The organism is Sphingopyxis sp. CR5 (assembly GCF_059693785.1).
On the sequence record NZ_JCATIE010000009.1, the window covers coordinates 164690 to 217007 of the forward strand.

Annotated in this window: 50 protein-coding genes, 1 tRNA gene and 4 pseudogenes (1 of these 55 only partly in view); 21 read left to right on the top strand and 34 right to left on the bottom strand. The window is 63.5% G+C overall.

All coding sequences use genetic code 11. The features are described from left to right. Positions 1 to 495 carry the end of an FAD-dependent monooxygenase gene (locus AC58D2_RS15040; RefSeq protein WP_497391745.1) on the top strand. 969 nt of this gene lie to the left of the window's left edge, so only the last 495 of its 1464 coding nucleotides appear in the window; the start codon falls outside the window, past its left edge; the stop codon is at positions 493 to 495. 25 nt (positions 496 to 520) lie between these two features. Here the strand turns inward: AC58D2_RS15040 and AC58D2_RS15045 are convergent, their stop codons facing one another. Continuing rightward, positions 521 to 1768, bottom strand: a complete 1248-nt coding sequence (locus AC58D2_RS15045; RefSeq protein ID WP_497391747.1) for an aspartate kinase — start codon at positions 1766 to 1768, stop codon at positions 521 to 523. A 218-nt stretch (positions 1769 to 1986) separates the two neighbouring features. Here AC58D2_RS15045 and ubiG point away from each other — a divergent pair, with 218 nt between their 5' ends. Both ubiG and AC58D2_RS15055 read left to right on the top strand, forming a co-directional pair. Beyond that, positions 1987 to 2712 carry a bifunctional 2-polyprenyl-6-hydroxyphenol methylase/3-demethylubiquinol 3-O-methyltransferase UbiG gene (ubiG, locus tag AC58D2_RS15050; protein ID WP_497391749.1) on the top strand — a complete coding sequence of 242 codons (726 nt, stop codon included), beginning with the start codon at positions 1987 to 1989 and terminating at the stop codon, positions 2710 to 2712. Next, a complete protein-coding gene (locus AC58D2_RS15055; protein ID WP_497391751.1) occupies positions 2709 to 3308 on the top strand; it encodes a YdeI/OmpD-associated family protein in 600 nt (199 codons plus the stop codon). The genes ubiG and AC58D2_RS15055 overlap by 4 nt, the downstream gene beginning before the upstream one ends. A 23-nt stretch (positions 3309 to 3331) precedes the next feature. Here the strand turns inward: AC58D2_RS15055 and AC58D2_RS15060 are convergent, their stop codons facing one another. The 9 genes from AC58D2_RS15060 to AC58D2_RS15100 all read right to left on the bottom strand — a co-directional run bounded on the left by AC58D2_RS15060 (position 3332) and on the right by AC58D2_RS15100 (position 15459). Further along, a complete protein-coding gene (locus AC58D2_RS15060) occupies positions 3332 to 4198 on the bottom strand; it encodes a hypothetical protein (RefSeq protein WP_497391753.1) in 867 nt (288 codons plus the stop codon). Positions 4199 to 4296: 98 nt separating this feature from the next. Next, complete coding sequence (locus tag AC58D2_RS15065; RefSeq protein WP_497391755.1) at positions 4297 to 4968, bottom strand: glutathione S-transferase family protein; 672 nt, start codon at positions 4966 to 4968, stop codon at positions 4297 to 4299. A 98-nt stretch (positions 4969 to 5066) separates the two neighbouring features. After that, positions 5067 to 5501, bottom strand: coding sequence for a hypothetical protein (locus AC58D2_RS15070; RefSeq protein WP_497391757.1), 435 nt, complete (start codon positions 5499 to 5501; stop codon positions 5067 to 5069). A 122-nt stretch (positions 5502 to 5623) separates the two neighbouring features. After that, complete coding sequence (gltB, locus tag AC58D2_RS15075; protein ID WP_497391759.1) at positions 5624 to 10153, bottom strand: glutamate synthase large subunit; 4530 nt, start codon at positions 10151 to 10153, stop codon at positions 5624 to 5626. Positions 10154 to 10178: 25 nt separating this feature from the next. Then, positions 10179 to 11324: a DUF2059 domain-containing protein gene (locus AC58D2_RS15080; RefSeq protein ID WP_497391761.1), complete on the bottom strand. Its 1146-nt coding sequence runs from the start codon at positions 11322 to 11324 to the stop codon at positions 10179 to 10181. 24 nt (positions 11325 to 11348) lie between these two features. Then, the gene (locus tag AC58D2_RS15085; RefSeq protein WP_497391762.1) at positions 11349 to 11933 is read right to left on the bottom strand and encodes a DUF2059 domain-containing protein; all 585 of its coding nucleotides are present in this window, start codon (positions 11931 to 11933) and stop codon (positions 11349 to 11351) included. Between the two features lie 20 nt (positions 11934 to 11953). Beyond that, the gene (locus tag AC58D2_RS15090) at positions 11954 to 13396 is read right to left on the bottom strand and encodes an NAD(P)-dependent oxidoreductase (protein WP_497391764.1); all 1443 of its coding nucleotides are present in this window, start codon (positions 13394 to 13396) and stop codon (positions 11954 to 11956) included. A gap of 157 nt (positions 13397 to 13553) precedes the next feature. After that, entirely contained in the window at positions 13554 to 14351 is a 798-nt protein-coding gene (locus AC58D2_RS15095; protein WP_497391766.1) for an undecaprenyl-diphosphate phosphatase, read from the bottom strand. Positions 14352 to 14523: 172 nt separating this feature from the next. After that, on the bottom strand, positions 14524 to 15459 hold the full coding sequence (locus AC58D2_RS15100; protein ID WP_497391768.1) for a complex I NDUFA9 subunit family protein: 936 nt from the start codon (positions 15457 to 15459) through the stop codon (positions 14524 to 14526). Between the two features lie 202 nt (positions 15460 to 15661). On the opposite strand from AC58D2_RS15100, the gene AC58D2_RS15105 reads away from it, so the two are divergent. The 4 genes from AC58D2_RS15105 (at position 15662) to AC58D2_RS15120 (ending at position 18343) form a co-directional block, all read left to right on the top strand. Continuing rightward, a tRNA-Leu gene (locus AC58D2_RS15105) sits at positions 15662 to 15748 on the top strand. A 172-nt stretch (positions 15749 to 15920) separates the two neighbouring features. Beyond that, positions 15921 to 17156, top strand: a complete 1236-nt coding sequence (locus AC58D2_RS15110) for a tyrosine-type recombinase/integrase (RefSeq protein WP_062900461.1) — start codon at positions 15921 to 15923, stop codon at positions 17154 to 17156. Between the two features lie 135 nt (positions 17157 to 17291). Then, on the top strand, positions 17292 to 17756 hold the full coding sequence (locus AC58D2_RS15115; RefSeq protein WP_062900460.1) for a mobile mystery protein A: 465 nt from the start codon (positions 17292 to 17294) through the stop codon (positions 17754 to 17756). After that, complete coding sequence (locus AC58D2_RS15120) at positions 17753 to 18343, top strand: mobile mystery protein B (protein WP_062900459.1); 591 nt, start codon at positions 17753 to 17755, stop codon at positions 18341 to 18343. Before AC58D2_RS15115 ends, AC58D2_RS15120 begins: the two co-directional genes overlap by 4 nt. Before the next feature lie 115 nt (positions 18344 to 18458). On the opposite strand, the gene AC58D2_RS15125 is transcribed toward AC58D2_RS15120, so the two are convergent. After that, positions 18459 to 18659 carry a helix-turn-helix domain-containing protein gene (locus AC58D2_RS15125; protein WP_062900458.1) on the bottom strand — a complete coding sequence of 67 codons (201 nt, stop codon included), beginning with the start codon at positions 18657 to 18659 and terminating at the stop codon, positions 18459 to 18461. A 205-nt stretch (positions 18660 to 18864) separates the two neighbouring features. Between AC58D2_RS15125 and AC58D2_RS15130 the strand changes: the two genes are divergently transcribed. From AC58D2_RS15130 to AC58D2_RS15160, 7 genes are all read left to right on the top strand, one after another. Next, the gene (locus AC58D2_RS15130; RefSeq protein ID WP_223181169.1) at positions 18865 to 19797 is read left to right on the top strand and encodes a DUF7146 domain-containing protein; all 933 of its coding nucleotides are present in this window, start codon (positions 18865 to 18867) and stop codon (positions 19795 to 19797) included. A gap of 32 nt (positions 19798 to 19829) precedes the next feature. Continuing rightward, positions 19830 to 21848: a ParB/RepB/Spo0J family partition protein gene (locus tag AC58D2_RS15135; protein WP_062900457.1), complete on the top strand. Its 2019-nt coding sequence runs from the start codon at positions 19830 to 19832 to the stop codon at positions 21846 to 21848. A 138-nt stretch (positions 21849 to 21986) separates the two neighbouring features. Further along, positions 21987 to 26282, top strand: coding sequence for a strawberry notch family protein (locus tag AC58D2_RS15140; protein WP_062900456.1), 4296 nt, complete (start codon positions 21987 to 21989; stop codon positions 26280 to 26282). Between the two features lie 26 nt (positions 26283 to 26308). Continuing rightward, positions 26309 to 26623, top strand: coding sequence for a hypothetical protein (locus AC58D2_RS15145; protein WP_062902943.1), 315 nt, complete (start codon positions 26309 to 26311; stop codon positions 26621 to 26623). A gap of 102 nt (positions 26624 to 26725) precedes the next feature. Continuing rightward, complete coding sequence (locus tag AC58D2_RS15150; protein ID WP_120216964.1) at positions 26726 to 27724, top strand: hypothetical protein; 999 nt, start codon at positions 26726 to 26728, stop codon at positions 27722 to 27724. Between the two features lie 84 nt (positions 27725 to 27808). Continuing rightward, positions 27809 to 28390: a hypothetical protein gene (locus tag AC58D2_RS15155; RefSeq protein WP_062900454.1), complete on the top strand. Its 582-nt coding sequence runs from the start codon at positions 27809 to 27811 to the stop codon at positions 28388 to 28390. Between the two features lie 2 nt (positions 28391 to 28392). Continuing rightward, the gene (locus AC58D2_RS15160) at positions 28393 to 28980 is read left to right on the top strand and encodes an RES family NAD+ phosphorylase (RefSeq protein ID WP_062900453.1); all 588 of its coding nucleotides are present in this window, start codon (positions 28393 to 28395) and stop codon (positions 28978 to 28980) included. A gap of 97 nt (positions 28981 to 29077) precedes the next feature. Here the strand turns inward: AC58D2_RS15160 and AC58D2_RS15165 are convergent. Next, a pseudogene (locus AC58D2_RS15165) lies at positions 29078 to 29371 on the bottom strand (conjugal transfer protein TraH); the annotation flags it as partial. Between the two features lie 289 nt (positions 29372 to 29660). On the opposite strand from AC58D2_RS15165, the gene AC58D2_RS15170 reads away from it, so the two are divergent. Together AC58D2_RS15170 and vapC are read left to right on the top strand one after the other, a co-directional pair. Further along, entirely contained in the window at positions 29661 to 29855 is a 195-nt protein-coding gene (locus tag AC58D2_RS15170) for a type II toxin-antitoxin system VapB family antitoxin (protein ID WP_058804243.1), read from the top strand. Then, on the top strand, positions 29852 to 30259 hold the full coding sequence (gene vapC / locus AC58D2_RS15175; protein WP_058804244.1) for a type II toxin-antitoxin system VapC family toxin: 408 nt from the start codon (positions 29852 to 29854) through the stop codon (positions 30257 to 30259). The genes AC58D2_RS15170 and vapC overlap by 4 nt, the downstream gene beginning before the upstream one ends. Before the next feature lie 300 nt (positions 30260 to 30559). On the opposite strand, the gene AC58D2_RS15180 is transcribed toward vapC, so the two are convergent. The 3 genes from AC58D2_RS15180 to AC58D2_RS15190 all read right to left on the bottom strand — a co-directional run bounded on the left by AC58D2_RS15180 (position 30560) and on the right by AC58D2_RS15190 (position 32279). Then, on the bottom strand, positions 30560 to 31276 hold the full coding sequence (locus AC58D2_RS15180) for a nucleotidyl transferase AbiEii/AbiGii toxin family protein (protein ID WP_052208291.1): 717 nt from the start codon (positions 31274 to 31276) through the stop codon (positions 30560 to 30562). 4 nt (positions 31277 to 31280) lie between these two features. Next, on the bottom strand, positions 31281 to 31556 hold the full coding sequence (locus AC58D2_RS15185) for a hypothetical protein (protein ID WP_232014685.1): 276 nt from the start codon (positions 31554 to 31556) through the stop codon (positions 31281 to 31283). Between the two features lie 192 nt (positions 31557 to 31748). Continuing rightward, positions 31749 to 32279, bottom strand: coding sequence for a thioredoxin domain-containing protein (locus AC58D2_RS15190; protein WP_052208289.1), 531 nt, complete (start codon positions 32277 to 32279; stop codon positions 31749 to 31751). A 94-nt stretch (positions 32280 to 32373) separates the two neighbouring features. Between AC58D2_RS15190 and AC58D2_RS15195 the strand changes: the two genes are divergently transcribed. Continuing rightward, complete coding sequence (locus AC58D2_RS15195) at positions 32374 to 32625, top strand: AbrB/MazE/SpoVT family DNA-binding domain-containing protein (protein ID WP_039575504.1); 252 nt, start codon at positions 32374 to 32376, stop codon at positions 32623 to 32625. Then, positions 32622 to 33032 carry a type II toxin-antitoxin system VapC family toxin gene (locus tag AC58D2_RS15200; protein ID WP_054588716.1) on the top strand — a complete coding sequence of 137 codons (411 nt, stop codon included), beginning with the start codon at positions 32622 to 32624 and terminating at the stop codon, positions 33030 to 33032. Before AC58D2_RS15195 ends, AC58D2_RS15200 begins: the two co-directional genes overlap by 4 nt. 35 nt (positions 33033 to 33067) lie before the next feature. On the opposite strand, the gene AC58D2_RS15205 is transcribed toward AC58D2_RS15200, so the two are convergent. The 17 genes from AC58D2_RS15205 to AC58D2_RS15285 all read right to left on the bottom strand — a co-directional run bounded on the left by AC58D2_RS15205 (position 33068) and on the right by AC58D2_RS15285 (position 49203). Next, the gene (locus tag AC58D2_RS15205) at positions 33068 to 33946 is read right to left on the bottom strand and encodes a conjugal transfer protein TraF (protein ID WP_082665250.1); all 879 of its coding nucleotides are present in this window, start codon (positions 33944 to 33946) and stop codon (positions 33068 to 33070) included. After that, entirely contained in the window at positions 33943 to 34542 is a 600-nt protein-coding gene (locus AC58D2_RS15210) for a S26 family signal peptidase (RefSeq protein ID WP_054588715.1), read from the bottom strand. The genes AC58D2_RS15205 and AC58D2_RS15210 overlap by 4 nt, the downstream gene beginning before the upstream one ends. Then, a complete protein-coding gene (locus AC58D2_RS15215; RefSeq protein WP_054588714.1) occupies positions 34514 to 35407 on the bottom strand; it encodes a type-F conjugative transfer system pilin assembly protein TrbC in 894 nt (297 codons plus the stop codon). The genes AC58D2_RS15210 and AC58D2_RS15215 overlap by 29 nt, the downstream gene beginning before the upstream one ends. Then, a complete protein-coding gene (traN, locus tag AC58D2_RS15220; RefSeq protein WP_039575491.1) occupies positions 35379 to 36488 on the bottom strand; it encodes a conjugal transfer protein TraN in 1110 nt (369 codons plus the stop codon). Before traN ends, AC58D2_RS15215 begins: the two co-directional genes overlap by 29 nt. Next, a complete protein-coding gene (locus tag AC58D2_RS15225) occupies positions 36485 to 38431 on the bottom strand; it encodes a hypothetical protein (protein ID WP_321164285.1) in 1947 nt (648 codons plus the stop codon). The genes traN and AC58D2_RS15225 overlap by 4 nt, the downstream gene beginning before the upstream one ends. 327 nt (positions 38432 to 38758) lie before the next feature. Next, positions 38759 to 39712, bottom strand: a complete 954-nt coding sequence (locus AC58D2_RS15230; RefSeq protein WP_039581037.1) for a TraU family protein — start codon at positions 39710 to 39712, stop codon at positions 38759 to 38761. 660 nt (positions 39713 to 40372) lie between these two features. Beyond that, positions 40373 to 40999 (bottom strand): hypothetical protein, encoded by a 627-nt coding sequence (locus AC58D2_RS15235; protein ID WP_054590308.1) that lies wholly within the window; start codon positions 40997 to 40999, stop codon positions 40373 to 40375. A 46-nt stretch (positions 41000 to 41045) separates the two neighbouring features. Then, positions 41046 to 41288, bottom strand: a complete 243-nt coding sequence (locus tag AC58D2_RS15240; RefSeq protein ID WP_054724994.1) for a hypothetical protein — start codon at positions 41286 to 41288, stop codon at positions 41046 to 41048. Further along, on the bottom strand, positions 41285 to 41617 hold the full coding sequence (locus tag AC58D2_RS15245; RefSeq protein ID WP_054588712.1) for a hypothetical protein: 333 nt from the start codon (positions 41615 to 41617) through the stop codon (positions 41285 to 41287). Before AC58D2_RS15245 ends, AC58D2_RS15240 begins: the two co-directional genes overlap by 4 nt. Beyond that, positions 41614 to 44142, bottom strand: a complete 2529-nt coding sequence (locus AC58D2_RS15250) for a TraC family protein (RefSeq protein WP_120216958.1) — start codon at positions 44140 to 44142, stop codon at positions 41614 to 41616. Before AC58D2_RS15250 ends, AC58D2_RS15245 begins: the two co-directional genes overlap by 4 nt. After that, positions 44139 to 44747, bottom strand: a complete 609-nt coding sequence (locus AC58D2_RS15255) for a TraV family lipoprotein (RefSeq protein ID WP_054588710.1) — start codon at positions 44745 to 44747, stop codon at positions 44139 to 44141. The genes AC58D2_RS15250 and AC58D2_RS15255 overlap by 4 nt, the downstream gene beginning before the upstream one ends. A 29-nt stretch (positions 44748 to 44776) precedes the next feature. After that, a complete protein-coding gene (locus tag AC58D2_RS15260; RefSeq protein ID WP_054588709.1) occupies positions 44777 to 46069 on the bottom strand; it encodes a TraB/VirB10 family protein in 1293 nt (430 codons plus the stop codon). Further along, positions 46066 to 46830, bottom strand: coding sequence for a type-F conjugative transfer system secretin TraK (locus AC58D2_RS15265; RefSeq protein WP_054588708.1), 765 nt, complete (start codon positions 46828 to 46830; stop codon positions 46066 to 46068). The genes AC58D2_RS15260 and AC58D2_RS15265 overlap by 4 nt, the downstream gene beginning before the upstream one ends. Continuing rightward, positions 46814 to 47455: a TraE/TraK family type IV conjugative transfer system protein gene (locus AC58D2_RS15270; RefSeq protein ID WP_054588707.1), complete on the bottom strand. Its 642-nt coding sequence runs from the start codon at positions 47453 to 47455 to the stop codon at positions 46814 to 46816. Before AC58D2_RS15270 ends, AC58D2_RS15265 begins: the two co-directional genes overlap by 17 nt. An 8-nt stretch (positions 47456 to 47463) precedes the next feature. Continuing rightward, entirely contained in the window at positions 47464 to 47730 is a 267-nt protein-coding gene (locus AC58D2_RS15275) for a type IV conjugative transfer system protein TraL (RefSeq protein ID WP_054588706.1), read from the bottom strand. 137 nt (positions 47731 to 47867) lie between these two features. After that, positions 47868 to 48182 (bottom strand): hypothetical protein, encoded by a 315-nt coding sequence (locus AC58D2_RS15280; protein ID WP_054588705.1) that lies wholly within the window; start codon positions 48180 to 48182, stop codon positions 47868 to 47870. Between the two features lie 184 nt (positions 48183 to 48366). Further along, complete coding sequence (locus AC58D2_RS15285) at positions 48367 to 49203, bottom strand: DsbC family protein (protein ID WP_082665251.1); 837 nt, start codon at positions 49201 to 49203, stop codon at positions 48367 to 48369. Between the two features lie 364 nt (positions 49204 to 49567). Between AC58D2_RS15285 and AC58D2_RS15290 the strand changes: the two genes are divergently transcribed. After that, positions 49568 to 50044 carry a helix-turn-helix domain-containing protein gene (locus AC58D2_RS15290; RefSeq protein ID WP_081997358.1) on the top strand — a complete coding sequence of 159 codons (477 nt, stop codon included), beginning with the start codon at positions 49568 to 49570 and terminating at the stop codon, positions 50042 to 50044. 197 nt (positions 50045 to 50241) lie between these two features. On the opposite strand, the pseudogene AC58D2_RS15295 reads toward AC58D2_RS15290, so the two are convergent. Beyond that, a pseudogene (locus tag AC58D2_RS15295) lies at positions 50242 to 50590 on the bottom strand (integrase core domain-containing protein); the annotation flags it as partial. A 6-nt stretch (positions 50591 to 50596) separates the two neighbouring features. Between AC58D2_RS15295 and AC58D2_RS15300 the strand changes: the two are divergent. Further along, a pseudogene (locus AC58D2_RS15300) lies at positions 50597 to 50947 on the top strand (transposase family protein); the annotation flags it as partial. 51 nt (positions 50948 to 50998) lie between these two features. Then, a protein-coding gene (locus AC58D2_RS15305; RefSeq protein ID WP_095385752.1) for an IS3 family transposase occupies positions 50999 to 52146 on the top strand; the annotation gives its coding sequence in 2 pieces (ribosomal slippage) (positions 50999 to 51257 and positions 51257 to 52146; 1149 coding nt in all). Positions 52147 to 52195: 49 nt separating this feature from the next. Here AC58D2_RS15305 and AC58D2_RS15310 read toward each other — a convergent pair. After that, a pseudogene (locus AC58D2_RS15310) lies at positions 52196 to 52318 on the bottom strand (IS5 family transposase); the annotation flags it as partial.

Here is a 52318-nt window from a genome sequence, read left to right on the forward strand (position 1 = left end):
GGCGCGGCCCTGCTCCAGCAGACGCTCGCCCTTACCGCCCTCAACCGCGGCGACGCGCGATCGGGCGCCCTGCGCGCCATGATGGCCGAAACGATGCAGATGGACGAACCGCGGCGCCAATATGCGGCGACGATGTCGGGGCTCGATGTCCGTTATGACATGGGGAAGGGACACGAACTGCTCGGGCGGCGCGTCCCGGATCTCGATCTGATCACCGCCGACGGCCCGGCGCGGCTGTTCGCGATGATGCACGATGCGAAACCGCTTCTGGTCAATTTCGGCGAGGCAGGCCGCGTCGATCCGGCCGGATATGCGGCGCATGTCCGCTGCATCGATGCGCAAGCCGAAGGGGTGTGCGAGCTGCCGCGGGCGGGCATCGTCGCGCTTCCGGAGGCGATGCTGGTGCGTCCCGACGGGCATGTCGCCTGGACCGGCGACGCAACGGCGGACGGGCTGGCGCCAGTGCTGCAAGGCTGGTTCGGCGCGCCGGGCTGACCCTCGGCCGCCGGCCCGGGCCGCGTCAGTCGGCGTCGAGCCCGTAAGCCGTGTGGAGGACGCGAACCGCAAGCTCGGTCTCGTCCTCGTCGATCAGCACGCTGACCTTGATCTCGCTGGTAGAGATTGCCTGGATGTTGATGCCGCGGTCGGCGAGCGCGCGAAACATCGTGCTCGCCACCCCCGCATGGCTCTTCATGCCGACGCCGACGACGCTGATCTTTGCCACCTTGTCGTCGCTGAGAATACGGTTGAAGCCGATCTTATCCTTTCCCGCTTCGAGCAGGTCGATCGAACGGAGGAGATCGGCCGCGGGCACGGTGAAGGTCACGTCGGTCTCGCCCTTGTCGCGCCCGACGTTCTGGATGATCATGTCGACGTTGATCCCGGCCGCGGCGAGCGGCGCAAAGATATTCGCGACCCCGCCCGGCTTGTCGGGCACGCGCGTGACGATGATCTTCGCCTCGTTCTTGTCGTGGGCGATGCCGGTGATGAGCTGCCGTTCCATCTGGACTTCCTCTATTTCCTCGTCGCTGACGATCATCGTGCCCCGCTTCGGCGCCTCGTCGCCCTCGACGAAGCTGGAGAGCACCTGCACGCGCACGCCCTCTTTCATCGCAAGCCCGACCGAGCGCGTCTGGAGAACCTTCGCCCCGACGCTCGCGAGTTCGAGCATTTCCTCATAGGTCACATAATCGAGCTTTTGCGCGCGGGCCACGATGCGCGGGTCGGTGGTGTAGACGCCGTCGACATCGGTATAGATGTCGCAGCGGTCGGCCTTTACCGCAGCGGCGACCGCGACCGCGCTGGTGTCCGACCCGCCGCGCCCGAGCGTGGAGATGCGGCCATCGTCCATCATGCCCTGAAAGCCGGGGATCACCGCCACTTCGCCGCGCCCCATCGCCGCGAGCAGGGCGCCGGTTTCGATATCGGCGATGCGCGCGCGGGCATGCGCTTCCTCGGTGCGGATCGGCAGTTGCCAGCCGAGCCAGCTGCGCGCAGGGACGCCCATCGCTTGCAAGGTGAGCGCGAGAAGCCCCGACGTCACCTGTTCGCCCGCCGCGACGACGACGTCATATTCGGCGGGATCGTAGCGCGGGTTCGCCTCGCGACAGAAATTCACCAGCCGATCGGTCTCGCCCGCCATGGCGGAGACCACGACGGCAACCTCGTTGCCCGCGGCGGCTTCGCGCGCGACGAGCTTTGCGACGGTGCGAATCCGCTCGGTGCCCGCCATCGACGTGCCCCCGAATTTCATCACGATCCGCGCCATTTCGCCCTGCCTTCTTCGCCTGGTTTCGCCCGCGACTTCGTCGCATTTCCGCGAGCCTCGCGCTGTTAGGGAAGGGCGCGCGCGAAGGCAAGGCGGCGAAGGGCGCGCGCCGATATATTTTCTTCGCGCGGCGCAAACAAAAGCGCCGATTACGGCGCGCGGTCACTCGTCGCGGTAATTATCTTGCGCCGGGCCGGGGGCGGTGCCACACCGCGCGCATGAACCAAGCGACCATCCATCCGCACGAGGCCGCGCATTTCGGGGCGCTCGCCGCCGACTGGTGGGATCCCCACGGGTCCTCCGCGATGCTTCACCGCCTGAACCCGGTACGCCTGTCCTATATCCGCGCCCAGATCGACGCCCACTGGCATTTCGATGCGCGCCAGCGCCATCCGCTTGCGGGCAAGCGCGCGCTCGATGTCGGCTGTGGCGCGGGACTGCTGGCCGAACCGCTTGCCCGGCTCGGCGGCGATGTGACCGGGGTCGATGCCGCGCCCGAAAATATTGCCGCGGCGCGCGCGCACGCGGCCGGGCAGGGGCTCGCGATCGCCTATCATGCCGGCGAACTGGCGGCGCTGCCGGCCGCGACCTTCGATCTTGTCACCTCGATGGAAGTCGTCGAGCATGTCGCCGATCCGGCGGTCTTTGTCGCCGGACTGGCCGCGCGACTGGCGCAGGGCGGGCTGATGATCCTTTCGACCCCGAACCGCACCGCGCTGTCGAAGCTGCTGCTTGTCGAGGCGGCCGAGCGGATCGGCGCGGTGCCGCGCGGCACGCACGACTGGGATCAGTTCCTGAAACCCGAGGAACTCGAAGCGCTGCTGGCGGGGGCGGGGCTCGAGGTCATCGACCGCACCGGCCTGTCGCCATCGCCCGCGCGCGGTTTCAAGCTCGGCGGCAGCGAGGCGCTGAACTACCTCGTCACCGCGCGGCACGCGGGATGAGCGGCGCGCGCGATCCGCGCGTCGACGCCTATATCGCGAAGGCGGCGCCCTTCGCGCAGCCGATCCTCACCCATTTGCGCGAGCTGATGCACCGCGAAGTGCCGGGGGTCGAGGAAGCGATCAAGTGGAGCATGCCCTTCTTCACGCTTAACGGCAGCCCGCTCGCCAACATGGCGGCATTCAAGGCCCACGCGGCCTTCGGCTTCTGGCGCCATGCGGAGGTGACGGGGAAGGACGAGCGCGAAGGCGCGATGGGCAGTTTCGGAAAGCTCGTCAGCCTCGACGACCTGCCGAGCGATGCCGAGCTTGCGGCGCTGATCGCCAAGGCCGTGGCGCTCACCGGCGAGAACAAGCCCAAGCCGGCGCCGGTCAAGCGCAAGCCGGCGCTCGACCTGCCCGACGACCTTGGCGCCGCGCTCGCCGCCAATGGGGCGGCGCAGGCGCAATGGGACGCCTTCTCGCCGGGCAAGCGCCGCGACTATATCGAATGGGTGGTCGAGGCAAAGCGCGACGACACACGCGCCAAGCGGATCGCCACGACGATCGCGCAGGTCGCCGAGGGCAAGGACCGCAACTGGAAATATAAGAGCTGCTGAAGGGCTCCGGATTGAGTCCGGATTCAGATCGCCGGCCGAATGGCCTTTCGGAAGCGGATCGAAACCGTGCGCGGCCGACCTTGATCGAGCCACATCGTCACCTCGCGGTCCATATCGGCACCATTATAGCCGAATATGTTGATTTCTCCTTCGCCGGGCACGAATTGCCCCACTGAATGATGGGCCGGCACGTCCCGAAAGTAGGCAAGTAGTTCGCCGCGGCTCTCCAGGCACGGCTTGCCTTCGATGCCGGTGCATTTGATCTTGTTGTTCGGCAGTGTTTCTAGCGCACTTATCAACACCGTTTGCCGCCATCGTTGGGAGGCAAAGTCGCTCGCATCCGCCGCGGACGTCCAGCCCGCCATATCCCCCGTAAGTTCGCGGCAGGTTTCGAGTGCGGCCGTCGGAGATTCCGGTGTCTCTGCAAGGCTTCGGTAGCGTCCCGTCCGGTGCACGGTGTCGAAGTCATGTTCGGCGATCGTGCCGTTCCGGATCACGAGCCGCGTCATTCTGGCATGACGCTGGTCCTTGCCGTTGTAGCGCATCACGATTGCAATTCGCGGCTGCTCGCAAATCGACTGCCGCTCAACGCGAGGTTTCAGAACAAGATCAATATAGAGACCATGATAACCGCCGCCCGGAAGGGCGACCTGTTCGCGCACGATCGCCTTCACGACCTGATCGGCGACGACAGGGAAAAGCTCGGCGGCCAACCGCTTCGCCTCCGCTTCTTCATATTCGAAGCTGGTGCCGGGATAGCCCGACTGGAACTCCGGAAGGGCAAAGCCCTGTATTGGTTCCGATTGTGCCGGTTCCTCTGCTTGCGCCGTTGCCGACGACATGATGGCAAGAAACGCAAACGCGGCAAGTCTATCGTTGCATCGGTTCACAATCGCCCTCCTCAGCTGGAGTATTGGCCGGACTAGCGCGCGGCCTTGGCCACGAAAATAGGCAGGCGATGTTTACAAGCTGTGGAGAGACGGGTGGCTCAAAAATCCACATCCTCATAATATTTCGGCGGGGCGATGATTTCCATGCGCTCGGCCAGCAGCGGGCGGAAGCTGGGGCGCGACTTCAGTCCCGAGTACCAGCCCTTGGTCTGTTCATGCCCGGCCCAATCGATCCCGCCCAGATAATCGGCGACCGAGATATGCGCGGCGGCGGCAAGGTCGGCGAGGCTCATCGTCGCACCGGCCAGCCAGGTGCGATGATCGATCAGATAGTCGATATAATCGAGATGCTGGTTCGCGGCCTTCATGGCCTCGCGCAGCGCACCGCCGTCGGGGGGCTGGCGATGGACGATACGCTTTTGCATGCGCTCGAACAAAAGCGGGCCGGTTACCTCGAAATAGAAATCCTGATCGAACCAGGCGACGAGACGGCGGATTTCGGCACGCTGGGCCGCGGTGCCGTTGATCATCGCCTTGCCTTCGACGGTTTCCTCGAAATATTCGGCGATCGCGTTGCTGTCGATCAGCACCTGCCCGCGTCCCTGATCGACCATGACCGGCGTGCGCCCGGCAGGATTGAGATCGATGAATTCGTCGCGGCGCTCCCAGGGCGATTCGCGCAGCAGGTCATATCCCACACCCTTTTCGCCCAGCAAAAGGCGGATCTTTCGCGAGAAGGGACACAAGGGGAATTGATAAAGCTGCCACATGAGTGCCGCATTAGCGGCAGCGGGGCGCGGCGCGCAACGGCTATGGTGCCGTGCCTGTGGACAAGGGGGTAGCGGGCGAGGGGGTAGCGGGCGAGGGGTTAGCGGCGACGTGCGGCGGCGCGCTCGCGGTCCCACTGTGCGGCCATGTCGCGCGCCATGTCCTTGAGCACGGGGGCATAGGCCGACAGGGCCGCGGCCATGTCGCCCGCCATGTGGGCCCCGGCACGCACGTCGTCGCCAAGCCGCTCGCCATAATCGGGATCGCGGCCGGCAATCTCGCCGAGCGTCGCGTCGGGCGGGATATAGGCCGCGTCGGAATCGGGGTCGACACGCGCCACGGCTTCGGCGAGCGGGCCGACGCGCATCTGCATCAGCGCGCCGACCAGCGCTGCGACGCTGTCGGCCATGCGGTCCTGCATTGCAGGATCGTTCAGTGCCGCCGCGGTATCGTCCAGCGACGTCTCGGCAGCCGCGGCGGGCAGGGGCGCCGCAAGCGCAGCAGCGGGGAGGGCAATCAGCAACAGGCGGCGCATGGCGTCATCCTTTCCGAACCGATGCGTGGACGCATCGTGCGCGCTATCATGGGATGGAGACGCTTGCCCTGCGCTGAACGTGGCCGCCAATGCGATGAACTGCACCGCATCGGCGACCAAATCTATTCGGCGGCGACCGTTTCGGCCGGTTCGGCATCGCTCAACGGGTGGGCAAGGCGGCCGACCATTTCCTTGGGGCACACCTGCCAGAATTCGCCCTTGCGGCGATCCCAGTCGGACAGGATTTCCTCCGACCATTTGCTGCCGGTCGCCTGCGCATGATCCGCGATCAACTCCTTGAGCACGCCCTCCCAATGCGCGCTGTCCAGTCGTTGCCACTGGATCGATTCGCCATTGGCGCGCCGTTCGAAAGCGCCGTCGATGTCGAGCACGAAGGCCATGCCGCCCGTCATGCCGGCGCCGAAGTTGGAGCCGACCGAGCCCAATATGACTGCCGTACCGCCGGTCATATATTCGCAGCCATTCGCGCCGCAGCCCTCGACGACGACATTGGCGCCCGAGTTGCGGACCGCGAAGCGTTCGCCCGCCTGACCCGCGGCGAGCAGCGTGCCCGCGGTCGCGCCATAAAGGACGGTGTTGCCGACGATGCTGTTTTGCTGGCTGACCAGCGGGCTCGATACGGTCGGACGCACGATGATGCGGCCACCCGACAGGCCCTTGCCGACATAATCGTTGGCGTCGCCGAATACCTCAAGCGTGATGCCCTGGCACAGGAAGGCGCCGAGCGACTGCCCCGCGGTCCCGCGCAGCCGGATTTCGACATGGCGGTCGGCGAGTCCCTTCATGCCGAACCGCTTTGTCACCTCGGCCGACAGGCGCGTGCCGACGGCGCGGTGCGTGTTGCGGACGTTGTAGGTCAGCTGCATTCGCTCGCCGCGCTCGAACAGCGGCTTCGCGTCGCTCAGGATTTGCGCGTCGAGGCTGTCGGGGACAGGGTTGCGGAAATGCGGTCCCTTCGAGCGGCGCTGGTCGTCGGGCGCATCGACCTTTGCGAGGATCGGATTGAGGTCGAGGTCGTCGAGATGTTCGGCGCCGCGGCTGACCTGGCGCAGCAACTCGGTGCGGCCGATCACCTCGTCGAGGCTGCGGCAGCCGAGCTTGGCCAGGATTTCGCGCACCTCCTCGGCGATGAAGGTCATCAGATTGATGACCTTTTCGGGGCTGCCGGTGAACTTTGCGCGCAGCTTTTCGTCCTGCGTGCAAACGCCGACCGGGCAGGTGTTCGAATGGCACTGGCGCACCATGATGCAGCCCATCGCGACGAGGCTGAGCGTCCCGATGCCATATTCCTCGGCACCGAGGATCGCCGCGATCACGATGTCGCGCCCGGTCTTGAGCCCGCCGTCGGTGCGCAGCCGGATGCGATGACGCAGGCCGTTGAGGGTCAGCACCTGGTTGACTTCAGACAGGCCCATTTCCCACGGCGTACCGGCATATTTGATGCTCGTCTGGGGCGAGGCACCGGTGCCGCCGGTGTTGCCCGAAACAAGGATCACGTCGGCGTGCGCCTTGGCGACGCCCGCCGCCACGGTGCCAATGCCCGCCGAACTGACGAGCTTTACGCAGACGCGCGCCTTCGGATTGATCTGTTTCAGGTCATAGATGAGCTGTGCCAGATCCTCGATCGAATAGATGTCGTGGTGCGGCGGCGGCGAGATCAGCATGACGCCGGGCGTCGAATGACGCAGCCGCGCGATGAACTCGGTGACCTTGAAGCCCGGAAGCTGGCCGCCCTCGCCGGGCTTGGCACCTTGCGCGACCTTGATCTCTATCTCGTCGCACGCGCCGAGATATTCGGCGGTGACGCCGAAACGACCGCTCGCGATCTGCTTGATGTTGCTGTTGGCGTTGTCGCCGTTGGCGTAGGGCTGATAACGTGAGCTGTCCTCGCCCCCTTCGCCCGATACCGCTTTCGCACCGATACGGTTCATCGCGATCGCCAGCGTCTCGTGCGCTTCGGGCGACAGGGCGCCGAGCGACATGCCGGGGGTGACGAACCGCTTGCGGATCTCGGTGATCGCCTCGACACTGTCGAGCGCCACGCCCTGCGCCGGATAGTTGAACTCCATCAGGTCGCGCAGATAGACGGGCGGCAGGTCGGCGACCCCGCGGGCGAATTGCAGATAGGTCGAATAGCTGTCGGTTGCGACCGCGGTCTGCAACAGGTGCATCAGCTGCGCCGAATAGGCGTGCGCCTCGCCGCCCGCGCGCTGGCGATAGAAACCGCCGATCGGCAGGGTGGCGACGCGGCTGTCATAGGCCGCCTCGTGCTTGTCCGACGCGTTGATCAGCAGCGATTGATAGCCTTCGCCCGAAATCTTTGCCGGCATGCCGGGGAACAGGTCGTTGACGAGCGCGCGCGACAGGCCGACGGCCTCGAAATTATAGCCGCCGCGATAGCTGGAGATCACCGCGATCCCCATCTTGGCCATGATCTTGAGGAGGCCGTCGTCGATCGCCTTGCGGAAACGCTGGCGGCAATCGTCCATCGACAGATCGCCGAACAGGCCGCGCGCCTGGCGATCGGCGATCGTCGCTTCGGTCAGATAGGCATGGACCGTCGTCGCACCGACGCCGATCAGCACGGCAAAGCCGTGCGTGTCGAGCACTTCGGCCGAGCGGACGTTGACCGACGCATAGCTGCGCAGTCCCTTGCGAACGAGGTGCGTGTGAACCGCCGCGGCGGCGAGCACCATCGCGACGCCGATGCGGTCGGGACCGATATTCTGGTCGGACAGGAACAGCTCGCTGCGCCCCGCGCGCACCGCATCCTCGGCCTCGCGGCGGATGCGCGCGATCGCATCGCGCAGGGTCGACGCGTCGCCGCCTGCAGGGAAGGTGCAGTCGATGTCGGCGACGGCGTCGCCGAAATAGGCGCGCAGCCGGTCCCAATCGTCGCCGACGAGCACCGGCGAATCCATGACGAGGACGTGCTCGCTCTGTCCCTTTTCGTCGAGGATGTTGGCGAGGTTGGCAAATCGCGTCTTCAGGCTCATCACGTGCCGTTCGCGTAAGGAGTCGATCGGCGGGTTGGTGACCTGGCTGAAATTCTGGCGAAAGAATTGCGCGACGTGGCGCGGCTTGTCCGAAATGACGGCAAGCGGCGTGTCGTCGCCCATCGACCCGATCGCTTCCTTGGCGTCTTCGACCATGGGCGAGAGGATCAGTTCCATATCCTCCATGGTCAGCCCCGCCGCGACCTGACGGCGCAGCAGTTCGGGGCGATCCCAGTCGGGGAGGCTCGACCTGCCGCCCCTGGGAAGGTCGCGCATCGTGCGGAAACCCTTGACCCGCGCGGGATAATCGTGCGCGCCCGCGATCTTGTCCTTGATCGCGCGGTCCTCATAGAGCGTGCCCTGGTCGAGATCGACCGCGATCATCTGGCCGGGGCCGAGGCGGCCCTTCTTGCGAATGCTCGCTTCGGGCAGCACGACCATGCCGCTTTCGGAGCCGACGACGAGCAGATTGTCCGCGGTCAGCGTGTAGCGCAGCGGGCGCAGCGCGTTGCGGTCCATCCCCGCGACCGCCCAGCGGCCATCGGTCATCGCGAGCGCGGCGGGACCGTCCCACGGTTCCATGACGCTGGCGAGATAGCTGTACATCGCCTTGTGCGCGTCCGGGACGTCGGGGTCGCTCGCCCACGCTTCGGGGACGAGAATCAGCTTTGCGGTCGGCGCGTCGCGCCCCGCGCGGCACAGGGTTTCAAACACCGCGTCGAGCGCGGCCGTATCCGACGCCCCCGCCGGGATCACCGGCTTGATGTCTTCCGAATGTTCACCGAACGCAAGGCTCGCCATCTTGATCTCGTGGCTGCGCATCCAGTTCTTGTTGCCGCGGATCGTGTTGATCTCGCCGTTGTGCGCGAGGGTGCGGAACGGCTGCGCCAGCCACCATTGCGGGAAGGTGTTGGTCGAATAACGCTGGTGAAAGATCGCGACGCGGCTTTCGAACAGCTTGTTCGTCAGGTCGGGGTAGAAGTCGGCCAGGCTTTCGGCGAGGAACAGCCCCTTGTAGATGATCGAACGGCACGACAGGCTGCAGATGTAGAAGTCCGCGATTTGCGCCGCGATCACCTTCTTCTCGATGCGGCGGCGCACCAGATAGAGCTGCTTCTCGAATTCGGCGAGCGAGGCGTCGCCCGGCATCGGGCCGGCGATCATGATCTGCTCGATCTCGGGGCGCGTGCGCTGCGCCTTGTCGCCGATCACCGAGACGTCGACCGGCACCTGCCGCCAGCCATAGATGGTATAGCCAGCCTCGATGATCTCGGACTCGACGATGGTCCGGCACGCTTCCTGCGCGCCCAGATCGGTGCGCGGCAGGAAGATCATGCCGACGGCGAGGCGGTTCGGCAGCACCTTGTGCCCCGATGCCGCGATCGCATCGTCGAAGAAGCGTTCGGGAAGGTCGACATGGATTCCCGCCCCGTCGCCGGTCTTGCCGTCGGCATCGACCGCGCCGCGGTGCCAGACGGCGCGCAATGCCTCGATCGCCGCCTCGACGACGCGGCGCGACGGCTTGCCATCGGTCGCGGCGACCATTCCGACACCGCAGGCATCGGATTCGAGGTCGGGGCGATAGAGGCCCTGTTCGGCGAGGCGCCGATGCTCGGGGGTGGGATAATGGGTCATGTCTTCGTTCCTGACGGGTATCGCCCTATTCGGACGGATCGGTTCGGCCAAGGCGTTTGCGCGCGGCAGCGATCGCGGCCTCCTCGGCTTCATAGGCGGCCGCCGATGCTTTGGTGGCGGCGGTTTCGAGGTCCTCGACGCGCCGGCGGTCGGCGTCGGACCAATTGTCGCGGTTCCACGCGGGGTCGGCCGCGTCCTCGACCGCGTCGGCGGCTTCTTCGGCGGCGTCCGCCGCGGCGTCGGCCACTTCGTCGGTGCCGCTCCAATCCTCTTCGGCAGGCTCGGCGTCGAGAGCGGCTTCGCTCCACATCGTGCGATTGTCCTCGAGCGTCTTGACGTCGACCTTCATCATCTTCGCGAGCTTTTTCATCTCGACGTCGCTGAGGTCGGCCAGCGCGCGTTCCTGGGGCAGGTCCTTGAAATCCTCGGCGATTGCCGGCGCGCGGTCGATGAATTTGAGCACCATCGGCGGCACGGCCTTCGCGACCGCGAGCATCACTTCGGGATCAGCCTGCGCGGCCATCCATTCCTGCGCATAGGCGTGACCCGTCGGGGTCGCGAAGAAGGCGTTGAGTTCGCCAAGCTGCTGGGCCGAGAATTTGCGCGCATAGGCCTTTGCCATTCCCTCGCGCATCGGCGGTTCCAGATCGGCGAGCGCCTCGCTGATCAGCGGCTTAACGACCTTGGTGATCTGCTCTTCGCGCTCTTTGCGGTGCGGGTCGAACAGGTCGGCGATCGCGGTCTTGGTGCCGGCATCGAGCGCGGCGATCTTGTCGCTTTCGACCCCCGTCTTGATCGACAGCATCAGGTCGGAGGCGCCATCGGCTTGCGCCATGATCGTCTTGAACATCTTGCCGTACAGATTGTCCATCATCCGCTCGAGGCTGCCCGACGGGACCAGCGCGGCGGTTGTCTGCTGCGCAAGCGCCAGGCGCGCAGGCTCGATCGGCGGGAGGTCGCTGGTGTCGAACATCGCCTCTATCAGCGCGATGACCTCGTCCATTTCCTTCTGCATCTTCGCCTTGGCGGCGGTAACATCGTCGTCGCTGATTGCGCCGGGGTCGCCGGCATCCGCAACATTCGTCGCGGCCTCGTCCTGCGCCGCAAGGGCCGGGACCGGCGCCAGCGCCAATGCGCCGGCCAGCAGATATGCTCTGGCTCTGATCATCATGTCACTATCCCCCACTTCGGTCGATCATGCCTGGTCCGGCGTATCGGCGCCGACGGCTTCCAGGTCCTTGCGCAGCCGCTCCAGTTCGGTCGGCAATCGATCCATGCTCGCCGCGATCGACTGGCGCTGCCAGGCAGCGATATCGGGATCGGACATGATGCTCATCGATTCGGTCATGTAGGCGCGTCCGGTCGGCGTGTTGAAAAAGGCCTCGATCTCGCCAAGCTGTCCGACGGTGAAACGGCGGGCATAGGCGCGTGCCATCGCGTCGAACAGGCCGGGAAGCTGGTCGTTGACCTGGTCAAGCGTCAACTGTTGTTGCCGCGCGAGAAAACGGTCGAACACCGCCTTCACCTTGGGATCCTGAAGCTGCTCTTCGGCGCTGAAGCGCTGCTCCATGCCGGCCGATATGTTTGCCATCGTTGCCGATACGATCTGCGCCATCATCGCTTGGCGCTGCGATGCCGGCATCATCGCGTCTATCAGCTTTTCGGCCGCTGCGACGCGATCGGGCGCCGGCGTCTCGACGGCAGGCCCGGCAGCAGATTGCGCGTGAAGCGGCGCGGCAACCAGCGCGCTCGCGAACAGCAAGGCTTTAACGATCGACATATTATTCCCTCCCCTGTTGGTCAGGCTGCCTTCTTTTCGCTTTTGGCCTTCGCTTTCAACCATTTCGACATCTGTTCGCTGACATCGCGGCCGTCCCGGATGCCCCAGACGACCAGGCTTGCGCCGCGCACGATGTCGCCCGCGGCGAAGACGCCGGGCAGGCTGGTCATCATCGTCTGATGATCGACGCGCAGCGTGCCCCAGCGCGTGACGCTGAGATCGGGCGAGCCGAAAAGGTTGGGGAGCTCCTCGGGATCGAAACCCAGCGCCTTGATCACCATGTCGGCGGGGACGTCGAACTTGCGGCCCGGATCGGGTTCGGGGCTGCGGCGGCCGCTCGCGTCGGGCGACCCCAGCCGCATCCCCGCGACCGCGACCTCTTTGACTTGCTTGTCGGCGGTGAAGCTCTCGGGCGCAGACAGCCAGACGAATTCGACGCCTTCCTCTTCGGCGTTGGCGACCTCGCGCTGCGATCCCGGCATGTTTTCGCGGTCGCGGCGATAGAGGCATTTGACCGACTTCGCGCCCTGCCGCACCGCGGTGCGGACGCAATCCATCGCGGTGTCGCCGCCGCCAATCACGACGACATGCTTGCCGTTCGCGTCGAGACGACCGTCGTCGAACGCGGGCACTGCGTCGCCAAAGCTTTTGCGGTTCGAGGCGATCAGATAGTCGAGGGCCGGAACGACGCCTTCGGCCGCGTTCCCCGGCACGTTGATCTCGCGCGCCTTGTAGACGCCGGTCGCGATCAGCACCGCGTCATGTTTCCGCCTCAGCTCATCGAGCGTGGCGTCCTTGCCCACCTCGAACCCCAGGTGAAAATATATGCCGCCCTCTTCGAGCCGCTCGACGCGCCGCATCACGACGTCCTTCTCGAGCTTGAATCCCGGAATGCCATAGGTCAGCAGTCCGCCCGCGCGATCATGCCGGTCATAGACATGCACCTCGTGCCCCAGGACGCGCATATATTCGGCGGCGGTCAGCCCGGCGGGGCCGGCGCCGATGACCGCGACCGACTGGCCGGTCGCCGGGCTGGCGACGATCGGTTCGACCCAGCCCTCGGCCCAGGCGGTGTCGGTGATATATTTTTCCACGCTGCCGATCGTCACCGCGCCGTGACCCGAAAATTCGATCACGCAATTGCCTTCGCACAGCCGGTCCTGCGGACAGATGCGGCCGCAGATCTCGGGCATGGTCGACGTCGCGTTCGACAGTTCATAGGCTTCGCGCAACCGCCCTTCGGCGGTCAGGCGCAGCCAGTCGGGGATATGGTTGTGCAGGGGGCAATGAACCGAGCAATAGGGGACCCCGCATTGCGAACAGCGAGCCGCCTGCGCATCGGCATCGGGCGCCGCATAGCGCTCGGCAATCTCGCGAAAATCGCGAGCGCGCTCTTCGGGCGAACGCTTGTCGGGGTAGGATTGGTCGCGCCCCACAAATTGGAGCATCCGTTCGGCAGCCATGATGATTCCCTTCGTTGAAAGGGCAAGAGCATGGCGCGCCTGCCGCTGTCACGGACTAATTGGCGATAAGGTCAGTATATATGACCTAAATTAGAGGCGCTTTCACGGTATTTCGTATCGCGCGTAATTATCTTTCTTATTTAGTACCGTATCGGCCCTATCTCATCGCAAGCCAGACGAGGGCCGCGCCGCCGACGAGGATGCGATACCATGCGAAGGGTGCGAAGCCATAGCGGGTCACAACGGCGAGAAACGCCTTGATCACGGCCCAGGCGACGATGAACGAGACGAAGGCGCCGACCGCGATCAGCCCGAGGTCGTTCGAGGTGATGGCGTCGCGATGCTTGAAGAGCTGCAACACCGTCGCCCCGGTCAGCGTCGGCAGCGCGAGGAAAAAGCTGAACTCCGCCGCGGTCTTGCGGTCGACGCCGAGCGACATCGCGCCCATGATCGTCGCGCCCGACCGGCTGACCCCGGGGATCATCGCGAGGCACTGAACGATGCCGACGAGCACCGACTGGCGCACCGACATTGCCGCGACGCCACCGCTTTCCCTTGGCTTTGCGAAACGCTCGACGATCAAGATGCCAAATCCGCCGATCACCAGCGCCCAGGCGACGACGACGGCGTTTTCGAGCAGCGTCTCGATATAATCGCCAAATGCGAGCCCCAGGATCACCGCGGGAAAGAAGGCGAGGAGCAGGTTGCGCACGAAGGCTATGGCGACGGGATCGCGGCGAAACAGGCCGACCAACATGTCCCAGAAAAGATGCCGGTAGAGAACCACGATCGCGAGGATCGCGCCGGGCTGGATCGCGATGTTGAACACCGCCCATTTCGACGCATCATAGCCGAGCAGTTCGGTCGCCAGAATCAAATGGCCGGTAGAGGAGACGGGCAGGAATTCGGTGAGGCCCTCGACGATGCCGAGGATGATCGCGGTCAGCCAGATCATGCACGGGCGCCCGCGGGCAACGGGGAGGGGGGCAGGGGGCTCATCGGCGGGCTCCGGGTCGTCGGGTCAAAGGAAAGGCGTCCGGCAAAGGCCGGACGCCCTTGAATCAAGTTCTAGATGGCACGCGCCGCTTTTTCCAGTCGATCCGGCAACGCGGCGCCGCGGCAAGGCCTCACTGGGCCGCAATCTGGGCGAAGCGGCCGTGACGGCGATATTGCACGAGCCAGCCTTCGGCGACATCGTCGAGCGCGGTTGGCGTCACGCCAAGCTGTGCGAGGCCTTCGCCGCCGGCCGCGACATTGTCGGTTTGCAGCATCAGCCACTGATCCTTGGTGATCGGCGCACCCGGCGCCCAGCCGAACCCGCTGGCGAGTGCCGATGCGACCGCATCGGGCAATTCGACGAACAGGCGCTTGCGTCCGGTTGCCGCGGCGATCCACCGCATCAGGCCCGCCATGGTCAGAACCTGCGGCCCACCGAGTTCGAACGTGTGGCCCGCAGCGTCGGAGCCGATAGCCGCCACCGCCGCCTCGGCAACGTCGCCGACATAGACCGGCTGGAATTTCGCGGCCGGCGCAAGGACGGGAACCACCGGCACCATGCGGATCATCGTCGCAAAGCGGTTGATGAAATGATCTTCGCGGCCAAAGACGATCGACGGGCGCAGGATGGCGGCATCGGGGAATGCCGCGCGCACCGCGGCTTCGCCTTCGCCCTTGCTGCGGCCATAGGCCGATGCGCTGGCCGTATCGGCGCCGATCGCCGACAGATGCACCAGGCTGCGTACGCCTGCGGCCTTCGCCGCTTCGGCAACATGACGCGCGCCGACGGCCTGTATGCCTTGCATATCGTCGAAGCTGCCGACGAGGTTGATCACCGCATCGCTGCCTCGCACCGCACGGGCTACGCTCGCGGCATCGCGCACATCGGCGGTCACGAATTGCGTCTGGCCCAGTCCTCCCAGCGGTTTCAGGAAGGTCGCCTGGCGCGGTTCGCGCTGCGCGATGCGAACGCGCGCACCGCGCGCCAGCAGGCGCTGCACGACATAGCGGCCGATAAAGCCGCCGCCGCCCAGCACGGTGATCAATTGCCCTTCGAGATTGCGCATATGCCGCTTTCCGTACCCGACTCTGTTGTGGCGCCGAACCGCACCGTCCGGGCTCCCCATGCCGCGAAGCGGTCTGCGGGGCAAGGGGCGACGCCCTCAGCGGCCCTGCAAAACCGCCCGCGGGCGATAAAATTTCGCTCGCCGCTCGCCGCGCGGTTGACAAGCGCCAGCCCGCGCCGCTAAGCGCCCGCTCCTACCCCGTGCCCAGATGGCGGAATTGGTAGACGCACCAGCTTCAGGTGCTGGCGATCGCAAGGTCGTGGAGGTTCGAGTCCTCTTCTGGGCACCAGTGACCTTTCCGGCAACGTCCGGGAACGTCCAGCAAGCGGCTGGTTTTCCACCGTTTTTCGATGAGAATCGCTGAATGGAATCCAGGCTGATCCAGCCGGAACCATCAGCGTACCATCAGCTTTGATGGTGTTTTTGATGGTTCCGGTCAGCCTCTTGCAGGTGAAACCATCATGACGCTTACCCACATCCAGATTTCGAACGCCAAGCCCGCAGAAAAGGCCTATAAAATGGCCGATAGCGATGCCCTATATCTCGTGGTCAGACCGAGCGGAGCAAAGGTCTGGCGAATGAACTATCGTCACCTGGGCCGACAAAAGACTCTCTACTTCGGTTCGTGGCCTGATATTGGAATTGCTTCCGCTCGGGAACTGCGCGACGCAGCGCGAAAGCTGCTTCTTGCAGGGCTCGATCCGGCCGCGGAAAAGAAGGTCGAACGGATCACCCGAAAGATCGCCGAGGACAACACGTTCAAGACGATCGCAGAGGAATGGCTGGCGAAAAACGAACGGGAAGAGCGCGCGGCCGTCACGCTTCGCAAAATTCGCTGGCTCCTCGATATCGCCAATCCACTGATCGGCAGCCGTCCGATCTCGAAAATCACGCCCCAGGAGGTTCTGGCCGTACTCCGTAAGGTCGAGGCCAATGGACGGTATGAAAGTGCGCGTCGGATGCGCAGCGTGATCAGCAGGGTCTTCCGATACGCGATCGCCACCGCAAGGGCGGACCGTGATCTTGCGGCTGACTTGCGCGGCGCGCTCACGGCTCCGAAGGTAAAGCACCACGCCGCGATCACGACCCGCAAGGAAACAGGGGCGCTCCTGCGCGCTATCGAAGGATATGCTGGTCACGAAATCACGGCAATTGCGCTGCGACTGACGCCGCATGTCTTCGTGAGGCCGGGCGAACTGCGACAGGCGGAATGGACGGAGATCGATGTCGAGGACGCGGTGTGGACGATCCCGGCCGACAAGATGAAAATGCGCCGTCAGCATTGTGTCCCGCTGTCCAGGCAGGTTCTCGAAATGCTTGAAGCGCTGCACGGCCTCACGGGCCATGGGCAATTTCTGTTCCCCTCATTTCGAACTTCCCGGCGGTGCATGTCCGAGAATACGGTGAGCGCGGCCCTTCGGCGTCTCGGCTATAGCCGCGAGGAGATGACGGCGCATGGCTTCCGTTCGACAGCCGCGACTCTTCTCAACCAGATGGGCATGTGGCATCCCGATGCGATCGAGAGGCAGCTCGCGCATCTGGATGCAAACGCGACGCGGCGAATCTACACGCGCGGCGAATATTGGGATGAGCGTGTGCGCATGATGCAGCACTGGTCGGACTATCTCGACCAGCTCCGCGATGGCGCACAGATTGTGCGGCCATCTTTTCAGAGGGGCGGCCGAATGACTGCCTAGCGCGCTCAGGTTTTGCGGTAGTACGTTCATATATTTATGTATATTTTATGAGGTAACGATCGTAAATTTACGATCAAAATATCTTGATATGTTCATATTTATATATACATCTTAGGCTCATCAGGACATATATATATGAACGAAGATCAGGCCGCCCTTGCCCGCAAGCAACTCGAAAGACGTTTCGCGCCCTTGCGCGAAACGTCTTTTGCCGTGCCCCCAAGAGGCTGGATAAAGGCAATACGCGAAGCTCTGGGCATGACGGTCCGCCAGCTTGCCGCTCGTATGGGAACATCGATTTCGCGCATTCCCGTGATTGAGAAGGCCGAAGTCAGCGGATCCACCACGATTAAGACGCTGCGTCAGGCGGCTGAGGCAATGAACTGCACTTTCGTTTATGCCTTCGTACCGACGAAGCCGCTTGATGATATCCTGCGCGACCGCGCGAAGCAGAAAGCGAGCAAGGATATTGCGCGGCTGGACCATACCATGCGGCTGGAAAATCAGGCCCTGCTCAAAGCCGATCTCGACGAAGAACAGCGGCGCATGATCGAACTCATTCTATCCGGCTCCTTGCGCGGCCTGTGGGATGATGAATGACAGATAAGCTGTTTAACGATGACGACGACGCCAACACGCCGCTGACCGCCGAGGAGCGCGAACAACTCATCCCGTCCTATATCACCATGCGGCATGAGCTGAATGAAGCCGAACAGATCAATATCAGGCAAGCTTTACGATGGGTGATGAGCCGGAAGCGGGATATTCTCGATCAGGATTTCATGAACCAGCTTCACAAACGCATGTTCGGAGACGTGTGGCGTTGGGCCGGGCAGTATCGCACCACGCCGCGCAACATTGGCGTCGATGCTTACAGAATCCCCATGGACCTTCGTCAACTGATCGACGACACGCGATATTGGGTCGAGCATGGAACCTACCCACCCGATGAAATTGCCGTCCGATTCAGCCACCGGCTCGTTGCCATCCATCCTTTCCCGAACGGCAATGGCCGTTTTTCGCGTATGGTCGGCGACATGCTGGCGGTCCAACTCGGATGTACACCGTTTACATGGGGAAGCGTTGGCCTGGTCAATGCCAGCGAAACGAGAGCAGCTTATGTTGCCGCACTTAAAGTAGCCGATAGCCATGATATCGGGCCATTGTTGCTCTTTGCACGATCATAGCTAGATAGCCAGCATGTGACTCCGCATGGACCAAGCGATCAATAGCTGCTCCGACGCGAGCTACACGGTGGGAACGAAAATTTGGGACCCTCTTTTCGAGCGGTGGCGCAACCGATTATGCGCTGGTTAGGGCTTTCAGACTTTTATATGGGATCAGCGTAGATCGGCCGACCTTGACGGTTTCAAGGTCGCCGGACTCGATGAGTTCGTAAATCCTGGATCGACTGATTCCGGTGAGCTTGACGGCAGTGGAAATCCGTACCGTAAGGGGCTCGATAAATACGATCTCAACCGGAGTGTCATCGGAATCCCGCATCTTTCATGTCCTCGCAACGAGACATTTTTGCGCGCGGTTCCAACGCAGCTTTCGCCCGCTCAAGCATGGTCGGCGGCACGATTTTCACAAGGAGGAGGGCACGTAGCTACCGGTCGGCGGCATTCCCGCGCCGCGGGGCCACAGACTAATGCCGCAGCCAAGCGGAGCGAGGAGGAAAAGAGGGGGTTATTGCGTATCCGTCCTGATGAAGAGGCTTGCCATGCCTGCAGGGTTTTCAACGTCTCGCAAGCCAGAACTCGAAGTCGCCGGGGCCGTTCTTGTGCGCCGCTTCGGCGGGACTTGGTCTGGCGATTCTGGCATGTGCCGCTGCCCTGCTCATGAGGATAAAACCCCGAGCCTGTCGGTCAGGATTGGCGAAACACGACTTTTGTTCAAATGCTTTGCCGGCTGCGATATTTCCGATGTGCTCCGGGCGCTTCGCCGCGACGGTCTGAACGCCCTCGACGCACGTGACGGCAGGGGGGCGCCATCCTCCCTCCCTAAAGAATGGCTACAGCAGCGTGCCCGTGACCTGTGGGGCATTGGTCGGCCAATAAACTGGACAATCGCGGAGACCTATTTGCGGAACAGGTCGATCGATATTGCACCTAACTGCCTGCGGTTCGCTCCCCGAACGCCTCTCGGCAAGGGCCGACTGGCCGTGTTTCGACCGGCGATGCTCGCCGCGGTAACCGATGACTCGGGATTGTTGGCCGTCCAACGGACCTTCCTTGATGGCAGGGGCCGACGCGCGCGCGACCTCCGGCACCCTCGCAGATTGCTCGGTCACCCCCGCACAGGTGCGGTTCGACTCGCGCCGGCCGCTTATACACTCGGAATTGCCGAGGGCGTCGAGACAGCGATCTCGGCGATGATCCTCCTCGGCATCCCGGTCTGGGCCGCACTCGGCAATGAGCGCATCCCACAAATTACTATTCCAGAATCGGTGTCGCGTCTCATCCTGTTGCCCGACAACGACCGTGCCGGCCGCCTCGCCGTGCCGCTCGCCGTGAAGGCGCACGCGGTGCCCGGACGACGCATCGATACGATCTGGCCATGGAACGGCCGAAACGACTGGAACGATGTCCTCAGGCAAGGAGGGAAGGGAGTGGGGGACTGGCGGCGCCGAGCGGCCTGAATGGTCGGGCTTCCGCCGCCAGGAGACTGATTATGTCATTTCCCATCGTATACGCGCCTGCGCGCAACTGCGTCCCTTCGCCGCTCAACGTCAGGACCGAAAGCGATCCCGATGCCGACGCAGAACTGGAGGCGATGATCGGCGAGGCCGGCTTCGTGCTCCAGAATTTGATTGGTACGGCAGTCAAGCGCAAGAAGGACCACTACAGCATCTTCGGCGGCGGTCGGCGCCTCGAGCGCGTGCACGTCCTGATCGAAAAGGGGCGGCTCCCGGACGACTTCAAGATTCCGGTCATGGTGATGCCGGACGCGAAGCGTGCCATCGAGTTCAGCTACGCCGAGAATAACAAGCTCCCGATGACCGCCGCGGACGAGTGCATGGCGTTCAAGAACATGATCGAGAAGGAGGACAAGACTGCGGCCCAGGTCGCGGCGCGCTTCGGCAAAACCGAGCGCTTCGTGCTCGGCCGCGTCCGTCTCGCCGATCTCCACGAGACGATCTTCGATGCGCTGCGCAAGGGCGAAATCACCCTCGAAATTGCAAAGGCCTATGGCAGCACCTCGGATACGGCTCGCCAATCCCGCGTCTTCGAGCAATATCGCGACAGCTATTACCGCAACGACCCGTACACCATCCGGCGTGAGCTCGCCGCCGGCAGCTACCGGGGCGGCGACCCGAAAGCGCTGCTCGTCGGCCGCGATGCCTATGTCGAGGCGGGCGGGCGGATCGACTCTGACCTCTTTTCCGACAGTGCATCCGAGAACTGGATCGATGGCGACGTCCTCGACCGCCTCGCTGATGAGAAGCTGGCTGCGGAAGCCGAAGCGATCCGGGCGCGCGAGGGCTTCGCGGAAATTCGCGCGGTCCCGATGACGCGCATCTCGTTCGCGGATTATGACGGCCTCCGCCCGGTCCGCGGCGAGATTCCTGAACCGACCGCAGAGGAGGTAGCGCGCTGCGCCGAAATCGAAGCTGAGATGAACATGATCGCCGAATCTGCCGACGAGAGTGATGACGGCATCACCGAGGACGAGGAACAGCGGTATCGCGAACTTGAATCCGAACTGAGCGGCATCCAGAATCGACCGGCGGTCTTGACCGACGACCAAAAGGCCGCGGCACTTGCCTTCCTCGTCATCGGCGAAGATGGCCAGCCGCGTGTGCACCATCAGGCCTACATGGTGCCGACCGAGGCCGACGAAGACATCGATGGCGACGATGATAGCGACGCCGAGACCGACGGCTCTGTCTCGGCGAAACCGGCAATGAGCCAACGACTCATCGACGAGCTCGCAACGATGAAGGCGGAACTGCTTCGTGTCCATGTCGCAAGCGATCCCCGCTTTGCGCTCGATCTCGGAACCTTCGTGATGGTCGATGCGGCTTTACGGCGCTACGCTTCCGATCTCGCCAGCGACCTTCGCGCCGATGCCGCGCCGTCGCGTGTCATTGGCTTCGAAAGCGGATCGCTCGCGGCTGACGAATGGGCCAAGCTCGAAGAGGGGCTCGATCGAAGCTGGGTCCAGCCGAACATCGGCGTCGCCGGGCGCTACGATGCCTTCTGCGCGCTCGGCGAAGAAGCGCGTGCGGCTTGGCTCGCTTGGGCGATCGCCCGGACGATCCATGCGGTGCCCATGAAAGATTCCGCCAGCGGTTTCGTCGATCATCTCGGTCGCAAGCTCAAGATCGATGTCGCCGCCTGGTGGCGCCCGACCGCGAAGAATTATTTCAAGCGGCTCACCAAGAGCTCCATCATCGACCTCTTTCAGGAGATCGGCGGCAGCGAGCTCAGCCAGCGCTACGGGGCGTCGAAGAAGAACCTGCTCGCCTCTTCGGCTGAACAGCTCTTCGCCGGGAACATCATCGTCGAGGCGGACGTCAAGGAAAAGGCGCTTGCCTGGCTGCCTGACGCCATGCGCTTCGAGCATCCGGTCGCCGAGCCGGTGAACGATGATGGCGAAGACGAAACGAGCGGCACCGTCGAACCCGAGGCGGCGGGCGATCCCGCCGATGATACCCACGAGGACGAGCCGCTCTCCGACGCGGCCTAATCTCGCTCTTCGATTTTATGGGGTCGCGGTCCTGCGCCGCGGCCCCTTTTCTTATGCCCCCATTCCAGTCGGGAGGAGAGGGGGAGGGGCGATGGCAGCGGGGGCGTGTTGCTCCCGAACCTCTTCAGGAGAATTGCCATGACCCTTCCGCTTCTGAAGCTCGCTGAAACCCCGGGCACCGAGGCCCGGGAAAAAGCCGAACGCCTTTATGGCGTCGCCCGCGCACTGCGCGACCGGCTCGCCGATCCGCAATCCGTGACCCGCTCGCTGCTCAAGCGCCTGATGGTGGAAGCGTTCCGCGGCTCCGATGCCGACGGGCGCTGGTCGATGCGCGATGCCTATGACGCGCTCGAAGCCGCGCAGGCATCGGACACGCTCGTGCCCGATGATGACCCGAACCCGGACTGGGGGCCCGAAGACGAATTCGCGGATATCCTCGCGTTCGAGAAGGCGCTGCCGACCCAGACCTATCGCAGCGAGCACCAGGTCGATATGCAGCAGTTCAGCACGCCGGCGGCGCTGTCCTGGCTCGCGGCCCGAGCGGCGGCGGTCACTGCTGGCGATCATGTGCTCGAACCGTCGGCAGGTACCGGCATGCTTGCGGCGCGCGCGATCGCCGCGGGCGCGAGCGCTTCGCTCAACGAGCGCGATCCCTGCCGGGCGGCGCTGCTTTCCCTCGTGACGGGCCGCCCAGTCACGACCCATGACGCCGAGTTCATCAACGACCGGCTGCCGACGGATGTTCGGCCGACAATTGTCCTGATCAACCCGCCCTTCAGCCGCAGCGAGGGGCGCGGCCAAGATCGCCATGCCGGAGCGCGCCATCTTCGCTCCGCGCTGCTGCGTCTTGCCGAGGGCGGACGCTGCGTCGCGATCATGTCGCCGACCTTCGCGCACGATGCGAGCGGCGCGAGCGGCTATGTCTCCGTCGCCGAAATTGCCCGCCCGCGCGTCGAGATCACGATTCTCGGCCGTCCCTATGCGAAGCATGGCACCAGCGTCGCCGTCCGCCTGATCGTCTTCGACAAGGGCTGGATCGGCCAAACCGAGCGCCACACGGTCGACACCATCGCGGCGGCGCTGCCCATCGTGCTCGCGGCTCCGGCGCGGCTTGACCCATCCGACGAACCGCCCCCGGCGTCCCCGGCGGTAATCCCGATGCGTCCCGCGCTGAGGCCTTCGTCGTCCTCACTCTTCTCCGGCCTCGCTGGCCCCAGGATCATCGCACCCTCGCGGATCGCCGCGACCGATGATCTAGCGCAGCCGCTCGCCTATTCGGTCCGCGACGCGCCGCTCCCTGTCGGCGATCCGGTCGGTATCTATGCGCCTTGGCGGCTCGCCCGCATCGATATTCCAGGCGCGAAGCCCCACCCCGACGATCTCGTGGAATCGCTCGCCATGGCGTCGGTTCTGCCCCCGATCCCCCAATATCGCCCGCTTTTCCAGAAGCGGGCAAGCGAGGCGCTGTCAGACGCCCAGCTCGAAGCGATCATTTACGCAGGCGATGCCTTCTCGCGCGACCTCTCGGGCCGGTTCGTCACCAACACGGCAGGCGACTTGCTGATCGAGGACCCCGAAGGCCGCCCCTATCGCATGGGCTTCTTCATCGGGGACGGGACGGGCGTCGGCAAGGGCCGTGAAGGCGCCGCAATTATCCGGGACCAATGGAACTGCGGCAATCAGCGCGCCATGTGGATCTCGAAGGGCGCGACGCTCCTCGAAGATGCCCGGCGCGACTGGAGCGCGCTCGGCGGGCTTCCAATCGACGTCCAGCCGCTCGACGCCTTTCCGCTTGGTCAGCCGATCGGCATGGCGAGTGGCATCCTCTTCCTCACCTATGCGACGCTCCGGTCCCAGCGCCACGACCAATGCTCGCGCCTGCAGCAGATTCTCGAGTGGACGGGCGCCGGGTTCGAAGGCGTGATCCTCTTCGATGAATCCCATTCGATGGGCAACGCCGCCGGGACCAAGGACGAGTACCGGCAAGCCAAGGGATCCGAGCAGGGCCTCGCCGGGGTCCGCCTGCAAAATGCGCTGCCGCGCGCCCGCGTTGTCTATGAATCGGCGACCGGCGCCACCAAGCCCGAAAATTTGAGTTACGCGTCGCGGCTCGGGCTCTGGGGTCCCGGTACGGCGTTTGCCAATCGCGACGGCTTTCTCGCCGCGATGACCGACGGCGGCATCGCCGCGATGGAAATCGTCGCCCGCGATCTCAAGTCCATGGGTCTCTACACCGCCCGGGCGCTCAGTTTCGCCGGCGTCGAATATGACCCGCTCGAGCATCAGCTCACGCCGGACCAGATCGACATCTACGACGCCTATGCCGATGCATGGGCGATCATTCACCAGAACCTCGACGAGGTTCTGAAGGCGTCGAACATCGTCGACCGCATTTCGGGGCAGACGATGAACGCCCAGGCCAAGGGATCGGCGCTGAGCCGGTTCGAAAGCGCGAAGCAGCGGTTCTTCTCGCAGGTCCTGATCGCGATGAAGATGCCGACGCTCGTTCGCGCGATCGAGGATGAACTCGCCGCGGGCCATGTCGCCGTCGTTCAGCTCACCAGTACCGCCGAGGCAATACTCGACCGCCGCCTGGCTGACCTGTCACCCGAAGAACGGGCGAACCTCTCGATCGATGTCTCCCCACTCGACACCATGGTCGATTATCTGAAGACCGCCTTCCCAACCCGGCAAATGCGCGCCTTTCGCGCGACCGATGGGTCAATGCGCTCCGAGCCAATGCTCGATGACGACGGCAACGGTGTCCTGTGCCAGGAAGCGGTCGCCGCGCGCGACGATTTGATCGAGCGGCTCTGCTCGATGCCGCCTGTTCCGGCTGCGCTCGACTTTCTCATCGTACATTTCGGCACCGACATGGTTTCCGAGGTCACGGGGCGCACGCGGCGGATTGTCGTTGATGGGCAGGGCCGGCAGAAGGTCGAGCGTCGCACGTCCAGTTCCAACATCGCCGAGACCGACAACTTCATGTCGGGGCGAAAGCCCATCCTCGTCTTTTCCGAGGCGGGTGGCACGGGGCGGTCCTACCACGCTGACCTGGACTGCCCGACCGCGCGCAAGCGGCGCATCCACTTCCTGCTCGAACCCGGATGGCGCGCCGACATCGCGATCCAGGGCCTCGGTCGCACCCACCGCACCTACCAATCCATGCCGCCGGTGTTCCGCCCGGTCACGACCAACTGCAAGGGTGAACGCCGCTTTATCAGCACGATCGCGCGCCGTCTCGACACGCTGGGCGCGCTCACGCGCGGCCAACGCCAGACAGGCGGCCAGAACCTGTTCGATCCCGCCGATAATCTCGAAAGCAGCTATGCCCGCGAGGCCCTGACCCAGTGGTATCACCTCCTCCACGCCGGCAAGCTCGCGAGCGTCAGCCTCGAGAAATTCCAGATCATCACAGGCCTGAAGCTTGTCGATGAGCATGGCACCTTGCTCGACAAGCTGCCGCCGATCCAGCGCTGGCTCAACCGCATCCTCGCGCTCAGGATCGCGACCCAGAACGCGGTTTTCGAGGAATATATGGGGCTCATACAGGCCCGCGTCGACGCAGCGCGCGAAGCCGGAACGCTCGACCTCGGCGTCGAAGCGATCCGGGCCGAGCGTATCGTTCAGATCTCGGAGCGCGTGCTCAGGAAAGACCCGGTATCCGGCGCCGAAACGCGTTTGCTCCGCCTCGAGCTTCATCTGAAGCCGCACGTCACCGGATGGACGCGCCTCGACAAGATCTGGGGAAGCTCCGACGACGTGCGATATCTGCGGAACAGCCGTTCGGGGCGCGTCGCCGTTTGCGTTCCATCCTGGTCGATCACCGACGACGAGGGGCGCCCCGTCAAGATGCTGGAGCTTGTCCGGCCGACGGGTTCCAATCGTATCCAACTCGCCGAACTTTGGCACACCTTCTGGAAAGAGGTCGATCACGATAGCTTCAAAAGCTTCTGGGAAGCAGAGGTGTCCGAAGCGCTCGATAAGGTCGATATTGACACGATCAGCGTCGCGACCGGCCTCCTTTTGCCCGTCTGGAACAAGCTGCCGCAAGACGATGTCCGCGTCTGGCGGATCGATGACGCGGCGGGAACGTCCATCCTCGGACGCATCGTGATGCCCACCGCGCTCGAGAAACTGGAGTCCGCCTTCGGTCTTGAGTCCTCGATCAAACTCACGCCCGATGAACTGATCGAGGCGGCGCGTGGCGGCGATGGCGCACTGATCCCGGGCCTCCATGGCGCGCGCCTCGTTTCCACGATGGTGAACAGTAGCCGGCGCTTCGAGGTCCGGGATTTCCAGCCACAGGACCGCGAATGGCTGAAGGCGCGCGGTCTGTTCAGCGAGGTGATCCAGTACAAGACGCGGCTCTTCCTGCCTGTCGAGAAGGCCGACGAGGTCCTCGCCGCGATCATCGCCGAGCGGCCGCAGTGAATCCCGAATCCACGAAGGGGGCCATGATGTCCGACTTCTATCCACTGGTCGATCAGGACTTTGTCGACCGCTTCAACACGGCTCTCACCGCGCTCGGGAGCTCGGCCAGCATTGCAGTCACGACCTTGCCGACCGACGGCACGGTCTTCGAGCTCCTGGACGACGAAAGCGATTTCCTGATCCTCGTCCCCTCGAACGCCACACCTGAAATCGTCAGCCTGACCTATCGCCTGTACGAAATAGGCGTCCGGCAAGGGCGGTGCGCCGGCGAAGCACTCGCATGGTCGAAGCTTCGCAGCCTCATCGGCGCTGCCGAATGCGGCCCCCAGTCACCGCCATAGTTTGCGTGCTGGGCCAATTTACAGGCGAAAAGGGGGGAGTGGGGGGGGGCTCGGTGTGGCGGCGGAATTGTCCGCAGGGCCATCGAGACGATGGAGGTTCCCATGACAGACCGTGCATCCGCGATCATTCGGATCGGCGGGGCGATCAGGAGCGATCTGATCGAGCCGCTGATCGACGCCATAGCGTGCGACCATGGAATGCTCGACTGGGTTGGAGCGACCGTCGATGCGTCCCACATTGTCGATGGCCAAGCCCTCGAAATCTGCGCCCATGGCCTGGTTGGCGGGCAATTCGATCAGGTCGAGGATTTCTGCACCCACCACGGCATTCCTTTTGTTCGCAATTCGGATCCGTGTGTCGGCGCGTTCAGCGCTCAGCGTGCCGTCTATACCGGCGAGGGCGATCCGCTATATTTCGACACCAACGGGTCGGACCATGTTCTCATGAGCCGGACCGAGTTGAATGGGCTCGGATCCATAGCCGCGGCCGACGCCTGGTTCGAAATTGCCGCATTCGTTCCGCCTCCGATTTCGATCGCTTCCGCGCCGGAAGAGCAGGGACCGTGGAGCCGCCGCGCCGGTCATCCGTTAGCCGACTGGAAATACGAGATCTCAAACGATGACACGCGTCTCGGCTATCTGGACTGGATTGCCGCCCGCGAAGCGAATGAGACCGGTGATACGATGCCAAGAGCCGAAGCCGTCGCCCCGGATGTTCCGCAACTCTATCTCCACCTCTATCATGGTCGCAAAGATCCCGATGAGAACCTCGAAGACTGGGGCAGTGATGGACCCGTCATCGGGCCGCTCGCTTATGTCCACACCACCTATATGTGTGACGTCAAATTTGCTGCCACACCTGAAGTGATGGACCGCTACTTCCCGGCGGTGATGTCCGATTGGCGGGCGCGAGGATTGTCGAACGTCGTCGGCCCGCTGTGCGATTGGCGCCTCACCATCTTCAACGATTATGTCGAGCATGACGGGGTCTACTACGGCGACTGGACGGTGTTTACTGCTACTCCCAGCGAGTTGAAGCGGCAGCCGCCAAGGCCACGGAGCCAGCGTGATGGCACGACGTCCGTCGACGTCCATGTTTGAAGGTTCATCGTTTCGGCGTCTGTGGATGGTTGAAAGCGTTCCCAATATGCCCTATATGAAACTCACTAAACTAGGAGCGCCGACATGTCTCGCACAGCCAGTATGGCCGCTATCGATGTAGATCGCATCCTGCGTGACCGCATCCTGGCAAGCGCCGACCGGATCATCAAGATGATGCCAGCTGCCGCCAAGACGGCGGCGATTGGCAGCATCGACGTCCCCGCGCTTGTCCTGAATATCGCGCGCGGCATTCCGTCGGTCGAAGCCGGCGATCCGGAACAGGCGGAAGAGATTACCCGGGCCATCGCCTTCAAACGGCGACTGATCGAAGCCGCAGGTGGAGCTTTCGATGCCGAAGCAGTTCGCAATCTGCTCGGACACAAGACAGTGCAGGCCGTCTACAAGGCCGCCCGGGACCGTCGCCTCCTCATGATCGATGACAATGGTGCCAAGCTGTTTCCGGCATTCCAGTTCGATGGCAATGCCATCCTCCCGGCGATTCCCCGCGTTCTCGGTGCTGCACCCGGGGCGAGCGGCTGGGCGGTCCTCCAGTATCTGGTGAGCGGCGACGACGGTCTGGGCGACGCGCGGCCGATCGACCTCCTAAGGGGCAATCAAGACGATGTCGATCGTGTCGTGCGTGTCGCCCAAACACTCGACGACTGACAATGGCGGCAAAATCGATGATGCCGGTGGCGACGATCGCTGCCGGACGGACGCTGCACCGTGTTCATGGCAAATCCGTCGACGCGCGCTGGTATGGCCGCAAGGACGCGTCCTGGCGCTGGGACGATCCCGACGGACAATTCGGCGTTCTTTATCTTGGGAAAACACTGGTTGGCCCGTTCGCGGAAAGCCTGCTGCGGAAGCCCGCTGACCGGGACCTGTTATGGGACCGTGTCGAGCAGAAGCGCGCGGCTACGTTCAAGACCAGACGAACACTACGCCTTGCCAAGCTGCATGGCCCCGGTCTCGCCTGGTTTCAGACCACCGCTGCCGGCGTAGCGGCCGATTTCGATCCGGTCACCAATCCTGGTGGTTACGACATTACGCAACGGATTTCCGCGATCGTTTATACCGAGACGGCGTTCGATGGCATCCAGTATAGGTCGCGCTTCGACACGGACGAACTTTGCATCGCATTGTTCGAGCGAGCGGATCCCGCAATCGACCTGACCGGTGAGAATCTGCAGATCGACAAGGGCTGGGTCCGCAAGATCCTCAAACCGCGTGGATTCGAACTCATAGAATTCTAGATCCACCGTCGATCCCGGTTGCGCGTTGAGCTACATATTTTGCAGTGGATTTTTCACTTTTGCGAGAAACCGCGCAGGAAATGAACCGCCGAGCGCGGACGTTCTCGAGCTTCTGGACGAGATAGTCGGGATCGAGAAACGACATGCCGCCGAGGAACATGTCGATGCCACCGCAGCCCGCGCGCACCTTGGGCAGCGTCACGCTCATCAGATAGTCGTTGTGGACGTCGACGCGGCCCGAGAAGCCGCCCGCGGTCACATAACCGCGCGCCTGGTCCTCGAAACTGCCGGGCGACGTGTAGGTCACATTGTCGAACCAATGCTCGGCCCAGCTTTGGGCATAGGCTCCCGGCGCGCCGGCTCCGCAGGTTGACAGGATGAGGGCGATCATAATGGCGCGGCGGCCGCCAAGCGAGGACATCAGCGTTCTTTCTCAGGGGCGGGATGTGGCAGGCTGAACCCGCTCAGGGTCGCTTGTGTTGACCTCTCGCGACAAGGGCAGAGGCACGTACGCGCCTCTCAGAGGCAAGGTCCTTCCGCCAATATGTCCCACGCGAAATGGGCCACTGCCATGTCGATCATCGCCTCGTCCCATGTTTCAGGGTCGGCAAGATGCCGTGATGGATTGCAAACGCTTTCAAAGGTTCGTATGTGTATGATCTAAGAAAAGGATACACATCATGCGGACCAACATCGTCATCGACGATAATCTTATGAGCGAAGCTCTCCGGGCAACGGGCCTCAAGACAAAGCGTGAGGCCGTTGAGCTCGGCTTGCGGACGTTGCTTCGGCTTCGCAAACAGGACGAGATTCGGAAGTTTCGGGGTAAGCTCGCTTGGACGGGCGATCTTGATGCCATGAGAACCGACGGGTGATCCTCGTCGATTCCAGCGTCTGGATCGATTATTTCCGGGGCGATGCCACACCGCAGACGGAACGATTAGACGCATTGCTAGGCGCCGAGCCACTGCTGACCGGCGACATCATTCTGGCTGAAGTCCTGCAGGGTTTCACCAGCGACCGCGACTTCAACGTCGGGCTGAGATTGATGGGGTCTCTCGACCAGATCGATATCGGAGGTCGCGATATCGCGATCCAGGCGGCCCGAAACTTTCGGGCACTACGCGGCAAAGGGGCCACTATTCGCAAGACCATCGATACGCTTATCGCCACCCGTTGCATAGAAGACGGGTTAGCACTGCTCTACAGCGACCGCGATTTTGATCCTTTCGTGGAACATCTCGGACTCTCGTCGGCCATGTCGGACGCACGCCGATGATGTGATCCCTGCAAATCTGGATCGTAGCTCCAGATTTGCAGGGATAAGTCGTTGCTCGATTTCGCTTCTTCGCCCTGAACGGATATCCAACCGGAATAAGCTCGAAGTTATGGCTTTGCTCGGCGTTGCGGTGAGATGTCCGGCCCTTGAGCAACAATTCCCGTGAATTTCGAAAACGCCCGGACCCCGGCTTGCAGGGCGCATGCCGGTCAGTATCTTTACGGCGAGATATAAATTGCGCGCGATATTGGGCGCATGATTCGGTGCCAACGGCAATCGGAATGATCCGGTTCGTATCGTTCACCGGTCGGACTCATGCGGCCGGGTATCCGGATTCAGGATAGGCTGTTTCGCTGAAGCTCGTCCGATCAGGTCTCGACTGATTTCTCGGGAGTGGGCAACGAGATTGCGCGTCTTTTCGCGAAGCATGAGCTGGCCAATAATCCCTTCAACATAGGCGGGATTCGTTTTGTTGATGACTGCCAGAGCCGTTTCGCACCTCGCGCGGCCGCAATGCTCAATAGCCCCGACTACATAGTCGGGTCCAAAATGCTCGGCGACCGCTGCAAGGTCGAACATATCGCGCGGCTGGAAACTCCAACCGCGATAGAAGACCTTTTTAGCGATGATTTCCGCTGGCGTTTCAAGCGCGATGGCGTGACCTTGAACGTCGTGCGCTCGTGTTGGATCTGGAATGATGCTGTCGCAGCAGATGAAATCAATTTCGCCCAGATCGTGATAAGCAAGCTTCAGCATATCGGTGCCTGCCTGATAGCTGTCAGGAGCGTGATCGAGTTTGATGCCTTGCGTTTCCGGATTGAGAAATGGGAGGATTTGTGGATCGTCCAGAAACAGGTCGATGTCGTGACTTTCACGATGATCGATCTGCAGCATCAGTGCGGTTCCGCCGCCGAAGCTCCACTGAGGCGCGAAGCCGTTCGCCTTCCTGAAATGGTCAAGAATATCTACGGCGAGATTGAAAAGGACCGGCCATTCGCTCGGCCGCTTTGCAGACACGGCGTCAGGCCGCCAGCAGTAGCGTGTAGCCCGAAAGTTCGGAGATTTTATCGGCGACTTGGCTCGCTTGACTTGCGTCTACGCCCATCGCTGCCATGAACTGTTCCTGGACGTTCAGCGGCACTTCGGAGAAGAAAGCGAAAACCGGCGCGTTGCAGTCAATCGCGCTCTTCAAGTCGACGATCATGGCAGCAAGCTGATGTGCGGAAACGGCCGCCCCATAAGGGGCGTTCACCGTCGTCAGCACTTGAGTTACAGCGTTTGCCATCATTCCACTCATAACACGATCCTGTTTGGATCGTTGTTTTCATATAGTCGCGAGCGGTTATCAAAACAAGAATCTCGCTCAGGTCGCGTCCTACGCCCGACGCGAGGCAATAATGACAAGACCAGATTCAGCTTATGAAGCATGCATCATGGCTTTGATGTTTCAAGCAGATTCCGCGCCAGAGCTAAGAAAGTTCCGTCCGGCTTATCGCGACGGGCCCCCAACGATTCCAGTGAATTTCGAGAGTGCGCGGACGCCTACCGCTGGGCGAACGCCCGTCAGCATCTTCGCGGCGAGATAGAGGTTGCGCGCTAAATTGGGCGCATGATCGGTCCCGACGGCGATTGGAATGATCCGGTTCGTATCGTTCATCGGACGCACCCATGCGACCGGATGCCCGATCCAGGGCAAGCCGAGCCGGCCCGATCGCAGCATCGCTTCCTGCGCGGAAATGGCGCGGACCTGCCAGCCATATCGCCTTCCCAGACTTCCGAGCTTGGTCCAGAGATCGGCGCAGGGAACGCAGCCGGGCGCGGTGCTCATCTCGACGACGAAGGCCGAACTGCGTCCGCGCAGTTCCTCGGTAAAGTCCGGCGGGAAAGCGCGCGTCACCGGAACGCGCGAGAGCCAGTGGTTCATCGCCGCAGTTGTTCCGACCGGATGGATCGCGGCGCGCGCTGCATCCTCGCGGCTGACAGTCTGCGCCATGCCGGGCGAAATGACTAGGATGCTCATGCTCAGCGCGCTTGCACATCGCGCCAACATACTGAACTCGCCTTGCAGGTAAGGGGATTTGCTCTTACCTTGTGCTATTGAAAGGACTCGCCACATGAACGCTGTTACCATTACCGCGAAAGGGCAGGTCACGCTGCGGAAGGAATTGCTCAGGCATCTCGGCGTCCATCCAGGCGACAAGATCAGCTTTGACAAACTCCCCGGCGGTGAAATCAAGATTCGGGCCATCAGGCCTTCCGGAAAGATTGAGGATTTCTTCGGGTCACTCAAGCGGGAAGGCCAGCGGCCCATCTCGATCGAGGAGATGAATGAGGCCATTGAAAAGGGCTGGGCCGGACAGCTGTGAAAATTACTGCCGACACCAATATCCTCGTCCGATCCGCAACGCTGGACGATCCCGTTCAAAGCCCCTTGGCAAAAAAGCTCCTGAAGGAAGCAGAACTTGTTGCTGTGACGCTTCCGGCCTTGTGCGAGTTCTGCTGGGTGCTCAGAAAAGTGTATCGCTATGAGGCGGCAAGGGTCGCTGCATCGGTCAGATTGCTTATCGACGCCGGCAATGTCGCAGCGGACCGACAGGCTGTTGAAGCGGGGCTTGCAATACTGGAGCAAGGTGGAGACTTCGCTGATGGGGTCATCGCCCACGATGGCCAATGGCTGGGAGGCGAGACCTTCGTGAGCTTCGATCGAGGCGCTGTTGGCCTTCTGGCAAAGCATGGGCAATCTGCGATGAACCCCGATCAATCGAAAGCTTGATCCAACTGCGCTGCGCTGCTCGGCAATAGACGCTGTCATCGACGCGGCTCCAAGCCCGCACCGACGAGGTCGCCGCCCAACACACGGGGATCGGTCGCGGAAACCGGCCCATTGCCGAGTGCGTCGAAGAAACCATCTTCCTCGCCCGCGCCGGTCAGGAACTGTTCGGGCCGAATGTCGCCGAGCATCAGCCGCACGGCCTGGTATGTGGTCTGCGCGAGATTGGGATAGGATTCGACACCCGACGCGATCACCATCCTTGCCGAGCTGTCGCGGCGGATCACCATCGTCGTCGGTGTCACCTCGACGCCGAAGCGCTGTCCGAGCTCCGGTCGGCGCTCGAGATCCATCTGTGTGACCTGCCAGCCCGTCTCCTCGCGGAACCGTTCGAGGATCGGCCATTGCACCCGGCAATAGCCACAGGAATTCCGCGAGAACATGACGAGCGCGAACTGGCTTGCGTGGGCGCGGAGATACCGGCGGCGAACCGCTTCCTTCTCGGCACCCATCGCCGCGCGCGCGTCGCCGACGATCGGGTTGGCGGACTTGGCATTGAGTTCGGGGTTCTGAAGCAAGGCGATCTGAGTCACGCCTGCGAACGCACGTGCCTTGCGCCGCGCGAAGTCCTGCAGCCGCCAGAAGTCCGCGACCGCGTCGACGGTGAGCACGGTCGCTGCATAGTCGCGTTGCTGCTCGATCAGCTTGCGGATTTTGGGCGGCGTCCATGTCGCCAGTTCCGCCATCGGCGGTATCGCCGGCTTCATCAGCGCGTCGGGCTCGGCATCCGCATCTTCGACCGGCGGCGGTGCCTGATACCACCAATAGCCCTGCTTCGGTTCGCGGGTGGGTGAGGTCGGCTGCGCGGCGGCGGGGAAGGCCGTGATGAGCGCCGCGAGGAGGGCAGGGCGGATCACAGCAGCTTCTCCATGCGGGTGAGGCGCGCGATCGGCACCGGTCCGTAATAGCGGCTGTCGAACCCGCTCGGGTGCAGCGAGCCGACATAGATCAATCCCGGCGGGATCAGCCCGTGATCGGGCCGCCAATAGTCGAGCCGCTGGCCATTTCGCCCGTAGGGCTTGGTCACGCCGAGCAGGACGCCGTCGCAATAATACCACCCGTCCATGGCGTGGGGCTCCATCGTCGACGGTTTCTCGATCAGCGATATGCGCTCGCCGGGCATGCAAAGCGCGCGCTTGGTCACCTTGACCGGTTCGGGGCCGGCCAGCGGATGGGAGAGCATGAACAGGACGAAATCGCCCTTCTCGATCGGCCCCGGCGCCGCGCGCACCGCCCAGGCGTCGATCGACGGCGACATCACGAGAATGGCTTGCTGCATCGCCCAGCACGTCAGAAGCCCGAGTGGCACAACGATCGCCGTCGCCTTCCAGAGCCGGTCGGGGCGCGCGGGCTCGCCGAGCCCCGGACTGCCGAGCGCAACGGCTGCGCGCCGCGGCAGTCCCTTCAAACCGATCGCCAGATGCTTACCGGCCTTCCAGGCGAGACTGAGCATCGCGCACCTCCTCTTTTCCGCCGAGGCGGGCAATTTCTTCGAGCAAACCGGAAAGGGCGGCATCGCCGTAAGCGATATGGCTCCCGCGCGGACTTTCCTCCTCGCGCTCGCAATAGGGGAGCACCGGATCGCCCGGGATCATGGCGAGCGCGGGCACGCGGGTGACGCCGTGCTGGCGAAAGACCAGCGGGTCGACGATCACCTGCACGTCGCGCATCACGCATGCCGGTCCCTCGCAGCCGGGATCGAGGCGGAGAATCTCGGCGGTGAGCTTCGCCATCGGCGCGACCTTGGCCATCCCGCCCGGCATGCCGCGAAACGCGAGGACACCGCGTGCCTTCTCGAGCTGCGCTGCATAGGTGCGCAGCGTTGACGACGGCATCGACGAGGAGACGAACAGCACAGGCACCCAGCCTTTCGCCGCCGGCGCCGGACCGGCATCGGCGACGGCCTTGATCTCGGGCGCTTCGAGCCCGAGTGCCTGGCCGAGCCGCTTCGCCATCGCCTCGCGCTCTGCGGCGAAGCGGTCTTTGCCGGTCTCAAGCGCATCGCGGGCGCGGGCTTCCATCGCTGGCGACTTGGCACGGTCGCGCATCGCCTCGAAGGCGCGCCGGCGTTCGACCTCGCTCGGCTTCGGCAGGTCAGATGGGCCGTTTTGCTGTTGGGCTTTGCGGCGCGACACCGCGCCCTTCAGCCGGTCCATCGCCGCTTCGCCCTCGCGTTCTACCTTCTCGCGCGCCGACGGGTTGTCGTCGATGCCCGGCGATATTTGCGCTGCGGCAAGGCCGGCGATGCCGGCTACGTCGGCGAGCGCCACCGCGAGTACGGCGCGGCGCCTAGCGGCCGATGGCCTGCATATAGGCATCGATACGATCCTTCATGTCTGACTGGATGTCGGCCTGCGCGCGGGCCTGAACTTCCGAATAATATTCGGAGAGGTCCATTCGGCTGAAGTCGAGCGCTTGGAACTCTTCGGGCGTGAACCCGCGGCAGTTCGGCGTCTTCACCGGTCCCCAGCCATCCGCGAACGACTTCAGCTGCGGGCGGCCCTGTTCCTGGATGATGCGGCCGAGCTTGGTATTGAAGCAGCAATGGCTGCGCGACTTCTGGACGCAGATGCCGAGGATCTTCGACGAGCAATAGGAGCCGACCTCGACGCACATGCCCGAGCCGCGTAGCATGCCCGTCTCCATGTCCTGCTGGTCGCAGGAGGAGAGGAGGAACTCGATCATGACGTTGACCGCGAGGCTGATCGCGATCGAGGTCGGATCGATGCCGACAATGATCGCATTGGCGCCCGCGCTCGCCGCCTGGCTTGCCGTCGCGCCCGCCTGGAAGGCGGCATAGGCGGCTTGGGCTCCGGTGAACACGCCCTTGGCGATCGCGATCTTCGTCTGCGTCGACGCGATCGACGAGCCCATTCCGTCCTTGACGATCTTACCCTTGTCCTTGCAGCAGTTGGAAAAGGTTGTCTTGAGGCCCGCTGGGCGGCAGCGCAGCGCGCGGCCGCCGAATATCTCGATGTTCCCGAGACAATTGCCGTCGGTGTCGACTTCGCCGTCGGCGGGCGCGCCCGGATCGTCGACGACGGGTTCATCCTCGATCGGGTTTGCCGCGGTATCGATGCAGGCGTTCGGCGAGCAACTCGGCACGCCGCCGCTCGCCAGCGTCTCGCACGCATATTGCGAACCAAGCGGGCAGGACGACGCGCCGCCGGGCTCGGGCGCGCACGATGCCCGTTCGATCGGGCACTGCCAGCTACCACCTTGCATCCCGACGCAGCTAGCGGTCTCGCCCGCGTCGTCGGCGTCACCATTGCCATTGAGGTCGACCGCGCAAATCTGCTGCGCCTGCGCTGCCGACGCGTAAACGGCGAGCGCGAAGGCGACGATGCCGAACAGGATCAGCGCGAGGCGCGACGGCCAGAAGAGAAAGCGGCCCATCATCGCGCTGTCGCCGTGCAGGCGAGATCGGCGCCAGCGAGCCTGACCGTTTGCATCATGACCACCGCCTCGGGAAAGGTATCAAGGCAGCCGCAGGGCGTGACGATGGTCTCGCCGGGACCGGCGGGACAGACATTGCCCGGTGAGCAGGCGTGATAGAAGGTGTCGAAGCCGGTCGGGCTGGTCTGCTGCGCGCCGACGACGCCCGCAGGCGCCGCGTCGGTATTGGCTTTCGCAGAGCGCGTCTTGCAGACCGCCTCGCAAGCTGGAACCGAGCCGCGATCGGGAAGCGCGAAGGCGCGCGTAGACGCGGCGCTGCCGCCGTCGGCCGTCCGAACGCGGTCGGCGAGCAGCGTCTCGGTCGAACGATCGATGATATAGGCGCCGCGCGACAGGTCGGGTTCGGGCATCGCGCCGGTGTCGATCGCGCATTTATAGGTCCGCTGGCGCAGGAAAAAGTCGCGGGTAAGGGTAGCGGTGCAACTGCCCGTGCCGAACTGGCGCGACCGCGGGAGGGGGCGAAGGCCGGTGCCGACGCCGTTCAGAAACGTCTGGACGCCATCGACGCTCTCGCTGTCGAGGCGGCACTTTTGATTGGCGCCAATATCTTCGCACTGGTCGACGAGCCGGTCGCTCGGTTCGCATGCGTCCGAAACGCGAATCTCGACGTCAACCAGTCCCCATTCGGTCGTGAGAGGCGCACCGCCGCCGCCGCCGCGCACGCGTGCCGACACCGTCGTCGGCCCCGCCCGCAGGTCGGTGGTAAAATCATAGGAGGTGTAATTGCGCGCCGCGCCGCCATCGGTGCGGCAGTCGCCTGAAGGCAATCCTGTCGTCAGCCACGGACGCGGCCCCGCGGAGCCGACGACGCGGCCGTTGATGCGGCCCTGGACCCAGTCGTCGGCGCCCATCTCGACGATCCGCGCCGACAGGAGCTTCGCGGGGTCGCTGACTTCGAAGCGCGCGGTGAAGATCGGCGGCGCGCTACTGCAATTGCCATCTCCGATGATGCGAAAGCGTCGGCAGCCTTCGCCGCAGCCCTGAACCGAATAGATGACGCCCGTCGCGGAGACGATATCCTCATACGCGAGCGGCCGCAGTGTGACGTCGCGTTCGATCGTGCAGGCGCGGACCTGTTCGGCCTTGCCGATGCCGGCGGGCGATCCCTTGAGGCTCTGGAACAGCGAGCTTCCGGCTGCGGTCGCCGCGGCGTCGCCGAGGATCGAAGTCGGACGGCCGCGATAGGCTGTTTGCGGAAGGTCCGGCAAAGCCGTGCAGGCGGTTGATTGCGCTCCGACATACTGGATCAGCGGGCCGTTGATGCGCGCCTCGGCCACGCCGACGCGGGGATCGTGGCTCGTGAGTGCGCCGATCGCGCCGCCGCCGAGATCCTTGAGCACCGACGGCAGATTGTCCATCACGAGATTCGCGCCGCAGCTGTTGTTGACGCAGTAACAGCCCGCGAGTTCGGCCATTTCGGCGGCGGCGAGCCCCAGGTCGCCCGAGACATCGACGTTCCAACGATGATAGTTGCACGCGTTCCAGCTTCCGGGCTGGCAAGCGATGACGCCGTTGGCGCAGATGCCCGAGACGGGCACGGGCAAGGTGGACACGCGGTCGAAGCTGCCGTCGAGATCGGTGTCGCGGGCGATGCGGACGGTGTTGATGTCGCCCGTGCCGTCAGGCTGGATCAGGATTTCGAGGAGGCTCGATGTTTTCTGGCAGGCGAGACTCGGCGTAAAGCTCTGGCTGCGATCGACCGTCGCGATCGGCTGTCCGCTGAGGCCGGGGGTGAGGTAATTCTCCTGGATCGCCTTGCTGGTCGAGGACTTCGCGCGAGAAGCTTCCGCGGCTGCGCGCGCGCGGTCCTCGACTGACTGCGCCAGTGTGCTGGCGGAAGCCATTGCCGCCATCGGCAGCAACAGGAGAGAAACCGAGCGCTTCACGAACGATCACCGTCCACAGTGCGCGATCCATGCGCGAGCCGAAACAGGTCTCCCGCCCGGAAGTCATCGGATCCGGGCGAGAGGTGCCGATAGACGGCCTGGCCGTCGAACACCGTGAGCACCGCTTTTACCCGAGGACACGGCGGGATCAGGGCCGGTCTCGCTTGTGGCGATGGCAATTTACCCGTATCGTCTGCAGGTGGAGCGGCGCCCGAGAGGGGGCAGGGCGCCGCTCCCGCCTCGCGCGCCTGCCGGCAGCCACCGGGGCTGTGGCGGGCAGACCGGGCCGATTCCGGGCTGCGCACGAGACGATCGGGAAGTGCCGGGTCAGGGCGTCGAAATGCCGGCACAGCAGATCGCTTTCTCGAAGAGCATGAACTGGGCGTTGTCCTTGCCCGGCGCGTGTTTGCCGGAGGTCCAGAGCGCGCCGGGACGGCCGATGTTGACGCACTTGCCGCCCTTCACCGGCTCCATGAGCTGGAGTTTGTATCGGCTCTTGGTCCAGATCGGCTGCGGCTTGAACGAGCAGCCGTCCGCCGAATGGATGGTCAGCGCGCCGAGCCGGCCCATCATGAACGTGCCGCGCGCTGCCAGCCCCGCCCAGGCTTCGACGCGGTCGCCCATGTGAATGTCGCCGGCGACAGGATAGGTGCTTCCCCAACTGCCCATGCACCAGAAGAGCGGGTCGATGACCTTGCCCGCTGCCGCCGCGGCGCTGTCGGACATGCAGGCAAGGCCGGCCGCGGGATTGCCGAACAGGATGCCTTCGGGCTGGATGATCGCTCCCAGCGTCCCCGACTGCCAGGTCGGCATCACCTCGGTCATCAGCGCGACGTCGAAACCGTCATCCTCGAGGCACGGAAGATCGCTGAACATGTCGAGCATCTTCCAGACCGGCGCGACATAATAGTGCATCTGCGCGAACAACTTCGTCGTGTTCGTGCCGTCCGAAATCGACGACTGGCTGCCCTGGAGCTTGCCGCCGGTCGCCATGATGTCCGTGCCGAGCGCCATCATGCAGCCGGGTTCGGTCACCACGTCGATCATCCGGTTCGGAGTCCAGAAACTGACCTTGACACCGAACCAGAAGGTTGCACCTTTGCGGCACGCACACAGCGGTTTCGACGCCGATTGTGCGTCGAGCGCCTTGTCGAGCTTGTCGTAGCTGCCGGCGCGCACGCCGCCGATGGTGATGGGGAAGATGCAGTTCCAACGCACCTTGGTGATCGGGTTGAAGATCGTGTCGCTCGGACATTTGGATGCTTGCGCTGGAGCGGGGATGAAAGCGAGAACTGCGCCGAGCCCGACGGGTACCGCCCAGCGAAAGGACCGGCGCGTCTTCTTCGGCTCGACTTGGCGCCTGGCGCCGCTGCTCCCCGATGCGGAAGTCGCGCGCAAGTGTCGGCAAGCTGGCATGACTTCTCCGTTCCGCCAGGTAGGGCGCTGAAAAGGTTGGATGAGGCTTCGGCGCTCTGTATGGGCGATTGGCCTGCCCGAAGCGGAGATGGACCCGCCGACATGCTCGTCGCAACCAGATGGGAAAGGATATGCCGCGGATGGGCACATCGTTGCCGCTATCAGCGGTGCGGGGCCGGCTTCCGTGACGCTGAGGTTGGATTTGCCGATCAGATGTCTGCTCGCGGTCCCGTCGCGTCCTTGCGGACCAGACCATGGCGAAGGGAAGGCACCAAAGCTCGCTTCTTGCGAAGCGAGTTCCTCCAGGCATCAACGAAGTCGACGATCGGGCCAAATGGGACCCTGCGGAATCTTGCGAACTTCATCGAAGTAAAAAAAGACGCCCGTCCAGCCGGAGCCAGGCGGGCGTCAAGATGAAGAACTCTGTCTTCGTTTCCGATTAGAGCTCCCCTGGGTCGCGGCGTCCGAATAGGCGGATGACCGGATTTGCGATTGGATGAAGGCGCCAAAAAAGAGCTGGCGAAATTACGGCGTGCTCGCCGAGCGTAGGATTTGGCTCGCGGGAGCCGGGCCTTTTCGTTCAAGCGCGAACTCGCTGACCTCGAGCTTTTGTCCGACCTGCGCGACTATGACCGGCGCAACGCGAAGATCGAGCCGCTCCTTCACGCGCTCTTCGAGAATGAACAGCGGGCGCGCAACCTTCTCTCCGAGTGCGATCGGGTCGGTCACCTCCGGGCCGCCTCCGGCGAGCAATATCCAGTCGCTCGCCCGCGCGTGGCCAAGCGCCCAGTTCAGGTCGCGCGAATGAACCACGATCAGGCGCTGCGGCATCGACACATAGGTGAGGGGGTTGAAGGTGTAGCCTTTGGGATAGAGCAGTTTGCCGTCGTCCAACCGGACCTCAAAATCGAGCGTGTGGAACGGCACGACGCTTCGTTTCCTGTTCGCGCGCGCAACGCCGAGGGCGGCTGACTGCATTGCGCTCCACTTCTCACGCGGACCGAAACGACCCGCGATGCTTTTCGGCTGCTGCGCAACGCGCGCCTCGATTTCAGAAAGGGCATCGGGTTCAGCGATCGCCCAGGTGCGCCCGATCGCCGCGGTCTGTCCACGCGCCGTGGCGGCGATGACGAATGCCCCAAACACGAGCATCAACGAGGTGCCAAACTGCCAGGCGGCCACTCGAATGCTACCGCGATCATGTTCCACGACGATATCTCCTCCATCTTTCTCGCGGATCGGAGCTGCCAACACCGATGATCGCACCGACAAGTGAAACCAACGAGAGAAGGCTCAGCACGACGATGAGCGATCGCGGCGAGTTCGCGATTGGGCCGGGCGCGGCGAAGAGGATGAGGGCTTGCGCCTGGCCGAGCATCAGGCCACCGACGGCCAACCTGACCGCGATGGGCGAAGGAGCGTGGGAGAGGAGGCCGTTCATCGTGTCCGCCGATGACCGCGCCACCGGAGCATCAGACCGCTCGTCACGGACGAGAGCCAGATCAGGACCAGCCCGCTTGCGAAGCAAGCGATTCCGACCGTCACCGACGCCTGCGTAAACAGCGACGTCGGCTGGTCAACCAGCAGTCCGGCGATGAGAACGAGGCCAGCCATCATGACGGATTCGATCATGACGAGCCGGAACCGCCAACCCAGTGCCTGCCGCTCGGCCACTGCCGCAACGGCCGCGTCGAACAGCGCCCGATCGGCGGGCAACATGGCGTCGAGCTGCATCGCTAGCTCGTCGGGATGGAGCGAAGGCCGCTTCATGCCGCTGGCTCCGATGCTCGCGGCAAGTCGCGGCTATCGCCCAATATCTCGCGGGGATCGACGTCGGCGAGCTCGCACACAGCCTCGAGCGGCGATCGCCCGGCCCGGATCAGTGCTTCGAACGCCGCGACTTCGCCGGGCGCGCTGGTGTTGATCCAGTAGCTGAAGGGATCGACGACAAGCCGCGCGACCCCGAGCCCGAGCGGAGAGTCGATGAAGACCTCGCTATAGTTCGGCTTGTTGTTGCGGACCGATTTCAGGAGGTCGAGGACGAACCCGGAATAGTCAAGAATTTTGCTCTCGACAGCACGATCATAGGTGGAGCCTTGCAGGAGGAACCGCGTCGCCGCATTCTCGAGGATGACTTGGCCTGTGCCGCCGAACAGCGTGAGGTCGTTCATAGACTGGAGGACGATGCCGAAGCTGCCCTGATATTTGCGGGCACGGCGGTAGCCTTGTGCGAAGGCTTCAGCCAGCCGCGACAGATCCTGACCATCGCTTTTCGTCATGAACTGCGCTGCTTCGTCACAAAGCACGAAGCGGGGCCGGTCGCGCGCCGAGAGGTAGAGCTCCTGCGTCACCGCATTTACCACCACCATGACGATGACGTTGAACAGGTCAGGCATGGCTTTCAGCCGCTCGAGCTCGAGGACGACGAACTCGTCGGCGGAGATGTCGAAGGTCGACGGCCCGTTGAAGAAGTGCCCGTAAGCGCCATCCGAGCCGAAATCCCTGAGATTGAACGCGAGCTCGCGCGCGACCGGCTTCAGATGCTCGACACGGTCGAGATCGGCTGCGGCAAATTGCGGATAGGCACCGAGCCAGGCGCGGACCGAGTCGATGCCTTCATCGGCATAGCCCCCATCGATCGTCCACTGGACGGCCGACTTGATGAGATTCCATTCTGAGGTCGAAACGCCTTTGCGCGTCGCCGCGTTCCCCATCTCGGCAACGATCGCGACCGCCATCGCGATCGCCGAATGCTTGTCCTCGCCGTCTAGCGCGAGCCCGAGGTCGAACGGGTTCAGAACCAGCCGTTCCTCGCCGACGTCGATATAACGACCCGAGCAGAGGGTGCAGAGCTTGCGGTAGGATCCGCCAATGTCGATGATGCGGATGAGGGCGTTCTGGGCATAATATTGCCGGCAGAGATCGTTGAGGAGGAAACTCTTGCCCGCGCCGCTTTCGGCCGCGACCACAAAATTATAATTGTTGATGCGCGGATCGAAGAGGTCGAGTGTGACGAGCTGACCCTTGCGGCCCACATAGAGCAGGGCAGGGCGGCCGCCTCCGCGAAAGTCGGTCTGGATCGGCGCCATCAGCGCTGCCGCCTTCACCGGCATCCGGAAATCGCGCTCGAGCATCTTGATCGTTCGGCGCTCGGGATAAAGGCCGAACGGCAGGCTCGCGGTCAGCAAGATCGGATTGAGGTAGGATTCTTCCTGCACCATCCAGGGCAGCGGTTCACTTTCCCAGAGGCGCTTGGCGCGCGCGGCCATCTCGCGGGCGTGATGGGAATCGCGGCCGAACACCCAGACGGTCGGCATGACCGAGACGAAACGGCTGTTGCCGGCCTCGTCGAGCACCCAGCCGATTTCCTCGATCTGTTTGCCGACCTCGACCGCAAAGCTGCCCGCCGCTTTCTGCGCCGACAATATCTGGGCGCGCTTGTGAATTTCGAACTGCGAATGGTCGAAGAGGATGTTGAGGCAATAGAGGAAGGGGCCGCCAATCTGGTCGCTGTCCTCGGCGCTCCCGCGCATCCCGCCCATCAGCCGGTTCATGTGTTCCGCGGTAACCCGCCTCGCCGGCGCTTTCGGCGTCAGGCAGCGTGCGACCTGGCCCCCGAGGAACACTTCGGGTCCGTCGAAAGCGAGATCGGGGCCGGCATCGACGATCTGCTTGCGGATCGGCGGGGCGGGGTGCCCGGCTGCACCGCTGGCGAATACGCCAGGAGCGTCCTCGAAGACGCCGTTGAAGATACGGCGATAGAAGGAGATCATTTCGTGCGGCTCGACGCGGCGAATGCCGAGCTTGGCAAGCTGCTCTTCGATCTGGCGGCGCAGGTCGCTGTGCATGGGGGCGCGCGTTTTGACAGCGAGGAAGGTCCGGAAATCACGCACCGGAATGCCGTGGAGCGCGCCAAGCCCGTTCCGGCCTTCGTTTAGATAAGCGTGCGTCCGGCGCGCCGATGCCTGGATCAGCGGATCTGGCCGGGTCTTGAGGTCGAGATAGGCGTCGAGCGCTGGCGCAATCAGCGGGTCGGCGAAGCTGATAAGCTGGACGACGCTGTTCTCGGGAAACTGGGCGTTGAACAGGCCGAGCAGCGCCTGGTGAACATGCGCGAACATATAGGCGGTAGGGGTCAACTCCCAAGCATAGCCCCAGCCATCATCGATGCAGAGAAAGGCTTCCTCTTCCTCGACCCAGGCGACGAGCGGGAGGAAATCCGAATAGCGGTCGCGCGCAACGGCGCGGTGCAGGTCGGAGAAGGTAAGACCACCGCCGGTTCCGGGCGCCTTCATGGCCGCGGCTCCGCGCGCGCGGGCACAACCGGCGGCGTCAGTTCGCTTCCGGGCACCTCGCGGATCTGCTCGAGCACCGGCACGCGCGCCGCGGCTGAGACCGGCGGCACGAGATAGCCGCCGACGACCCAGGAGGGGGGCTCAAGCACCGAATAGACGAAACGCGGCATATAGAGCCGGTCGGGCCGGTTCCGATCGGCATAGGGCAGGATCAGTGTTCGCACCGCCTGCGCCGGCCGCAGCATCGGCGCCTCGGGCGCCTCGATCAGCCCCTGAAGCTCCCGGTAGACGCTGTCGCGGTAATCACCATAGGCATCAGCATCGCTGCGTCCTCGGCGCGCGGTGCCGCGCTGGTTCGCCTTGAGCAATATCTTGTCGCGTGTCACCGCCGGGTCCGAACGCGAAGCCCGGCCCTCCGCCGCATCCTCATAGGCTTTCTCGGGATGGATGCACTGGCCGTGATCGTCGTTCTTGCAGCTGAACTTTTCGCTGTACGGCGACATCGCTGAGCCGAGCGTTGCGCACCCTGAGAGTGGCAAGACGCCGGCAAGCAAGAGTGCGGCTGAGCAGAGGCGCGCGCGGCGCCGGTTTGACATATCGGTCATCGATATTCCTCCGAGGATGGGCGGGGGCATCAGAACTTGCTCCCGGCGGTCGGCTTGATCTCGAGCGTGACGCCTTCCTGGATGACGACGACGACGTCCTTGGCGGCGCCCACTTCGACGATAGGTCCCGCCTGCCGCGCGAGATCGAGATAGAAGTCGGTGAGCTTGTCGGACGACTTCGAGAGGCCGCCTGCGATCCCCACCTTGGCGGCGTCGCCGACATCGAGCGTCCGCACCGAACCCAAGGCCGATGTCGACACGTCACCGACCGTGTTCTCGACCGTCTGGCTGATCCCGCTGATCGTGCCGGCGATGAAGGCGCGCGCGAGACTCGCGCCGGCGCGCGTTACCACCTTGCCCGACAGCCCCTTCTTGCCGTCGGTGTCGACGAAGAAACCCTTGATCGGCTGGTCGACCACCGAGCGTTCGTCGAAATCGACGCAGGACAGCGATACGAGCTGGACCTCGACCCGCTCCTTGGCGAGGCTGCCCGTCGCGTTGCCGATGACGAAGCAGCCCGAGAGATTGGCCTTGACGTCATTCGGCAGCACGGCGGGCGCCTGGACGCGCGCAATCAGCGGCTCGGGGTTCGAGGTAGCATCGCGGCTCGCGAGCGCGTCGATCCCGGTCAGCAGCCGCGCCTTCATGAAACCAGGTGGCAAATAGATCGTCCGGGTCTTTTTTTTAGCGCCAGACGGCGCGCCCTTGCCATCGGCCGCGGCAATCGTGCCGGGGGCGGTCACCGCGGCGCCGATCGCGCCGACGGCCTTTTCAACCGGGGGCGCAGGAGGAGCAGGGGGCGCCGCGGGTGGTGAAGGAGGTGGCGGGATCTCGCCCGTCGCGATTTCGGCATCGCCGGGCGCGGGTGGATAATCCGGTATCGCGCCCGGCAGAGCCGGGGGAAGCCCGGGGTCGCCGTCGGGAGGTGCGCCTGGCTTGCTGCCGGGCACGACCTTGCCCTCCTCGATCGCGGTGACGCGGTCGCCGAGCAAGGTCTGGCCATCGAGAATCTTCTGGAGGTCGCCCCGCAGCTTGGTCTCGAGGCTGTCGCCGCGCAGGCCGGCGCCCATGTCGAGCTTGGTCACCGCTGGCGCCTCGGGCGCCTTCTCATCTCCGCCTGTACTCGCCGCGTAGAGACCGGTACCGAGCATCGCGACGACGCCCGCGACACTCAACTGCTTGGCGCGCAGCTTCTGTTTCGAGCCCAGCGTCGCCCAGCGCTCCTTGAATGCGAGAAGAGCGGGGCCGCGAGTGGCCTCGGGCGGAAGCGGTTTGCCGACCTCGCCGAGATCGAGCGGCTCTTGTTCGGGCGTGTCGTTCATTCGCCGTCTCCCCGGCGGATAACGATCAGCCGCGCGCTTTCGCCCGCCTTGAGGCTCAGTCGGTCGAGCGTGACTGCGAAGATGTCGATGCCAAGCGCGCGGTCGAGGAACTGCTGTTCCTCGAGCACGACATCGCTGTCGCTACCGAGGCGATACTCGGAGACGGAAAGGCCGGAGCCTTCGATCGCGAGACGCCGGCGCTCGACGAGCTGCGCCGAGGGGAGGCCGGCAATCGTGATCGTTCCCGACCGCGGCGCGACCTCGGTGAAGCTTGCCGGCACGCGGTCCTGAAGCATCGCGAGCGTGATCGACACTGCCCTCTCTTCCTCGACTAGCGGCCCGAGCAGCTCCTCATTGGCCCGTGCGCGCTGCGGCCGTCCGGGAGCAAGCGTGACCGTTTGCGCGGGAATTTCCGTAGGCTCGGCATAGAGCGGATAGATGGCCCCGTTGCAGCTGATGAAGAACTCAGAGGGTGTCGTCACATAGCTGCGCGTCACCATACCCATATCGTCGACTTCCTTGACGAGAAACTTGATCCAGGCGTCGGAGCCCGCGCGCTCGACCGCGATCGCCTTCTCGGCCGAGAATTTTACATCCTCGATCTCGCCGCCGACGCAGACGATATGATTGACGTCGCGGTTTGAGAGGCGGATCGTGCTCATCTGGTCGGGAAGGACGGTGATGGCTTGCGCTGATGCGGGCGCGGGCAACAGCAGCGCGGCAACGGGCAGCGCCGCCGCGAGCCTAGCGAGGCTGGACATCGAATTTCTCCTCGGTGAGCGAAATGACCCAGAAGCGTCCGTTCTCGACGGCGTAGCGGACGCGAAGTTCGCCGCGGAACTTGCGGATGACACCGCCGATCACGCGGACCTTCTCGATCGGGACCAGGATGTCACGCTCGGTCCACTGGACCGGCTGATCGGGGCGGATGTAGGTCGCGATCGACAGCGTCGGATTGCCCGCGAGCTCGTCCAATATGCCGTTCAGGCTGTCGCGCATGCTGTCGTACGCCGATGGATGGACGATCGAGAGCAGTTCCTGGAACTGCCGGTCGGCCGAGTAGGCCGAATAGGTCCCGGCGAGCGCGACGATATTGCGCGTCATCGTGCGGATATAGGCGGCCGATGGCTTCGAGCCGGTCACATAGAGATCGCCGCCCGAACCGAACGGCACGACCACCGTGCGCTCTTTCTGGTCCGAGCTGTAAATGACCGTGCCAAGCACCGCGGTAATGCCGAACAGCCCGACGATCGCGAACTTGAGCAGCCGGTTCTCTTCGAAGAGGTTCGATGAGCCCTGAATGTACCGATGGATCCCGAAGCTGGCGGGTTTACCGAGCAGCGGGTCGACCGGCGCGCTTCGGGGTTTGCGATGACGCGAGAACATCTGCGGCCTCACTCGTAAAATCGGGTTTGGGTCGGACCCGGATAATGGCGAAAGCGAAGCATCCCCCAGCGCCATGCGAGATGGGCGAGGAAACCGCGCGGCTGCGCGCGCTTCCATGGCAGGAAAAGGAGAAGGGCCGCGATGAACGCCCAACCGACCAGTCCGCCGACGATGACGGCGACGAAGATGGTGGTGACCACCAACACGAACTCGTCCGATCCGAACCACAGGATCTGAACCGGCTTGTGCAGATATTGGGGCAAGCGTTCGTCCATCGACCCTTCTCCTCCTGCTACGGTCCTCACCAGCGAAGCAAATCGAAAGCGAAGACGAGGGTCCGGGAGCACTTCCTCCCGGTGACCGGAACGTGGGCGAGCGTGGAACCCGAATGCTTGCCCACGTTCCGATGCCGTCAGATCACCATGCCGAAGGTTTGAAGGATGCTGTCCGCCTTAATGAGGCAGACGGCAGCGACGATCGTCGGGATGCCGATCATGATATTGCTGAACAGTCGCGACACGCCGAACAGGAAGGCGGCGACGCCCCCGACGAAGCCGAGCGGGCCTTTGACACCCTGGTTCACGACAATGTCGTAGATGTCGTAGCCGAGATCCCCCGCCACGGGCGCGGTAAAGGCGTGGGCGCTTGCCGCGAGGAGCGACAGAAGCAGGACCGGTACGCCGACATCGGCGGCCGAAAGTACGGTTCTGGTAAGTTTTTTGACCATGAATGATTGCTTTCTTGGGCATTGGGCCGCCCTGAACTCTGCCTGCCGGCATCGATGGTGATCGTTGTCGGCCGACGGCGGTGCTGGACGGCCCGAAGGGGCGTCGCCGCCGGCATTCCGGTGCGTTGGGACCGAGAGCGATGATGCTCTCTGCGTCCGAGCAGCCGCCATGAAGAGATGGAATTCAGCGAGAGACACGGTTGGTCTTCGCCGAGGATAGAAAGGCCTCGATCTCGGCCTGCTGAAATCCGGAGATGAGCTTGCCGCCCGCGATCAAGGTCGGCGTCCCGCTGACACCAGCGGCGCTGACCACTTTGGCGTGAGCTTCGACCTTTCCGCGGCCTTCAGCGCAGGTTCGCAGCGCTGTCGGCGCGGCACCCGAATAGATGGCTTTAAAGGCTACCGCCTTATCGACTGAGCACAGGATGTGCTCGGACTTTGCCGCGGCTTCCGGATGAATGCCGCTCACGAAGAATATGAGACGCCGGACCGGTTTTCCCTCGGCGGCCTTCGCTGCCCAATATCGATTAAGCGCGCGACAATAGGGGCAGTCGGGATCGGTAAATTCGATCACCGTCGGCGCATCCTTGGGGCCGATTTCAAGCGCCTGTGAGGAGTCTATCGATTTCAGACGGTTGGAGATGCCGGCTTCCTGCGCGAGGGCTGTCAGATTGACGCCGTTCTTGTCGAAGATCGACGCGAACAAGAGATGCTCGCTCTCGGGCGCATAATAGACGATCCGGCCGCCAGCACTCGCTTGATAGATCGCGCCTTTCACCGGCGCCGGTTCGAAATCATCGAACTGGAGATTTGTGAAGGTTTGCTTGAGTTGCTGCTCCGCCTCCGCTGCGGCTTTTGCCAGCAACACCTTCTCCGTCTTCTCTTGTGCACAAACGACCGGCGAGGCGAGAAGTGCGGCCGCCGCCAGTAAGACGGCAGGTTTCTTGAAGGGGCCGTTCGCCGATAATGACGATAACCGGAATCGAGGCGCAGCACGATCGTTCGCGGAATCGCATGACATGAGTCCTCCCTGGCGCGACGGCGCCCGTTCGATGTGGGTTGCGTGAACGTCCGATGAGGCAGCCAGTGATAAGTCAGCCGGTCGGAACGGAGGGATAGATGGACGCGCTGTGAGCCAGCGGCAATCGTGAGGGCAGGCGCGTTCCCCAAGGCGGCACGATTGTGCCGCAGCCGAGCATCGTGATTCCAACTTTCATATTGGAATCAATGAATTGAAGGGAATTGCGTCAGGCGCGACACAGACTGAAATCCTTGAAGATGAACGAAGCTAATAGACTGAAAGCATCTCTACTTGCTGTGTCGCTCAGCGATAGCCAGCCTCGCATGGAGCGCTAGCGCACCACATACTATTCGGACGGAAGCTCATGTCGGACACCAGGACATGCGAGAAGGGCGGCGTCGCTTCGCTGGATCAGCTCAAGGAGTTCTCTGGGCGGCGCATCGAAAGCGAGCGTCTTCGCCGTCGCTTGAGTCAGGAGCATCTTGCCCGCAGAGTTGGATTGAGCGTTCGTTGGCTACGAGAGATCGAGAGCGGTAACCCGGCCGTGGCGCTCGATGACCATTTACGTTGCGCAGCGGCGCTCCGTCTCGCGCCCGCGTTCGTCCTTCTTCCCTTGTTGGACCCTGACTACAGCCAAGCTTCGTCGATCGATCCAGCGCCATTCGAATGGGCCGACATCGAATATCTGATCTGGACTCATATCGGCAGACGAGCAGGATGGGCTGCACACCGCGGCGAATTTGAACGCGCCCAGGAACCTCTGCGCGCCGAGGTTCGAGTCCCTGCTGAAAATCAGTCAAGAACAGCACAATCTTTACCTGCTACTCAGGATAGGAGCTAAAATTGCTACTTGTGAAAATTTGTCAAGTGAACCAGGGACAAGGATTTGCGTACCCGAGTTGCATTGCGATCAGAACGACGAAGTTCGGGGCAAACCGACATCCCAGGATCGTCCAGAACTTGCCAAGATACTCGATGGCTTCTGAGCTGCTACCCGTTTCTGGACCGCCCTGCTGGCAGCCTTCCAGCGTGCTGACATCAGGGCGGGCCATGTGCCGCTGATGCCAACATGAGCGATATCGGTGATTTGTTTTCGATCGCGCTGTGCGGTCGTACCTCGTTGTAGTCCCTACGCCAAGCCTCGCATTTTCGCACCGCGTCATCCAGGCTCATGAACCAGTGGGCGTTAAGGCATTCCTTGCCGTTGAAGCTCTCGATGAACGCGTTGTCGGTGGGCTTGCCAGGCCGCGAGAAGTCGAGCGTCACGCCCTTCATGTAGGCCCACAGATCGAGCTCGCGGGAGATAAAATTCGCTGCCATTGTCAGCCCTGATCGAGGCGGGATAACCCACTTGCGCGCAGCCCCGTTCCAGCACCTCGAACACATCCGGTGTCCGGTGCAGGCGCGATTGCCGCTCGACGACGTGTTCATCGCGCTGAAGGACGTGATCCCACACCTGACACGCTCGTCGCTGCACCGTTGCCTGCAACGCCACGGGATCAGTCGGTTGCCCAAAGCCGATCGGGAGAAGCCGAAGAAGTTCAAGAAATATGAGATTGGCTACTTCCACGTCGATATCGCGGAACTGCGCTATGAAGGCGGAAGAGGCTTCCTCTATGTCGAAGTGGACCGCACCTCGAAGCTGGTGTTCGCCCGCATCTATCGCCGGGCGACCAAGCTTGCCGCGGCAGCGTTCCTGCGCGTGCTTATCAAGACGGTGCCATACAGGATCCGTGGCCTGCTGCCGGTTTGGTGGACACCGAGATAGGGTGTTTCCACCTATCGGAGGTCCACAATGCAAAGAAGGAAGTTCAGCCGCGAGTTCAAGCTTGAGGCGGTGAGGATGGTCCGCGAACGCGGGGTGACGATCGCGCAGGCGTCGCGCGATCTGGATGTGCATGCGAACGTGCTGCGTAAATGGGTCCGGGAGCTTGCCGCCGATCCGGGTCATGCCTTTCCCGGTCACGGTCAGATGAAGCCGGAGCAGATGGAGATCGATCGCCTGCGGCGCGAGCTGGCCAAGTTGAAGGCGGAGCGCGACATCCTAAAAAAAGCCGCCGCCTACTTCGCGAGGGACTCGATATGAAGTTCCAGTTCATCGCGAAGCACCGAGGGATCTGGCCGGTGGCATGGATGTGCGGGGCGCTCGGTGTCTCGCGAAGCGGCTTCCATGCCTGGCTGATCCGCCCGCCGTCGCAGCGTGCCCGCGACGACGAGGTGATCGGTGCGAAGGTCCGTGCCAGCCATGTAGGAAGTTATCGCACTTATGGCGCGCGCCGTGTCTGGCACGACCTGCTGGCCGATGGGGTGTCCTGCGGCCTGCACCGGATCGAACGGCTCATGCGGGCGCAGGGTCTGCGAGCGAGGCCGCGGCGACGCGGGCTTCCCAAGGATCACGGCGATCGTTCGGTCATCGCCGGCAACGTGCTCGATCGCCAGTTCACGGCAGACAGGCCGAACCAGAAGTGGGTGGCCGACTTCACCTATATCTGGACGGCCGAGGGATGGCTCTATGTTGCTGCGGTGATCGACCTGTTCTCGCGCCGGGTGGTCGGATGGTCGATGACTCCCAACATGACAGCCCAGCTCGTCACCGATGCGCTGATCATGGCGATCTGGCGGCGCGGCAAGCCCGATGCTCTCCTGCATCACTCGGATCAGGGCAGCCAGTATACCAGCGAGCAGTTCCAGCGGCTCATGGCCGACAATGGGGTCACCTGCTCAATGAGCCGGTCCGGCAATGTATGGGATAATGCCGCCATGGAGAGCTTCTTCTCCTCGCTCAAGACCGAGCGGATCGGGAAGAAGATCTACCGCACGAGGGCGCAGGCGAAGGCCGACGTGTTCGATTATATCGAATGCTTCTACAACCCGACCCGGCGTCACTCGACCTTGGGTTACCTCAGTCCTATCGACTTCGAACGTGAAGCTGGGGTAGCCTGAATGAACTTATCTCGGTGTCCACCAAACCGGCAGCAGGCCACCGTAAGCGCTAGGCTTCGTGGACAAAGGGTATCCAGAGTTTAACTGAGGCGAGCGCGACGAAGCCGAGGTAGGATTCCTTGGTTTTGTCGTAGCGGGTGGCGACCCTGCGCCAATTCTTGAGTTTGTTGAA

What these genes read in the sequence shown, in the direction of transcription:
- AC58D2_RS15140 (WP_062900456.1), top strand. Translation starts at nt 21,987, where the DNA reads ATGACCCTTCCGCTTCTGAAGCTCGCTGAAACCCCGGGCACCGAGGCC.
- AC58D2_RS15275 (WP_054588706.1), bottom strand. Translation starts at nt 47,730, where the DNA reads ATGGACGAACGCTTGCCCCAATATCTGCACAAGCCGGTTCAGATCCTG.
- AC58D2_RS15045 (WP_497391747.1), bottom strand. Translation starts at nt 1,768, where the DNA reads ATGGCGCGGATCGTGATGAAATTCGGGGGCACGTCGATGGCGGGCACC.
- AC58D2_RS15235 (WP_054590308.1), bottom strand. Translation starts at nt 40,999, where the DNA reads ATGCTCGTGTTTGGGGCATTCGTCATCGCCGCCACGGCGCGTGGACAG.
- AC58D2_RS15255 (WP_054588710.1), bottom strand. Translation starts at nt 44,747, where the DNA reads ATGACCGATATGTCAAACCGGCGCCGCGCGCGCCTCTGCTCAGCCGCA.
- AC58D2_RS15245 (WP_054588712.1), bottom strand. Translation starts at nt 41,617, where the DNA reads ATGAAGCGGCCTTCGCTCCATCCCGACGAGCTAGCGATGCAGCTCGAC.
- AC58D2_RS15055 (WP_497391751.1), top strand. Translation starts at nt 2,709, where the DNA reads ATGAGCGGCGCGCGCGATCCGCGCGTCGACGCCTATATCGCGAAGGCG.
- AC58D2_RS15125 (WP_062900458.1), bottom strand. Translation starts at nt 18,659, where the DNA reads ATGCGGGATTCCGATGACACTCCGGTTGAGATCGTATTTATCGAGCCC.
- AC58D2_RS15185 (WP_232014685.1), bottom strand. Translation starts at nt 31,556, where the DNA reads ATGAGTGGAATGATGGCAAACGCTGTAACTCAAGTGCTGACGACGGTG.
- AC58D2_RS15260 (WP_054588709.1), bottom strand. Translation starts at nt 46,069, where the DNA reads ATGAACGACACGCCCGAACAAGAGCCGCTCGATCTCGGCGAGGTCGGC.
- AC58D2_RS15130 (WP_223181169.1), top strand. Translation starts at nt 18,865, where the DNA reads ATGAAGAGGCTTGCCATGCCTGCAGGGTTTTCAACGTCTCGCAAGCCA.
- AC58D2_RS15070 (WP_497391757.1), bottom strand. Translation starts at nt 5,501, where the DNA reads ATGCGCCGCCTGTTGCTGATTGCCCTCCCCGCTGCTGCGCTTGCGGCG.
- AC58D2_RS15080 (WP_497391761.1), bottom strand. Translation starts at nt 11,324, where the DNA reads ATGATGATCAGAGCCAGAGCATATCTGCTGGCCGGCGCATTGGCGCTG.
- AC58D2_RS15215 (WP_054588714.1), bottom strand. Translation starts at nt 35,407, where the DNA reads ATGCCTATATGCAGGCCATCGGCCGCTAGGCGCCGCGCCGTACTCGCG.
- AC58D2_RS15270 (WP_054588707.1), bottom strand. Translation starts at nt 47,455, where the DNA reads ATGTTCTCGCGTCATCGCAAACCCCGAAGCGCGCCGGTCGACCCGCTG.
- AC58D2_RS15155 (WP_062900454.1), top strand. Translation starts at nt 27,809, where the DNA reads ATGTCTCGCACAGCCAGTATGGCCGCTATCGATGTAGATCGCATCCTG.
- gltB (WP_497391759.1), bottom strand. Translation starts at nt 10,153, where the DNA reads ATGACCCATTATCCCACCCCCGAGCATCGGCGCCTCGCCGAACAGGGC.
- AC58D2_RS15280 (WP_054588705.1), bottom strand. Translation starts at nt 48,182, where the DNA reads ATGGTCAAAAAACTTACCAGAACCGTACTTTCGGCCGCCGATGTCGGC.
- AC58D2_RS15170 (WP_058804243.1), top strand. Translation starts at nt 29,661, where the DNA reads ATGCGGACCAACATCGTCATCGACGATAATCTTATGAGCGAAGCTCTC.
- AC58D2_RS15115 (WP_062900460.1), top strand. Translation starts at nt 17,292, where the DNA reads ATGAACGAAGATCAGGCCGCCCTTGCCCGCAAGCAACTCGAAAGACGT.
- AC58D2_RS15150 (WP_120216964.1), top strand. Translation starts at nt 26,726, where the DNA reads ATGACAGACCGTGCATCCGCGATCATTCGGATCGGCGGGGCGATCAGG.
- traN (WP_039575491.1), bottom strand. Translation starts at nt 36,488, where the DNA reads ATGATGGGCCGCTTTCTCTTCTGGCCGTCGCGCCTCGCGCTGATCCTG.
- AC58D2_RS15110 (WP_062900461.1), top strand. Translation starts at nt 15,921, where the DNA reads ATGACGCTTACCCACATCCAGATTTCGAACGCCAAGCCCGCAGAAAAG.
- AC58D2_RS15085 (WP_497391762.1), bottom strand. Translation starts at nt 11,933, where the DNA reads ATGTCGATCGTTAAAGCCTTGCTGTTCGCGAGCGCGCTGGTTGCCGCG.
- AC58D2_RS15135 (WP_062900457.1), top strand. Translation starts at nt 19,830, where the DNA reads ATGTCATTTCCCATCGTATACGCGCCTGCGCGCAACTGCGTCCCTTCG.
- AC58D2_RS15265 (WP_054588708.1), bottom strand. Translation starts at nt 46,830, where the DNA reads ATGTCCAGCCTCGCTAGGCTCGCGGCGGCGCTGCCCGTTGCCGCGCTG.
- AC58D2_RS15120 (WP_062900459.1), top strand. Translation starts at nt 17,753, where the DNA reads ATGACAGATAAGCTGTTTAACGATGACGACGACGCCAACACGCCGCTG.
- ubiG (WP_497391749.1), top strand. Translation starts at nt 1,987, where the DNA reads ATGAACCAAGCGACCATCCATCCGCACGAGGCCGCGCATTTCGGGGCG.
- AC58D2_RS15240 (WP_054724994.1), bottom strand. Translation starts at nt 41,288, where the DNA reads ATGAACGGCCTCCTCTCCCACGCTCCTTCGCCCATCGCGGTCAGGTTG.
- AC58D2_RS15210 (WP_054588715.1), bottom strand. Translation starts at nt 34,542, where the DNA reads ATGCTCAGTCTCGCCTGGAAGGCCGGTAAGCATCTGGCGATCGGTTTG.
- AC58D2_RS15290 (WP_081997358.1), top strand. Translation starts at nt 49,568, where the DNA reads ATGTCGGACACCAGGACATGCGAGAAGGGCGGCGTCGCTTCGCTGGAT.
- AC58D2_RS15160 (WP_062900453.1), top strand. Translation starts at nt 28,393, where the DNA reads ATGGCGGCAAAATCGATGATGCCGGTGGCGACGATCGCTGCCGGACGG.
- AC58D2_RS15285 (WP_082665251.1), bottom strand. Translation starts at nt 49,203, where the DNA reads ATGTCATGCGATTCCGCGAACGATCGTGCTGCGCCTCGATTCCGGTTA.
- AC58D2_RS15195 (WP_039575504.1), top strand. Translation starts at nt 32,374, where the DNA reads ATGAACGCTGTTACCATTACCGCGAAAGGGCAGGTCACGCTGCGGAAG.
- AC58D2_RS15090 (WP_497391764.1), bottom strand. Translation starts at nt 13,396, where the DNA reads ATGGCTGCCGAACGGATGCTCCAATTTGTGGGGCGCGACCAATCCTAC.
- AC58D2_RS15145 (WP_062902943.1), top strand. Translation starts at nt 26,309, where the DNA reads ATGTCCGACTTCTATCCACTGGTCGATCAGGACTTTGTCGACCGCTTC.
- AC58D2_RS15065 (WP_497391755.1), bottom strand. Translation starts at nt 4,968, where the DNA reads ATGTGGCAGCTTTATCAATTCCCCTTGTGTCCCTTCTCGCGAAAGATC.
- AC58D2_RS15095 (WP_497391766.1), bottom strand. Translation starts at nt 14,351, where the DNA reads ATGATCTGGCTGACCGCGATCATCCTCGGCATCGTCGAGGGCCTCACC.
- AC58D2_RS15100 (WP_497391768.1), bottom strand. Translation starts at nt 15,459, where the DNA reads ATGCGCAATCTCGAAGGGCAATTGATCACCGTGCTGGGCGGCGGCGGC.
- AC58D2_RS15190 (WP_052208289.1), bottom strand. Translation starts at nt 32,279, where the DNA reads ATGAGCATCCTAGTCATTTCGCCCGGCATGGCGCAGACTGTCAGCCGC.
- AC58D2_RS15250 (WP_120216958.1), bottom strand. Translation starts at nt 44,142, where the DNA reads ATGAAGGCGCCCGGAACCGGCGGTGGTCTTACCTTCTCCGACCTGCAC.